The sequence below is a fragment of the Pirellulales bacterium genome, assembly GCA_019694435.1.
Lineage (GTDB): Bacteria > Planctomycetota > Planctomycetia > Pirellulales > JAEUIK01 > JAIBBZ01.
This window is the reverse complement of the sequence record JAIBBZ010000028.1, coordinates 1-57671: the sequence shown is the minus strand read 5'-3', so window position 1 is coordinate 57671 and position 57671 is coordinate 1. Positions and strand designations below refer to the sequence as shown.

Genomic DNA, 57671 nt, shown 5'->3' with positions numbered 1-57671 from the left:
CCATCTTTACCCGCACCGAGGTGCCGGTCGCATTCGGGGTGATGCTCGCGCTGGCCGCGCTGAACCTCGTGCGGAACAATCGCTGGGGGCTGATCGGCGCCTATGCGATGATGTCGGCAGGCACGCTGCTGCTGGGGGTCAGCACGCTGCTCTTGGATGCCGGTTATTTGCGCGGCGACGTCTGGATGGTGCTCGCCGGCCTCGGCTCGTATTTCGCCTATGTGCCCGTCGGCTCGATGCTGTTCGATCGCGTATTGGCGTCGACGCGCGTCGTGGGCACGGCAGTGTTTGCCATCTACCTGGCCGACGCGATCGGCTACAGCGGCTCGGTGGGCGTACTGCTCTACAAGAACTTCGGCAGCGCGCAGCTTTCGCACCTGGACCTGTTCCGCAATCTGAGCTACGTGATGGCGACGCTCGGCACCGTGGGGCTGTTGGCCAGTTGTCTGTACTTCATTCGTCGCAAGCAGCCGGGGGCCGACGCGACGCTCGCCCCGGCGCGCGCGGGCGCTTAGCGACCCGCGCAGCGCGATCGCGTCAGCAGCCTTCGATGTCGTAGTACGTCTCGTACACGGCTTGCGCGGCGCTTTGCGCGGTGTCCCAGTCCCAGGGGCGATCGAGAAACCGGTCAGGGCTCAAGCTGCGGACATACTCCGAGGGCTCGGTTGCCAGGAGCGACTCGACGAGCAGTCGCCCGATGCCGCCCGATCCGGAAATGCCGTGCGCGTTGCAGCCGCCGGCCATCACAAAGCCCGGGACGTGCCGTGTGGGCCCGATCAGGAACGCCCCGTCGGGCGTAAAGGTCGGCCACCCGCGGCCGATTCTCTGCCGCGCAAGGCCGGTTGCCGCGGGGTAGAGCGGCGCCAGGCGCCGGGCAAAATCGTCCAGCAAGGGTTCGTCCGGCACCACCTCGGGCGGCGCGCCGGCCAGCGCATATTGCCGCGGATCGTGCGCCAGGCTCGCGCGTTCCCAACCTCCGAGCAACAGCGCGTCGCCCGCCGCACGGCCATAGAGCGCGGTCTCCGGGATGCGGAAACACGGCAGTCCGGCGTGCATGCCTTGCGCCGTGAGCGAGACAAAATATTCGTGCCGCACCGGGACAATGGGCAGTTCGAGCCCAACCAGCCGGGCCACGTGGTAAGCATTCGCGCCGGCCGCATTGATGCACAGCCCGCATTCGATGCGTCCAGCGTTGGTCTCGACCGCGGCCACACGGCCGCCGACGAGCGTGATGCCGGTGACCGACGTGCCCACGACAAACCGCACGCCGTGCTGTTGGGCCTGGTGGGCGTAGGCCGCGGCCACGCACTGCGGCGTCATGTAACCGTCGCTGGGGCACCACAGAATGCTCGTGGCCGACGAAAAATCGAACACGGGACAAATCCGCTGCGCGGCCGCCGGATCGATCAATTCCGCCTCGACGCCCGCCTGGTCGGCAATCTGTTTGAGGCGGGCGAAGTGCCGGGCCGCGAGCGACGACAGCCCGATCCGCAGACTACCCACGGGGTGCCAGTCGGGCCGTACGGGGCTTTCGGCCTGCAGCCGGCGAAACACTGCGGCCGAGTGCATCGCCAGTTGCGTGCGCTCGACGCTCGCGCGAATCTGGCCGCAGAGCCCCGCGCCCTGCGAGGTCGTGGCCTGGGCCAGGCCGGCGGCGCGCTCGATTACGACCACGTCGGTCTGGCCGGCATTCGCGAGCGCGTAGGCCGCGCCGCAGCCCACGGCTCCGCCACCGACGATCACGATCTCGGCCCGCGCCGGTATGCTCATACGTGCCTCGCTGCCACGGATCAGGGGGCTTGAATCAATTGCTGGAGATACCAGCGCAGCCACGCCTCGACGTTGTACTCCTTGTACGTCGACAGCGGGCCGGGCGAGTATCCGCTCGACTGCACGCCGCGCTGTTGCAGGCGACAGATGCTCCAGTCTTCTTCCGAAGTGTTCTGCCAGAACGGCAGCAGCCGGGCGAGTTCGTAGTCGCGTCCTTCTTCGGCCGCCGCGTCGACCAGCCAGGTGACCTGTGCCCGGGTGCGCTGTCGCCCGGCGGGCAACAGGCGCGTGCTCACTGCATGATCACAACTGGCGTGCATCCAGAAGTTGGGCAACGTGCGTATCCGCAGCGTGCCGACTTCGAAATCGCGGTAATCGCCCATCAGCGGCGCTACAGGGCGGCCGTCGCCGGTCTCGGAAAGATAGCCTTCGACCAGCGGCGTGCGGTTGGCCGAGAACCAGGTCTTGCCTTCCGGATCTGGGAAATTGGTCATGCCCGACGCTTTGTGCGTCACGGCCAGCCCGTCGGCGGCCCAGCGCGCCTCGCTGCGGGCCACGGCCGCTTCGATCCGCGCGCGGATGCGCGGCGTCGTGTCGTCGGCGTTGTAATGATCGAAGTTGGCGCGGATGTACGTCGGATGATTCGCGTTGCAGTGGTAACACTCGCGATTGTTTTCCCAGACGAGCTTCCAGTTGGCGTCGATCTCGTACTCAACCTGGTGGGCGATCTTGGCGCGGTCCAGACCCTGTGGGACGGCAAGCGTGTTCAGGCACTGGCGGGCCGGGGCAAAATCGGGCGGCGTGTCGGCCAGCGAAACAAAGACCAGTCCTGCGACTTCAGCCAGATGGACGGTACGCAAGCCGTACTCGGCCCGATCGATCTCGTGCATGCCGCGGCAACTGAGCAGCTCGCCCTGGCGGCCGTAGGTCCACTGGTGATAAGGGCAGACCAGGCGTCCGACGTGTCCGTGCTCTTCGACGCAGACCAGCGAGCCGCGATGACGACAGACGTTGTAAAACGCTCGCAGCTGGCCGTCGTCGCCACGGATGATCACGATCGGGTCGTCCGCGACGGCCACGCTCAGATAGTCGCCCGGCGCAGGCAATTGCCCCGTGTAGCCGACGAAGAGCCAGCCGCGCCGCCAGATGGCTGCCAGTTCGACGGCATACACCTCATCGTCCAGGTAGAACGCCTGCGGCAGGCTGAAGCCCAGGCGGCGCGCAGCCACGAGTTCGGCGAGTCGCGGCGAAAGCGGCATGATCCCTGGCCTTCGAAGGTGCGAACTTCACGGAATCGTTTCGGCACAGTATGACGCCGTGGGCCAGGCTGTCGAGTTCCGTCGAACCCGCGTTCCATTCGGTGGCACACATTGGACGCCGGCACCGCGGGTTGTGACAATACTGCCGCTCTGGCACGAGCGTCTTGAAAACCCCGTGAACCGGCGAGGTCGAAATGCTGCGCGGCATCTTCACGAGCACGTGGATCGTCTTGACGCTGGTGACTGCGGCCGTTGCGGCTCCTGCGCCGAATGTTGTGTTCATCTACTGCGATGACCTCGGCTACGGCGATCTGGGCGTGTACGGCGCGACGGGCTACCAGACGCCCCATCTCGACCGCCTGGCCGCCGAGGGGATTCGCTTTACGCGGTTCTACACCGCGCAGCCGGTTTGTTCCGCGTCGCGCGTGGCGCTGTTGACCGGATGCTATCCGAGCCGCGTCGGCATTCACGGTGCCTTGGGTCCCCAGGCGGCGATCGGCATCCACGAACGCGAAACGACCTTGGGCGAGCTGTGCCACGCGCGCGGCTACGCCACGGGCGTGTTCGGCAAATGGCATCTGGGCCACCACCGCCCGTTCCTGCCGTTGCAGAACGGCTTCGACGAGTATTTCGGCCTGCCCTACTCGAACGACATGTGGCCGTATCATCCCGAGTTTCGCGGCCGGCGCGGCGGCTTCCCGGACCTGCCGCTGCTGGAGGGCAACGAGGCCCAGATTGCCGCGGTGACGTCCGAGGACCAGCGGCACCTGACGACCTGGTACACCGAGCACGCGGTCGACTTTATCGAGCGCCACCGCGAACAGCCGTTCTTCGTGTACCTGGCCCATTCGATGCCGCATGTGCCGCTGCACGTCAGCGACAAGTTCGCCGGCCACACCGAGCGCGGACTTTACGGCGACGTGATCGAAGAGATCGACTGGTCGGTCGGCCAGATCATGTCGACGCTCGCCCGACTCGGTCTCGACGAACGCACGCTCGTCATGTTTTCATCTGACAATGGTCCCTGGCTCAGCTACGGCGAGCACGCCGGGTCGGCCGGACCCTTGCGCGAGGGCAAAGGCACCTGCTGGGAAGGCGGCGTGCGCGAACCGTTCGTCGCGCGTTGGCCAGGCCGCATTCCGCGCGGAGCGGTCTGCGACGAGCCCGCGATGACCCTCGACATTCTGCCCACGGTCGCCGGGCTGATCGGCGCCGCGCTGCCCGAGCAACCGATCGACGGATTGGATATCTGGCCATTGATCTCCGGCCAGGCCGGGGCGCGCTCGCCCCACGAAGCGTTCTACTTCTATTTCAAGCAAAACGAGCTGCACGCGGTGCTCAGCGGCAACTGGAAGCTGTACCTGCCACACGAATACCGCTCGCTGCCGGCCGGACCCAAGGCCACCGGCGGCGTGCCGGTCCGTTATGAAAGCCGCACGCTCGAATTGCCCGAGCTGTACGACGTGGTCGCCGACATCGGCGAAACGCGCAACGTCGCCGCCGAGCAGCAGCAGGTCGTCGAGCGGCTGCTGACCTACGCCGAACGGGCCCGCGCCGAGTTGGGCGACACCTTGACCAAGCGCACCGGCAGCGGATTTCGCCCGCCAGGCCGGGTCGAGAAATCAACCGAGCGCTGATCGCGCCGGCACGCATCGCCGCAGGTTGGCGCAGCAGCGCGGCATCACTCGTTGCTTGCGCGCTGAGCGTGTTGGGCCTGCCAGCGATAAACGTGACGTGAGAGCCCCGAGAGAAATCGCTGTGGTGCCAACCGTTTGAGATACCAGCGAAAGCGACCGCTCCAAGGTGCGACGACATACAGCCGCTTGGCGCGCATCGCACGCAGGGCCTGGTCGGCCACGCCCTCGGCCGTCAGTCCGGTCTGGCCTTCGAGTTGCACCAAGAGATCGCGCCAGTGCCGTCCCGTCACGCGCAACGTATGGCTGATATTGGTGGGAAACGACGACGGACACACCACCGTCACGCCCACGCCGTGCGGGAGCAGTTGCGCGTAGAGCGTTTCCGACAACGACATCACCCCTCCCTTGGTCACATTGTAGGCCGCCGTGGGCGGCGCCGATTCGAAGGCGGCGAGCGACGCAACATTGATGATGTGGGCCCCGTGGGGATTCTGCTTGAGCCAGTCGACCAGAGTGTGGCAGCCGTAAATCGCGCTCCACAGGTTGACCTCGACGATCCAATGCCAGTCGTCCAAGGGAAATTCGCCAACTTCACCCGCAGCGCCCACGCCCGCGTTGTTGACCAGCAGATCCAACCGGGGCCACGTGGCCTCGAGCCGTGCGCGGAGCGCTGTCCATTGCCCGACCTGGGTCACGTCGAGCCGTTCGACTTGCCCCGTGCCGCCGTGCGACTCGATCAGCCGCAAGGTTTCCTCGGCCTGGGGCACGTTGATGTCGCCAATCGCGACGTGCCAGCCCGAGCGGGCCAAGCGCAGGGCAAACGCGCGACCGAGTCCGCTGGCGGCGCCGGTCACGATCGCATACTGCCTGCGCTCAGTCACGACGCGCTCTCCCCGGGGTGAGCCTTACGAGGGCCGTGGGTCGCCGAGCCAATCGACCAGCTCGTGCAAAAATTGCGTGTAGATGTCGTAGTCGACGTGGTAGTCGTCGGCCAAGCGGAACAGCTTGCCCTTGAGCGGCGGATTCGGACGCAGACGCAGCGCATTGAAGTCGGCCGCACGGCGCGGATCGCGCTGCTCGGCCAGATAGTAGGCGGCCAGCGCCTGGGCCTGTTCGACGAAGATCGGCCAGCAACAGCGCAGCCCGATCATTTCGGTCATGCACGCCAGCCCGGGTTCGATTCGGTGAAACAGGTGAAACAGCAGGTCGTCGTCGGTCGCGGCGGGCGCCGGTAAGAGGGGATAGTGCCGTGAGAACCCGGTGGCGAAGATCACCACATCGAACGGTTCGGGCGCCTGTCCCGGCGCGATAAAATGGGCCTGCCCCTCGGCAAACTCGCGGACGTTCGAGCGGACAATCACTCGGCCCTCGCGGATGGCAGCCACGATGCCGCGGTCGCTGATGGGCAGGCGATCGTTCAACCCGTAGTCGGGCCGCGCGAGCCCCAGGCGGCGAAAGCTGCCAATGGCGCGCCTCCGGGCCAACTCGAACAGACCCATCGCCAACCAGTCAGGTAACGACGTACCGTCGGCCGCCAGCTTGTCGCACGGTACGCCCCCCACAGTCGCCGGATTGATCCAGGGACTGGTGCGCACGGCCAAGACCGTGCGCTGAGCCGACCCCGAGATCTTTTCGGCGATATCCGACCCGGAGTTCCCGATACCGACGACCAGCACGCGCTGCCCGGCGAATTCCGCTGCCGTGCGATATTCGGCCGAGTGGATCACGCGCAGCCCCGCCGCGAGGGCCTGGCGGTGCAGGTCCTCGGGAATCGCGGAGCACCGCCGGTTGTGCGCACCGGTTGCCACGACGATGGCGCGAACTTCGATTTCTTCGGCCGTCTCGCGCTGCTCAGAGTGAAGACGGGCCAGCCAGGTGCCGCGAGCCGTCTTCGTGACGGCCTCGCATCGCGTGCCAAATTGGATCTCGGGCAGCAAGCCGTGGCGCTCGCCAACCGCCTGAAGATACTCGGCCACCTGCTGATGGCTTGGATAGTTCGGCCAATCCTCGGGCACGGGGTCGCCCAGATAGCTCGTATACCGGGAGGTGACCGTGTGCAGGCCTTCGTAGACCGAGCTCACAGGGTTGCGGTCGTCCCAGATACCCCCGACGTGGGTGTGGCCTTCGACGGCTCGCCAGCGGAGCCCCGCGGACTTGAGGGCCAGCATGGCCGCCAACCCCGCCGGCCCGGCGCCGACGACGAGAATGGGTAGCTGGGCGTTGGTCAGCGCTGCCGGTCGCGCGTCTGGCCCGGCTTGCGCCAGCCAGCTAGGGAACAAACCACCACGCTGGCGCGACCGCCGCAACATGATCATCGCTACCGGGACTGTACGGGCCGCGTCCCTGGCGTAGTGCTATCCGCTGTCGGCAAGAGAACATGGCTCGTTGCCGTTCCTTGAAGATTCCATGGAAGTCCGCCTCGGCGGTGAAATCAAGTCCTCAAGGTGACGCACCCACGGAAACTTTCAGGCCGCTTCGACCTCGGCCTCTTCATCGCGGCTCGACTGTTCCATCCACAGCCGCAGCCGGGCGACGTCGTTCGTAACGGTGCGCGCACCGGCGAACAGCACGAACGCCAACACCAGGCACAGCACCGGGATGATGTACATCGCCTGGTGCAGTCCTTGGCCTTTAAACGGCGCAAGGGCCGCCTCGAGCGCCGGCCCCTTAAGTCCTTCGAGCGACACGCCCTTAGCCGCGGCCGCCGCGCGGGCAAAATAGTCGCTCGCCATGCCCGTGGCCAAGGGTCCCAACGAGGCGCCCAGCACGTACATTGCGCAGAAGTAGAGCGCCATGGCCGTACCGCGCAAGGCCGGCTCGATCACATCCTGAATCGTGGAATAGACAGTCGCGTAGTAGACATACATCAGCCCACAGCCGGCGCCCATCAAGGTGACAAACGCCGCCACGCCGCCGGCGGGAACCTCGAGCGCCAAGAACACCAAAGGTGTCGCCGCGCCCAAGGCCAAGGCCGCCACGAACAGCCGGCCGCTCACGCGCCGGCGTACGATGTGATCGCCCAGCCAGCCGCCGATCAGCAAGCCCGGGATTCCGGCCAGTCCATAGACGGCCGCCATCACATAGCCAGCGTGTTCCAGGTTCAAACCGTGCACGCGCACCAAGAAGGCGTGCATGAACGCGCCCAAGGCATACATGTTGAAGTTGTGCAAGGCGCCCGAGGCGATGATCCACCACATCGTGGGAATCGACAGCACCAGCAGAAAGGGCGAGCCCGGGCGGCGGCGCAACCCGACCGCGTGGGATTCGCTCGCGCCGCGCTGCGGTTCGACGATCCACGTCGCGGCCAGCGCGCACAGCACGCCGGGAATAAACGCCACGTAGAGCGCCGCGCGCCAGTCGATGCGCTCGGCGATGATGCCGCCGACCACCACGGCCAAGGCGTTGCCCAGCGGCAGGCCCATCATGAACACCGACATGGCCCGCGCGCGAGCGGCAGCCGAGAAGTAATCGCCGATCAGCGAGCTGGCCGCCGGGGCGCAAGTCGCTTCTCCCACGCCGACCCCGAGCCGGGCCAGGAACAATTGCCAGTATTGAACGCAGATCCCTGAAATGCCCGTCAGCAGGCTCCACAAGAACACGCCGACCACAAGGATGCGTTTGCGATTGGTCAGGTCGGCCAGGCGTCCCAGGGGCAAGCCGACCACGGCGTAGATCAACGTAAATGCCGTCCCGAGCCAGCCGAGCGCCGTGTCGCTCAATTCCCAATGCTTGCGAATCGGCTCGGACAGCGGCGTCAACACGAGCCGATCGTAGAAGTTCATCGTGTTGATCGCCAACAACACCAACAGTGCATAGACGGTCCCGGTGCGCGGATTCACGGGCGCCTCCTGGCGAATGTGCGTGTGTGCGGGCGGACGGCTGGGCAGCGATTCTAGGTGCCGCGCCGGCCGGTCACAAACTTTTACCGCGGAGTTTTCCCGCCACCGCTGCTGCTTGGGAGTTCCGCGCAACAGCGGTACGATTTCATGCCGGCGGCCGATCACCGCTTCTCTCTCATGGCTTTCCGCGGGCGACGAACGCATGCAGGACTTCGAAAAGCTGGGCGTGTTCTACCTGGGACGCCGCTTCGATGCCGACACCGGGAAAGCCGGCGCAGAGTTGGTCCTGTACGACTCGAAGGACCTGGTGACCCATGCCGTCTGCGTCGGCATGACCGGCAGCGGCAAGACAGGCCTGTGTCTGACGCTGATCGAGGAAGCGGCCATCGACGGCATTCCGGCCCTGGTGATCGATCCGAAGGGCGATCTGCCCAACCTGCTGCTGACGTTTCCCGAGCTGCGCGCCGAGGATTTCCGCCCCTGGGTCAACGAAAGAGATGCCACCCAGCGCGGGCTGTCGGCCGACGAATTCGCCGCGCAGCAGGCCGAGCAGTGGAAGCAGGGACTGGCCGACTGGGGCCAGGACGGCGAGCGGATTCGCCGTCTGCGCGAGGCGGCCAATTTCTCGGTGTTTACCCCGGGCAGCAGCGCGGGAAGGCCCCTGTCGATGCTGAAGCGGTTCGCCGCACCGCCGCCCGAGCAGCGTGAAGACGCGGAACTGCTCGCCGAGCAGATTGCCACGGCCGCCAGCGGTCTGCTGGCTTTGGCCGGGATCGACGCCGACCCGATCCAAAGTCGCGAGCACATCCTGTTGTGCACGCTGTTGCGCGAATCGTGGCTAGCGGGGCGCGATCTCGATCTGGCCACGATCATCGCCCAAATCCAGGCCCCGCCGGTCAAGCAGGTGGGCGTACTCGAACTCGAATCGTTCTACCCGGCCAAGGAACGCTTCGGCCTGGCGATGCGGCTGAACAACCTTTTGGCCGCGCCGGGCTTCAGCGCCTGGCTCGAAGGCGAGCCGCTCGACGTCGAACGCCTGCTCCACACGCCCGACGGCAAACCACGCATCTCGATCTTCTCGATTGCCCACCTCGACGATGCCCAGCGGATGTTTTTCGTCACGACGCTGCTCAATCAGGTCGTCGGCTGGATGCGCAGCCAACCGGGGACGACCAGTTTGCGGGCACTGGTCTACATGGACGAAATCTTCGGCTATTTCCCGCCGGTGGCCAATCCGCCGTCGAAGCTGCCGTTGTTGACGCTGCTCAAACAGGCACGGGCCTTCGGCGTGGGCGTGGTGTTGGCGACGCAGAACCCGGTCGATCTCGACTACAAGGGCCTGTCGAACGCGGGGACCTGGTTCGTGGGCCGGCTGCAAACCGAGCGCGACCAGCTGCGCGTGCTCGACGGGCTCGAAGGCGTGGCGGCGTCGAGCGGCGCGGCATTCGATCGTGCGAGGCTGCAAAAACTGCTGGCCGGGCTGCAAAGCCGGGTGTTTCTGCTCAACAACGTCCATGAAGACGCCCCGGTGCTGTTCCAGGTACGGTGGGCGCTGTCGTACCTGCGCGGACCGGTCACGCGCGAGCAGATCCGCCGGCTGATGGACAATCGCCGCGGACCAGCACACGGGGCGGACGACGACGACGCTCTATCCGATACGCCCGGCACACCGCCTGCAGCGACTCAGACGCCCGGCGCGCCAGCCGCACCGGCACCCTCAGGCCAGGCGACGCCAGTGCGTCCAGGGCTCGATCCCGAGATCGCGCAATACTTCCTCCCGCCCTCGGGCGAGCAAGCAGCAGGCACGGTGGTCTATCGCCCCCTGCTCGTCGGCGTTGTGAACGTCCACTATGCCCAGGCCAAGGCCAACGTCGAATACAGCGAGCAGGTCGCGTATGCCGTCGCCGTGCAGCCCAGCGGCGTGGCCATCGATTGGCAGCAGTCGGGCGATTACGCCTGGGAGCCCGACCGCCTGCTACGCGACCCTGCCGCGGGCGCGACCTTTGCCCCGCTGGCGACGACCGCGGCGCAGGCCAAGAGTTACAAGGGGTGGCAAAAGTCGCTCGTCGATTACGTCTATCGCACCCGCCGCCTGACGCTGTGGCAGCAGCCCACGCTCAAGCTGATCTCGCGGCCGGACGAGACGGAGGGCGCCTTTAGGATTCGGCTTCAGCAAGCGATCCGCGAACAACGCGACCAGCGCGTCGAGCAACTGCGCGCCGAGTATGGCCCTCGGGTCCTGGCGCTCGAGGAAAAAGCCAAGCAGGCCGAAACCGCGCTGGAGCGCGAGCGCTCGGAAGCCAACCAGAAACGCGTCGAGTCGGTGTTCAGTGCCGGTGCGGCGATTCTGGGCATGATCCTGGGCCGCAAACGGCTCAGCGCCTCGAACGTGCAGCGTGCAGGCACGGCGAGCCGCTCGGCCGGCAAGGTGTTCGGTACCTCGCGCGACGTGGAGAAGGCCGAGCTGAACGTCGATCAGATTCGCGAGCGCCGAACAAAGCTCGAAGCAGAGTTCCGCGCGGAGACCGAGGCGCTGCTGGCCGAAATGAACACGCTGGAGCAGACCGTGGAGACCGTGGCCATCAAGCCAAAGAAGGTCGATATTACGATCAGCCAGTTGGCGCTCGTCTGGAAACCGGACCCGCCGTCGGAAATTACGTCCGCAACGGTTGCACCGGAAAATCCGGCGACGACCGATCCCGCCACCGCAGGGCTACCCCAGCCATGAGCCATCGCGGTCAGCACGGGGCACGCCGCCCGGCCGGCAAGTTTGGCCACCTGCAGAAGAAGCAAGCGCAGGCCCGGCCGCCGCAGCGTCCGCAGAAGCCGCCGGGCAAGAAAAAACTGCCCTGACCCCTCGCTCGATCTGCCCGATTTGGCGTCGATTCGCTGGTTACCCACGGCGGCGCGGGGCGAACTATAGTGGAACTGAGCCCTGTTTCACGGTTTCCCTTGCCTGGGGAGAGCCTATGTCTCGCTGGTTCCCGATGCCTCGAACCTTGACCCTGGGTGCGGCCGCACTGCTCAGCTTCCAGCTCGCCGCGGTCGCTCCCGCACAGCAGGTCGACGAAGCGGTGCAGCCGGGCGAGACCGACGCACGGCTGGGTGAAGACCTCCCTGCCCCGGAGTCGCGGCCGCGGGGTTCGATCACCAATCTGACCGAGGAGCCGATTGCTTTTCGCATTCGCCGGGCGCGCGGCGCGACCTGGACCGACGAAATCGTCGTCGGGCCGGGCGAACAGCGCGTCATGCTCGAGGGCTTCAACCGCGAAGAGATCCTGGGTACCGGACGCGGCGTGCCGGTGGCCTACATCGTCGTGCAGTATCGTCAGGATCCCGGCTATATCCGCGTGAAGCTCACCGGGAGGACCGGCGCCGAGCGCGAAATCTTCATGCCGTTCTACTTCTTCGTTCGCGACAGCAACGGCTTCGGCCGCTTGATCCAGGCCGCCGACGAGGAGACAGCCAAGCGCCAGCAGGCCGAATTGCTCGCGCGGCCACGATTGACCCCGGAAGAGGTCGAACAATTGCGCGTCCAGGCGATCGCGTCGGGCCGGCTGTATCTGCCCCAATCGGACCCGCCGGCCTGGGAGTGGCCGCCGATCGGTACCGGGGCCCTGCGCGCCGGCGCTCTGATCGACGGGCCGGTCTATTTTGGCGGCCTGCCGTGGACGCCGCCCCTGTTCGGACCTGCCGTCTACGGCCTGGCCGTTCAAGCGTGTTGCTGCCCGTAGCGCGGCCGCAGCTTGATCGGTCCGGGCAACTGTGGTTTCATGCTGGCAGTCACGTTTTCGTGCGGCGGGGGCTCGTCTGATCGCTCCGCCCGCGCGCAACCACGGTGGCGCGCATGACCTCGCCTGAACCGTCTTTCTCAGCTACGTCGCAGTCGTCGTCCGCGCGCGGTCGCGCGAGGGCCGGCGAATGGTTGCTATTGGGCCTGGCGCTGGCCGCTTCGGCCGGCTGTGGCTGGCTGCTCTGGCAGGCCTTTGGCCGCACGGCCGCACCGCGTCCCCAACATGTGCTGCTAATCAGCCTCGACACGCTGCGGCCCGACCATCTGTCGTGCTACGGGTACACTCGCCCGACTTCGCCGCGACTCGACGCGCTGGCGGCCGAAAGCTGGCGATTTGCCCACTGCGCGGGCGTTTCCAACTGGACTCTGCCGACGCATGCCTCGCTGTTCACGGGACTCTATCCCGACGTTCACGGAGCGAAATTCCTGACGCCTGACGAAGTGGAAGGCGTGACCACGCTGAACTCGACCGGGGTGCTGCTCGACGAATGCGTGACGCTCGCCGAGCGGCTGCTGGCGGCCGGTTTTCAGACCGCCGCCGTGGTGGCGAACTGGGGATACCTGGGCCGCATCTACCAGGTTGACCAGGGATTCGAAACGTACGACGTCCGCGCGGCCGACGCTTCGTATCAGGCCTACCGCACGGCCGAGACGATCACCGACGCGGCGATCCGGTTTCTCGACACGCGCGACGAGCGGCCGTTTTGCCTGTTTCTCAACTACATGGACACCCATCACCCGTACAATCCACCGAGCGACTACCTCGATCGCTTCGAGACCGACCCGCAGGTCGAGCGGACGCCGAAGCCCACCGAGTTTTACGCGGAGTTGATGACCGACATCGCTTTCGAGCGTCGCGAGGCCAACCCCGAGACGTTTCGCTGGATCACGAACCGCTACGACGCCTCGATCGCGTATCTCGACCATCACCTGGGCCGGCTGTTCGACGAATTACGCCGCCGCGGGTTATATGAGGATACGCTGGTGATCGTGACTTCGGATCATGGCGAGGGATTGGGCGAACACCAGGTGTTCGGGCATTGCTTCCGGATGTACGAAAACGAGCTGGCCGTGCCGTTGATCGTCAAGCTGCCGGGTCACAACGACCCGCAGATTGTCGGCGAGCGCGTATCGCAAATCGACGTCTTGCCGACCGTGATCGACGTCCTCGAACTGCCGGCCCGCGACGAGGCCCTCGATGGCCAGTCGCTGCTCGATCCGCGGCCGCGCGACTTGCTGGCCAAGAAAGACACCGACCTGCGACTCGTCGAAGCGCCGCGCCCGTTGAACCAGACGCAATGGGCCGTGTATCGCGGGCCGCTGAAGCTGATCGAGTACGCCGCAGGACCGGTCGAACTCTACGACTTGGCAACCGATCCTGCCGAAGCAACCAACCTGGCCGACCAGCGCCCGGACGAGGTCCGTGATTTGCGCGCCGCGATCGCCGGCTTTCGCCAGCGACTCGCTCCAATTGCGCCGTTGACCAGCGCCATTCAGGCGCGCGATCCCGAGGCCATGCGCGCCTTGCGCGAACTGGGGTATGCCCAATGAGCGCGGCGCTCGTGGCCTATATCGATCCCGGTACGGCCCAAAACGTGTTCACTGGGCTGGCGCCCTACCTCGCGGCGCTCGGCACGCTGCTGGTGGCCCTGCTCTGGCCGTTCCGCTACGTTTGGAGCCTGGCCCGCGCGGCATATGCACGTAGCTCGGTTGTCGGCCGGGCAGCCACGTGGTTGTTGATCGCGGCGCTGGCGGGTAGCGTGCTTGCCGGCGGTTATCTGCTCCTCGCCCGGGGTCCGCGGTCCGCGACCGCTTCGACGCGCAACGCGCCCGGTGCCGCCGCGACGTCGCTGGCGCCGCGCGTCACGAGTACCGGGCCCAAGAATGCCATGTATCAACGCGTGATTGTGCTGGGGATGGACGGGCTGGACGCCGGCCTGACCGAAGAGCTGATGGCCGCCGGCCAGCTGCCCAATTTTGCGCGGCTGCGCGAGGCCGGCGGCTATGCACGCCTGGCCACGAGCAACCCGGCCGAAAGCCCCGTGGCCTGGTCGTCGATCGCCACCGGCACTGATCCCGCGCAGCACGGCATTTTCGACTTTCTCTACCGGTCGACGCAGTCGTACCTGCCCGCGCTCTCGCTGCGCAAGTCGACTGGCGGCTGGCTGGGCACAAAGTACACGCGTGCCCGACAGCGCGATGGTTTTTGGGTGCACACTTCGGCGGCGGGCGTGCCAACGACGGTCGTGCGCTGGCCCGTGGCGTTTCCCGCGGAGAAGGTGACCGGCCGGTTCCTCGCCGGCTTTGGAGTACCGGACCTGACCGGCGGAGAAGGCCGCTACACCTACTTCACCTCGGCCCCGATTGCCGACGACGATCCGAGCAAGGCCAACGTGGCCCCGTGCACCTGGGACGGCCAGCACACGGCGCTCGAACTGCACGGACCGCTCGCCGGACGTAACAAGGAAACCCTGGTCGCCCTCGACGTCAGCAAGACGGGAGACGATCGCCTGCAGATTCGCTTGCCGTCGGGCACGGCCGTCGAGGTAGCACTGGGCCAATGGTCCGGGTGGCTGCCGGTCGAGTTCAGCGTCGGCCTGGGCAGCAAAGTGCGCGGGCAGGTGAAGTTCTTCCTCACGGAATTGTCGCCGGCCCTGCGGCTGGTCACCTCGCCAATTCACATGGACCCGGTGCAGCAGGCGTTTCCGTTGACGCAGCCGCCCGAGTACGGCCGCGAGCTGCGCGAGCAATTGGGCCCCTTCCACACGCTGGGCATGCCCGAGCAGGTGCATCCCCTGAGCCATGGGCGCTACGACTATGCTGCGTTTCTGGCCGAGTGCCAGGCGGTGACCCGGGAGCGGCGCGCGATGCTCTCGCTCGAGCTCGAACGGTTCGACCGCGGCGTATTGGCCTTCGTCTTTGACACGACCGATCGCTTGCAGCACGCCTTTTGGGCCACGCGCGACGCGCAACACCCTGCCTACCGCGCGGCCGACGCCGAGAAGTTCGGCGACGTGATTCCCGCCGCTTATCGAGAAATGGACGAAGTGCTCGGTCAGGTGTTGGCGCGGTGCGATGAGCGGACCTTGCTGCTGGTCCTGTCCGATCACGGATTTAACGCCTTTCGCCGGGCCGTGCACGTCAATCGCTGGCTGGTCGACCAAGGGCTGATGAAGCTCAAGGTGCCCGACGGCAAGCCGGGTGAGACGTTGTTCAAGGATGTCGACTGGAGCCGCACGACGGCCTACGCCTGTGGCTTCTGCAGCCTGTACTTGAACGTCTTCGGACGCGAAGAACAGGGCATCGTCGACTCGGTCGCCGGCTATCCCCAGGGGTGCGACGAGATCGCCGCGCGGCTCAAGCGCTGGATCGATCCGGAGAGCGGACAACCGGTGTTCAAGAACGTCTACCGGGCCGATGCGCTGTATCCGATGGGAGACAACAACGTACCGACGCGCCCGGATCTGATTCTCGGGTTCAACTCGGGCTATCGAGCCAGTTGGCAGACGGCGCTCGGCGGCGCCCCGCTGGGTACGATCGAAGACAACACCAGCCGCTGGTCAGGCGATCACCTGATCGATCCCGAGTTGGTGCCTGGCGTGCTGTTCAGCAACCGGCGGCTCGGCAAGCAGCAGCCACAGTTGATCGACATCTGCCCCAGCGTGCTCGAAGCCCTGGCGGTGCCGGTGCCGGCCTATGTGCAAGGCACGTCGGTGTTCGGCAACGACTGAGCAGCGATCGCTCGCACGCCCCGCAGGCCGCGATTTTTCGCCGGCTTGCGGGGCGCTCGGTGCTCACCAACCGGCATGTCCGCGTAAGGAAACCAGATGAACATCGTCCGATTCGCGTTGGTCCGGCCGGCCATGACCGTCCGCTGGTTGGGCCTTGCCGTACTCTGGGGCATGCTGGTCGTGCAGAGCGAAGTCCGGCCTGCTTGCGCCCAGAACTGGCCCCAATTCCGCGGCCCGGGCGGAAACGGCGTGGCCGATGGCGCCACGTTTCCCACGCAATGGGCCCCAGGGCACAACGTGGCTTGGTCGGCGCCGGTCCCGGGAATCGGCCGCTCGTCGCCGACCGTCTGGGGCGATCGCGTGTTCGTGAAGACGGCGATTCCCGATAACGAAACCGACGAGCCACCCAAAGGCATGCGCCCCGAGAGCAAGGTCTTTGCGCCGCCCGACAGCAACTACGACTGGCGGGTGCTGTGTTTTGGGCTGGCCGATGGAAAACTGCTTTGGCAAACATCGGTCAAGACCGGCCGCCCGGAGCGCGGCAAGCACATCAAGAGCAGCTACGCGTCGGAAACACCCGCCACCGACGGCCAGCACGTCTATGCCTATTTCTGGCAAGCGGGGCTCTACGCGCTCGACTTCACCGGACAAATTGTCTGGCAACAGCAACCGCCCACCGAAGGAACCTACGGCGAATACGGCACCGCCAGCTCGCCGATCACCGACGGCCAGCGCGTCTATCTGCAGTGCGACTACCTGCGCAACTCGTTCCTCGCCGCTTACGACTGCCGTGACGGCAACCTGCTGTGGCGCGCCCAGCGCGAGCCGAAGAACAGTTGGAGCACGCCCTGCCTGTGGAAGAACCGCGTGCGCACCGAGCTGGTCGCCGTGGGACCCGAACGGGCCGTGGCGTACGACCCCAGCGACGGTCGAACGCTTTGGGAATTAGGCAAGCTATCCGGGCTGACCGGGACGACGGCCGTGACCGACGACGAATTGTGCTACATCACCTCGGGCTGGATTCCGAGCAAGAATCGACCGGTGATCGCCGTCCGGGCCGGGGCCACCGGCGACGTTACCCCTGCCGACGACCAATCGCCGGGACCGCACGTCGCGTGGCGCGTCGGACCGACGGCGCCGTATGTGCCCAGCCCAGTGGCGTACCGGGGCCGGCTCTACCTTTTGGGTGATGGAGCGATCTGGAACTGCCTCGATCTGCGTACGGGCGAATCGGTCTATGGCCGCAAACGGCTCCCCCAAGGTGGCCCCTTCACGGCATCGCCTTGGGCGTGCGCTGGCAAGCTGTTTTGCCTGACCGAGGGCGGGCTCTGCTACGTGCTGGCCGCCGGCGATGAATTCCAGGTGCTGTCGACCAATCCGCCGCTCGACGAGGACGGATTGTTCCTGGCCACACCCGCGGTCGCCGGCGACGCGCTGCTGATCCGCGGTGCCCAGCAATTGCACTGCATTCGCGCCGATTAGCCGGCGGCCCGCCGCGTCCGATGCGCAGGAATCTGGATTGCCAGGCCGAGCGGCTACCGAGCGGCTCTTTCCGCCTCGTCGACCAGTCGCTCGACCGCGCGATCGAGCTGGTACGTGTCGGGACCCACGATGATCTGTCGCACGACGTGGTGATGGTCGAGGACGTACATCGTCGGCCAGCCCTCGACCTTCCAGGCCGCGGCGATGGACCCGCCGCTGCCGTCCCACCAGGAGCGCCACGTCATCTGCTCGCGTTCGATGGTGGCGCGCAGTTTCGACTTCGAGTCGCTATTGACCCCCAGCAGGACGAAGGGCCTGCCTTGCATGCGCCTCACGAGCGACCGCTCGTGGTCGTACATCGACCTGCAAGGCGGTCACCAATCGCCCCAGAAATCGACGACGACAACCTGGCCTTGGTAGTCGCTCAGGGCAAAGGACACGCCGTCGGCATCCTCGCCCGTGATCTCCGGTGCGGGCTGATCAATCTCCGGCACTCCGCTGATAGCGCCGCCGGGGCCTTTGGTCTCGGCCGAGCAACCGGCCAACAACGCTACGCAGATCAACGCTTGAGCCAGGTGCCGCGTCCGAGCCGGCAAACTTGGGGGCATGCGCATCGAACGGACTCCTCTGTACTGAGCCGTGAGCCAGCAAGAGCCTGGCCTCTCGCGAACCTGGCGGCCTGGTTGGCGCTTAGCGCCGCGGACTGAAGATCCGCAACAGCTTCTGCACCGGGTCGTAGTACTCGTCGACGACCCGTTCCTTGAGCGGAATGATCGCGTTGTCGGTGATATGAATGTGCTCGGGGCAGACCTCGGTGCAGCATTTCGTGATGTTGCAGTAACCCAGCCCCAGCTCGTTCTTGAGCAGCGGCAACCGGTTCGCCTCGTCCAGCGGGTGCATTTCGAGCCCCGCGACACGGACGAAGAACCGCGGGCCGCCGAACTGCTGCTTCAGATCGTGTTCGCGCAAGACATGGCAGACGTTCTGGCAACAGAAGCACTCGATACACTTGCGAAATTCCTGGACGCGGTCGGCCTCCTCCTGCGAAAAGCGGCGCTCGCCGGCCTTCGGCTTGAAGGCCGGGATCTTCTTATTGACCTCGTAGTTCCAGGAAACGTCGCAGGCCAAGTCCTTGATCACAGGGAACGACTTCATCGGCCGCACAACGATCGGCTGATCGGCCGGGTAGCGGTCGATCCGGTCCATGCACATCAGCCGCGGCCGACCGTTCACCTCGGCGCTGCACGAGCCGCACTTACCGGCTTTGCAGTTCCAGCGGCAGGCCAGGTCGGGCGCGGCCGTCGCCTGCACGCGGTGCACGGCGTCGAGCACGACCATGCCGCTGGCCCGTTCGACTTCGTATTCGACCATTTGTCCGGACGCGTTGTCGCCGCGGTAAACCTGCAGCTTGACGGTGCCGGTCGCAGGGGGCGGGCCCGAGGCGCCGCCCGCCGCCGCACCTGGGGTCGTACTCGTGCTAGACATGCTTGCCTTCCTTCACCTCGCCGATCAGTTCCCGCAATTCGTCGGGCATCTGCGGCAGCGGCTCGCGGTGCAACTCGACCGCGCCGGAGCGCTGGCGAATCACGTTGTTGAACTTGCCCCAAGTCGCGTCGCTGTCGGGATAGTCGTCGCGCGTGTGGCCGCCCCGGCTCTCGGTGCGCTCGAGCGCCGCTCGAGCCACGGCCTCGCTGATATCGAGCATGTTGTCCAGGTCCAGCGCCAGATGCCAGCCGGGGTTGTACTGGACATTGCCGGTGATCTTGGCGGTGGCAGCCCGGGCGCGCAGCTTCTGAATCTCGTCGAGTGCGTACTGCAAATCGTCGGCCGTGCGGACGATGCCCACGTAGGTCTGCATCAGGGCTCGCAGCTCTTCGTGCAGCACGTAAGGGTTCTCGCCGCTGGTGCGGTTGAACGGCTCGAGCTGCTTACGGGCCACTTGCTCGATTTCGCCCTGGTCGATCGCCGGCAAGCTGGGGGTCTTCTTGGCCAGCTCGGCCGCATATTCGCCGGCCCGTTTGCCGAATACCAGCAAGTCCGAGAGCGAATTCCCGCCCAGGCGGTTGGCGCCGTGCATGCCTCCGGCCGATTCGCCCGCGGCGAACAGGCCCGGCAACGTCGACTCCTGCGTCTCGGGGTGAACGCGGATGCCGCCCATCGCGTAGTGGCACGTCGGCCCGACTTCCATCGGGTCGGTCGTGATGTCAACGTCGGCCAGTTCCTTGAACTGGTGATACATGCTCGGGAGCTTCTTCTTGATCTGGTCGGCCGTGCGGCGCGAGGCGATGTCGAGGAACACACCGCCGTGCGGCGAGCCGCGGCCGGCGCGGACCTCGCGGCGGATGGCCCGGGCTACGACGTCGCGGGTCAGCAGCTCGGGCGGGCGCCGGGCGTCGGGGCGCTGTCCGGCGACGACCGACTGCACCCAGCGGTTGGCCTCTTCTTCACTTTCGGCAAATTCGCCTTTGAACATTTCGGGAACGCTGTCGAACATGAAGCGCCGGCGTTCGCTGTTGAGCAGCACGCCCCCTTCCCCGCGCACGCCTTCGGTAATCAGCGTGCCCTTGACGCTCGGCGGCCAGACCATGCCCGTCGGATGAAATTGGACGAATTCCATGTCGATCAGGTCGGCGCCGGCCCAGAGGGCCATGGCATGGCCGTCGCCGGTGTATTCCCAGGAGTTGGAGGTCACCTCCCAGCAGCGGCCGATGCCGCCGGTGGCCAGCACGACGGCCTTGGCGCGAAACACGACGAACCGGCCGCTCTCGCGATAGTAGCCCATACAGCCGGCCACTCGCCCGCCGTCGCGCAGAATCCAGCGGATCGTCGTCTCCATGAAGACGTCGATCCCCTGGTGCACGCCGCGGTCTTGCAGCGTGCGGATGATCTCCAGGCCCGTCCGGTCGCCGACGTGGGCCAGGCGCGGATAGGTATGGCCGCCGAAATTGCGCTGCAAGATGCGGCCGTCCTTGGTGCGGTCGAAGACGGCGCCCCATTCTTCCAGTTCGTTGACGCGGTCGGGGGCCTCTTGGGCATGGAGCTGTGCCATGCGCCAGTGGTTGAGAAACTTGCCCCCCTTCATCGTGTCCTTGAAATGCACCTTCCAATTGTCGCGGGCATCGGTGTTCGAGAGCGACGCGGCCACGCCCCCTTCGGCCATCACCGTGTGGGCCTTGCCCAGGAGCGATTTGCAGATCAGCGCGGTGCGCACACCGCGGGCCGAGGCCTCGATCGCTGCGCGCAGTCCCGCGCCCCCGGCACCCACGACGACGACGTCGTATTCGTGCGTTTCGTATTTGTTCGTCATCGAAGTCGATTCGTTCGGCAAGGACCGCCGCGGCTGATGCGCCGCGACACATTCAGATCAAGCGCCCATCAGATCAAGCGGATGTCGCGGATCACATCGGACGCGCAGAGGAACACGTACACGTCGGTCAGGCTCACCACGTACAAGCTGACCCAGGCCCAGAGCATGTGATGCTCGTTGAGTTTCGAGAGCCCTTTCCAGGCATTGTAGCGCGCCTGGCCCATCGTCACGCACGACCAGCAGTCGATCTTGCCGCCGACCAGGTGCCGCAGCGAGTGACAGGAGAACGTGTACAGCGACAGACAGGTCACGTTGAGCAGCAGCACCAAGGTGCCGACGCTGACGCCAAACGTGTGGCTGCCCGTCGGCTTGCCGTCGGCGCCCAGGACTGGCCAGATCAGGCCGTACACGAAGTCGGCCGTCAGGATGACCAGGAACGCCAGCGCCGCGTAGAGGAAAAAGCGGTGCAGATTCTGAAACAGTAGCACGAACGTCTCGCCGCGATAGCGCTTGCCAGGCTTTTCCGCCACGCCGCAGGCCACCGGATCGAGGAAAAAGGCTCGATAGTACGCCTTGCGGTAGTAGTAGCAGGTCAGGCGGAACCCGCCCGGAAAGGGCAAGATCAGCAGGGCCGGCGAAAACCAGGCCGGCACCCACGCGGGCAGCGCCAACAGCGGCGAGTAGAGCGGCGACAGGATGTGGGCGCTCTCCGGGTGCGAGCCCGGCACTCCCAACTGGTAGTACCCATTCATGAAAGCCCGGATGGTGCCGTAGACGATGAAGGCCCCCAAACTGAGGCCAGTGACCAGGGGGCCCGTCCACCAGGCGTCGCGTCGTTGAGTGCACCCGAATTCGACGCAGTCCCCGGCCCGCGCAACTGCCGTAGCCATAACACCCTTTCGCGGTATTTGGAATGCGGCACTATAGCCCTGCCGGTCGCGCGGGTCAACGCGGCGAAAGTGACGCAATGCGGGCAATTCGCCAGGCATTCTTGGCGCCGGACATTCGCCGTCGAGCTGCGCCGCGGAGGCAGCGCTAGTGCCCTGCCCATTTCTCCAGCGCCGGGTCGGGCTGCCAGAGATACAAGAACGTCGGCAGCCGGCTGCGGTCGAGGCCCGGCACGCTCAGTGGCAGGAAGGCCGTCTGCAGCGGCACGTTCGGCGTGATCGCATGGACACTGCGGGCCCGATCGTTGCACCGATGGAAGAAGACGACCTGCGGCGTGCAGAGTTGTCCGGCCAGTTGCCCGGCCAGGCTCACGGCGTCGTCGACATAGCCGATCGAGTCGACCAGCCGGCGTTCGAGCGCCTGCTGCGCGGTGAACACGCGACCGTCGAATAGTTCGCCGTCTTTGAGGTTGATCGTCGGCCGCGCGCCGGCCACGGATTGCTTGAAGCGGTCGTGAAACTCGTTGGCCATCTGCTGCAAGATCGCGCGGCCCTCTTCGGGGATTTCGCGGATCGGTGAACCCAGGTCGATGTTTTCGCCGGCGCGGATCGGTACGCCCAACACGTTGAACTGGTTCATCGTGTCTTGCAGGTTGTAGAGATTCAGGATCACGCCGATGCCGCCGGTGACCGTCGTGGGGTGCGCGACGATCGTGTCGGCCGCCGTGGCGAGGTAATAGGCGCCGCCGGCGCCGAGGTCCATCAGGCACGCCACGACCGGGCGGCCCGTGCGCTGGCGAAACGTCTGCAGGTCGCGGCGCATCACGTCGCAGGCGGTCACGCCGCCGCCGGGCGAATTGATCCGCACCACGATCGCGCACACCAGCGGATCGTCGGCCGCCGCGTCGAGCCGCTCGCGGAACAACGCCACGGGGTTCTCACCCAGAGAAGAGAGACCCGTCATGTCGGTGTTCAACAGCAGGCCGTCGACGTCGATGATCGCGACCCGGGGCGCCTCGAGGTCGGGCTCGCGGGGCAGCGTCATCCGCATCACCGGGCCGAAGGCCTGCACCGGCGGAATTTCGGCGGTCACCCGACCGCTGGTGTGCACCGACAACGGCGGCACCTTGCAGCCGGCCAACAGGCACAGCGCCAGGGGAACCAGCCAACCGCCGATGACAAAGCGCCGCAGCATGGCAGACATCCATCCGTGTCGAGCGCCGCTGCCCTGGACGTCCTGCCCGGGGTTCGACTGGCCATTCGCTCGCGCTCGTGACAGGGCACTGCTGATATCGGTTCGGCGCGAGCACCGAGGCCAGTGTCAGCTACTGAATTCGCCGCCGGCGCTGAGTGCTGGCGCCAGCAGTGCTGTCGTATCACGGCCAGCGGCGCGCCGGTCACTTGCTGGCCGCGTCGAGATCGCGGCGAAAACGCCGCACGCGGTCTTGCGCCACCAGCGGCAGCTTCGACCGCAGCAGGTTCGCGCCTTTGAACCAGCCTTGCGGTTCGACGAAGGCATGATGGTACTCGACAAAGATCGCGCCGGCCGGCTCGCGCAGCCGGGTCAACTTCACGTAGAAGCCCCCGCCGGCGTACGGCACAGCCGGCCCCAACTCGATCTTGCCGGCCTCGGTGCGGCCGATCGACTGCCACTGCACGGGAAACTCGGCATCGCCGCGAAAACGCTCGTCGAGCCGCGACGCCAGCACGATCGATTCGTCGGTCCGGTGGCTCATCGCGTGGCGCGTGGCAAAGATGTACACGCGATCCAGCATTGGGAACCGCGCGTGCAGCCACTGCTCGCCCTCGGCCTTGCCCTCGGGCCCCAGCAGCGAGCGCGCGTTCAAGGCCTGGAGATCGAGCAGCTTCGACGTGGTCGGAATCGCCGCGTCGTCCGATTCGCCCAACCGCGCCAGTTGCTCGCGAAAACTCTCGGAGTAGATCACCTCGAGCTTGCCGTAGGCGACGAAGTAGAGGTCGATGATCCGCGAGGTCGTGTCGGGGGCCGCGGCCGAGTGCTTCTCGATCTGGAGCACGAACGGGCTCACGACTGCGTCGCGCAGCAGCCGCTCGACGGTGTGATTCGCGTCGGAGATCGACTCGAGTGCGGCGCGCTGAGCAGCGGCGTCGAGCCCGTCGGGCACGACCGGCGCATGCAGGGGAATCCGCACTTCGGGCGACACGATCACGCCGTCGGTCAGCAACGCGTCGAGCACCTTGTTCGCCGGCGGATCGGCCGCGGCCACCGGCGGCGCCGCAACCAGCGCGACCCAGGCACACCACCCGAGCGCAATCGGTGCCGCACGTTTCATGGCATCGCCTGCTTTCCAGGAACATCGAACAACGCGAACAACTCGCGTTCGTACAAGGCCAGCGTGGTGGTCGAAAATCGGGCCAGGGCCGCCTGTGCTTCAAGCGCCGGCGGCCAGGGGAGCTCGGCGCCCTCGGGCAGGGTGCCCATGGCAAAGGCCTGCGAGTTGGGCACGCCGACCGTCACTTCTTCTTCGTCGACGACCAGCGGATAACGGTGGACCAGGTTGTTCGGCAGCCGCTTGAACGCCGCGGCCACGCGGTGCAAGACGCCGGCCTCGTCGCGCCGCAGCAGCCAGAGAAACGTCACTAGGCGCCCCGAGCGCGGATCGACCAACAGGCAATAGCGAAACAGAACCTGCTCGTGCTTGCCCGCCAGTTGCACGCGCGTCAGCGCGTCAAGCACGGCAATGTTCGGCCCGCGGGCCACTTGAGTCCACGCCTTGATCTCGTCCTCGCTGCGCGACAGGACCATGCGCGCGACGATGTTCAGATCGGCGCCGAGATCTTCTTGCGTGTCGGCCGTCACGATCGTGTCTCGGGCAGCGATCCGGGTGCCGACGCCCGCGGCAACGGCCTCGAGCCGAAACGGCATACCGGCCGCTTGCCGATCACGGTGCACGTTGGCCACGATCACGCCGAACAGCGACCTGGCCAGATCGGCGGCCACGGGCAGCACCTTGTCGGCTTGCTGCTCGTCGAGCCGCGGCTGATTCTTGACGACCAGGTGCGACCAGCCGATGGGCGGCTTTTCTTCGATCACGGTGCCCGGCCGGATGGTCGTCATCGGCCGCGGTTCAAGATCGAGCGTATCGGCTGCGCACAACGGCCACGCCGCAACGACCCAGGGCAGCACGCTCAACAGCGTCGCGGCTAGCATTCGGTCGCGGGCGCAACGATACATCGTGCTGCAGTTCCACGGACACGGACGGGGTCGCGCAAGTCTAGCGCCACGCCAAGCCACGGGTCAAGCAAAGCCGCTGGTCGTCTACACCAGCGCGACCGTATCGTCGGTCGAAGCGTAATGCGGACCACAGGCCGGCACGCGATCGGCCAACAAACTGGCGACGAATTGCCCGATCTGCCGGGCGCAAGGATCGCGGAACATCTGCAAATGCTCGCAGTCCACGTCGTACAGCCGCAGCGCGCCGCGCACCCAGTGCGACCAGCCTAGCGAGGGACTGTTGAACGCCGGCGAAATCTTTTGCGTGGCCCGGACCACGGTCACGGCGCCGTCGTAGGGCCTGGGCCGATAGCGGAACAGCGCCTGCAAGTTGGCCTGGAACACCTGGAACGCCAGACTAAAGCGCTGCTCGTTCCAATCCGACGTCACCAGCCGGGCACGTTCGGCGCGGCTGCGGAAGTAGTCCAATTGCTCGTCGTGGCTCAAGGCGCGGAGCTGCTCGACGGTCAATTGTTCTTCACCGTGCAACATCTCGACTAGCGTTTGCAAGATGTCGTTCTCGGTCGTCGGGTGCTCCGGCGGCATCATCACCGTGTCGAACACGACGAGCATCTCGACGTTTTCGCCCAGGGCGCGAAGCTGTTGGGCCATTTCGACCGCGACGACGCCGCCGAACGACCACCCGGCCAGTCGATAGGGGCCCTGCGGCTGTTGCCGGCGAACCAATTGCAGGTATGCGGCGGCCATCTCTTCGACCGTGCCGTGCGGTTCGGCCTCGCCATCGAGGCCGCGTGCTTGCAGGCCATAGATCGGCTGGTCGGCACCCAAGTGCGGCGCCAGGGTCAAATAGCAGAACACCGTGCCGCCGGCCGGATGTACGCAAAACAGCGGTCGCTGGGCGCCGCGGCGTTGGATGGGGACGAGCGGCGAGACGGCATCGGCCGTGGCCGGCCGGCGAAGCAATTCGGCCAGCTCGGCAATGGTCGGTCGCGAAAACAGCGTCGCCACCGGCAGCCAACGGCCGAACTCCCGCTCGATCTGCGCCACCATCTGCACGGCCAACAACGAGTGGCCGCCGATCTCGAAAAAGCTGTCCTCGACACCGAAATTGCCGTAGCCCAGCAACCGCGCCCAAATGTCGCGCAGCCGGCGCTCGGTTTCGTTGCGCGGCGCGACGACGGCGCGGTCGGCCGGCATTTCCAATTCCGCGGGATCGGGCAGCGCGGCCCGGTCCAGCTTGCCGTTGGGCGTGCGCGGCAACTGCGGCAGCTCGACGAAGGCGCCGGGCACCATATAGGCCGGGAGCCGCCGCTCGAGCAGGCCGCGAAGTTCGCCGACCGGTGCCGCACGGCGCTGAGCGGCCGCGTAATAGGCTACGAGCCGCTTGTCGCCAGTGCCGATCTCGCGCGCGACGACGACCACGTCGCGAATCTCGGGGTGTTCGCGCAGCACGGCCTCGATCTCCCCCAGCTCGATGCGGAAGCCGCGGAGCTTCACCTGGTGATCGACGCGGCCCAGGCACTCGAGCGCACCGTTGTTGCGCCACCGCACCAGGTCGCCCGTGCGATACATCCTCGCCGGGCGGTCGTCCCGCGCAGGCTGGAACGGATCGGCCAGGAACCGCTCGGCGTTCAGCTCCGGGCGCCCGCGATACCCGCGCGCCACGCCGACGCCGCCGATGTAGAGTTCGCCGACGACGCCCGGCGGAACCAACTGTCGCGCGGCATCGAGCACGTACAGCCGGGTGTTATCCAGGGGGTGCCCGACGCAAATCACTTCGGTCTCGGGCGTGATCCGTTCGGAAGTCGACCAGACGCTCGTTTCGGTGGGGCCGTAGAGATTCCACAGCTCGACGCCGAGGTCGAGCAGCTTGGCGGCCAGGTTCGGGTCGAGCGCTTCGCCGCCGCAATAGGCACGAAAGCCCGGCCGCGGCTGCCAACCGTGATCGACCAGCATGCGCCAGGTCACCGGCGTGCACTGCAACAGCGTCACGTCGTTGTCCTCGAGCGTGGCGATCAGCCGCTGCGGATCGAGCGCCACTTCGGAGTCGGCAATCACCACGCGCGAACCGACCACCAGCGGCAGGAACAACTCGACGACGGCGATGTCGAATGACAGCGTCGTCACCGCGAGCAACACGTCGTCAGCCTCGAAGCCGGGATAGTGGGCGCTCGAACACAGCATGTTGATCACGCCCCGCTGCGTCACCTCGACTCCCTTGGGGCGGCCGGTCGAGCCGGAGGTGTAGATCACGTACGCCAGATCGTCGGGCGCGGCCTGGGTCGCCGGCTCGGTCGTCGCCAGCGCGATCTGCGACCAGTCGCGATCGACACAGACGGTCTCGTAATCGCCCGCCGGCAGTGTGCCAAGCAGCCGTTCGTGCGTGAGCACCAGCGCCACTTCGGCGTCGGACAGCATCGACTCCAGCCGCTCGCGCGGGTACATCGGATCGAGCGGCACGTACGCCGCACCCGACTTGAGCACGCCCAACAGCGCCACAATCATGTCAAGCGAACGCTGGCAATACAGCCCCACCAGGTCGCCGCGACCGACGCCGCGCGAGGCCAGGTAGCGGGCCACGGCCGCGCTCCGCTGATCGAGCTCCGTATAGCTCAGCTTGCTGCCCCGGTGAACGGCCGCCACGGCCCGCGGCGTCCGGGTCACCTGGGCTTGGATCAGGTCGATCAGGTTGCCCTCGGGCAGCGTCGTAGCGGCACCGTTCCACTCGTCCAACAGCTTGGCTCGCGTGGCGGTATCGACCATCGGCAAGGCGTCGATCGAGCATGTCGGATTGGCCACAATCGAATGGAGCAATTCGTGCCAGGCCGATTGCAGGTCGCAGATCGTGCGCTCGTCGAAACGGCCACGGTCGAACAAGATCAGGCTCTGAATTCGTCTGCCGCGGCGCTCGATCACCAGGCTCAGCGGCAACGGCAACATCCAGCGGTAATCGACTTCGACGCGGGCGCGAATCGCGTCGCCCGCGGCCAGTGTCTCGTCGGGCAATTCCTCGAACGCGAACAGCGATTGGAACAGCGGCTGACCGTGGCCGGCGCGGTGCGGGTGCAGCGCCTCGACCACGCGTTCCAACGGCAAATCGCCGTCGGCCAAGGCGGCAACCACTGTCGCCCGCACCCGGCCGAGAAACTCGGCAAAGCCTGGACTGCCGGCCAGGTCGCCGCGCAGCACCACGGTGTTGGCGAAAAAGCCGATCAGGTTCTCAAACTCTCGCCGCGCGCGGCCAGCCACGGGAGCGCCGACGGAAATATCGCTTTGGGCCGTGGTGCGATAGAGCAGCACCTGCCAGGCGGCCAGCAACGTCATGAACAACGTCGCATCGTGCCTGCGGCCGAGATTCGACAGGGCCGCGCTCAGTTCGGACGGCAACTCGGCTCCCAGACAGCCCGACGAACTCGACGCTGCGGCGCGCGGGTGATCGAACGGCAAGGCCAACTCGCTGGCGCCGGCCAGCCGCTCGCGCCAAGCCGCGAGCCGGGCCTCGTACTCCGGGCCACCCAGCGCGCGGCGCTGTGTCGCCACGAAGTCACGATAACGGGCCGCGAGCCGCGGCAACCGTGCAGGCCGATTCTCCAAGCGCGCCAAGTACAGCTCGTTCCACTCGCCGCGCAAGACCTCCATCGAGCAGCCGTCGGTGATCGCGTGATGAAACACGGCCAGGAGCACGTGGCGCTGGGGCGAGAGCGTCACCAGCCGCACGCGCCACAGCGGCGCGACATTCAGGGCAAAGGGCCGCGCCGCGTCGCTATCGGCCAAGCGCGCCACTTCGCCGTCTTGCCGCTGTTCGCCGTAATGCGTCAGGTCGGTTTCGTGCCAGGGCAATTCGATCTCGTTGGCGATCACCTGGAAAGGCACGCCATCGACGTTGTCGAACGCCGTCCGCAAAGGTTCATGCCGCGCGACGATCTCCGCGAGCGCCCCGCGCAGCGCGGCGCGGTCGAGCGGGCCGTCGAGCGTGACCCGTGCGGCGATCTGGTAGCCGGACCGTCCGGCGTGCAGCCGGTCGAGAAACCACAAGCCTGCCTGTCCGCACGAGGCGGCTTGGCGCGGATGGTCGTTTGCCACGACAAGCGGCTCGCGCTCGGCGGGCGACTGTTCGCGCAACCGATCCATCGCGGCGGCCAGGTCGGCCAGCACCGGCGCGGTAAACAAAGTCGCCGGCGGAAGCTCCAGCCCGCAGACCTGGTTGATCCGTGAAATCAATTGCATGGCCAACAACGAGTGTCCGCCGTGATCGAAGAAGTTGTCGCGGCGGCTCGGCGTCGACACGCCGAGCACTTCGCTCCACAGCTTGGCCAGTTGCGTCTCAGTGTCGCCCAGCGGCGGCTCGTGCGCTGTTGAATCCGCGCAAACGGCATCCGCCCCTGCGGCATGCCAGGCGGCGAGAACCGGCAGTTCGCCGGCCAGGTACTGCCGCTTGCACTCGCGGCGCTGCACTTTACCGCTGGTGGTCTTGGGCAGGCGTTGGGCCTGGATCAACACGATCGCCGCCGGCTGTAGATCGTGGGCGGCAAGCACCGCGCTCCGCGCGGCGGCCAACACTTCGTCGAGATCGATCTTTTTCGGCCGTGCGACTTCCTGGACGACGACGAGCCGCTCCGCACCGTCCTGTTCGACCGAGAAGGCAGCGCCGGCGTCGGGCTTGAGCGCGTCGTGGGCGCGCTGCACGGTATGTTCGATGTCCTGGGGATAGTGATTGCGCCCGGCAATGATGATCAGGTCCTTGAGCCGGCCCGTGATGAACAGCTCCCCGTCGCTCAAGAAGCCCAGGTCGCCGGTGCGCAGGAACGGGCCAACGTTCGTGGCCGCGCCGTGCGCGTCGTGCAAGCAGGCGCGAAACGTTGCGTGCGTTTCTTCCGGCCGGTTCCAGTAGCCCTGCGCGATGCTGGGGCCTTGGACCCAGATCTCGCCGATCTGCCCGTCGGGCAGCACCTGCTGCGAAGCCGGATCGACGATCCGCAGCGTGTGATCGGGAATCACGCAGCCATTGCCTACCAGCATCCGCACCGGCTCGTCGCCGGCGGTGGGCGGACAGGCTACGCGGCGTTCGAGACCCGCGGCGCTGAACGGCCTGACGACCGGGGCCCCATCGCGCCGGCCGCCGGAAATCACCAACGTGGCCTCGGCCATGCCGTAGCACGGGTAACTCGTCTCGCGGCGCAGCCCATAGGGCGCGAACTTCTGATAGAAACGATCCAGCGTTTCGGCACGCACTGGCTCGGCGCCGTTGCAGGCCAGCGACCAACAACTCAAATCGAGGTCCGCGCAGTCTTCCTCCGACACGCGCCGGGTACACAGCTCGTAACCGAAGTTCGGGCTGGCCGACGAAGTGCCGCGATAGCGCGAGATGGCTTGCAGCCAGCGCGCCGGCCGCTGCACGAACGACAGCGGCGACATCAAGACCATCGACCGCCCGCGATAGGCAGGCATCAAGATGCCGCCGATCAGCCCCATGTCGTGATACGGCGGCAACCAGCAGACGCCGCGCGCGCCTGGGCCGTCGAGCTGATCAAGCGCCGCGAGGTTCTGCATGAGATTGCCGTGGCCGAGCATCACCCCCCGCGGCGTACCGGTCGAGCCCGAGGTGTATTGCAATATGGCCAGCGTGTCGGCCGTCAGGTGCGGCATGCGCCAGTCGTCGGCCGTGGCCAGGTCGAGCCCTTCGGTGGCCAGCACGGCATCAAAGTGTCCGGTTTGGCGCAAGAGCTGTTCGGCCCAGCCCAGGATCTCGGTGCTAGTCAGCACGTACCGGGCCATGGCGTCGCACACGATCGCTTCGAGCCGCGGTAGCTCGCGATTGATCCGTAGCGGCTCGAGCGGATAGGCGGGCACCGCGACGGCCCCGGCATACAGGCAGCCGTAGAGCGCAGAAATATATTCCAGGCCCGGCTCGTAGATCAGCAGGACGCGTTCGCCCTGAGCGCCGCAATTGCGCAACAGTGTCGCGATTGCGCGAGCGCGGCGATCGAGTTCGGCAAAGCTCAGGCGGCGCTCGTCGGTTTCGCCGTCGGCGAGAAATAGGTAGGCCAGGTCGTCACCGCGTTCACCGGCATAGCCGCGAAGCACGTCGACCAGGTGGGATCGTTGACAGTGCGTGTCCATGGTGTCTCGGGCCCGACGGATGGCAGGGGAAGCAGCGTTGCATTTAGTCCACAAATATAGGTCGCGCGATCGCTGGAACTCCCTTATCCGCAACGTGTTTGCACTCGCCCCCCAACGCGATCCGCAGGCTGCGAAAAATCCCCACACCTGGTCGGCATGCGGGATCGATCGATTGCATGGGTTTCTCGCTGGTGGGGTGGCGATTACACGCCGCGTGCGGGTCGTGCCGCCTGCATGGCGTCATCGCTGACGCTGTCCCTGCGTGCCTGACGGGCCGTCTCGGCTCGATTTCTCGGGCCGGGTCGGAAACCTTTTTCATTACCGTCAAGCGTGGAAACCCTTCCATTGTTACGCCTGGGCATCGCTGCGCCAGTCGCTTGACGAGAACTATTCGCAAAACCGATGCCAAACTATTGAACGCGGTCCGTGGGGGGTTGGCAAAAACAGGAGTTGAGCGCAGCCGCCATCATCCGCGGCACGCAGCGCGATCAACGTCGCATTCGTCAGGTACGCAGTGCTGCCGCAGGGAGCATGCGCATGCCCAGCCGCGCCGGATACAGGCCGCCCAACAGCGCGAACGCCGCGGCGACGACGAATCCGTGCCCGATGGTCTCCGGCCCGATCTGCCCGTCGATATAGCCGTTGACCTGGGGGAGCTGGCAGAGCAGGCGTACGAGCAACACCGCGCCCGCGGCCCCCAGTCCGGCGCCGATCAGCCCCAGCGCAAGCGATTCGCCCAGGATCATCGCGGCGATGCGCCGCCGGGGCCAACCCAACGAGCGCAGGATGCCCAGTTCGCGCGTCCGCTCGAGCACCGAGGTGAGCATCGTGTTCAAGGTCCCCGCCGCGCCGATCACCAGCGCGATCAGCGAAGTCACCCACGCCATGCCGGCTGCCACCCGGATTTGCGAATTGGTCTGTGCAAACTGCCGGGTCGTCATCGCGCTCAAACCGGGGGCCAAGTCCTCGATCTCGCGCCGCAGGCGCTCGACTGCGGCCGGCGTGCGCGGCTCGGCCAGCGTGACGGTGAACCCGGTCACCTTGCCTGGCAGGTCCATGATCCGCTGCAGTTGATCCAACGGGATCACCATGCCTCCGTTCTCGAAGACGCTGAAACTCTCGAAAACGCCGACCACCTCGAACGGTTCGTCAGGCACGATCTCGAGCGTCTGGCCGGCGTGGAGCCCCAGGTTGGCCGCCAGCACCTTACCTAGCATGACGTGCCGCGCGTCGCCCGCGGCCAGCCGCCGACCGCCGGGTAGCACCCGCAATTCGCGTAGCGGCTGCGAGTCGACCCGCCAGCCGTGAACCAGCACGCCATAGAGCTGCTGGTCTTCGTACGAGACCACCTCGATCAGGCCGCCGGTCACCTCGGCCACGCCCGGCAACCGCGCGATCTGGTCGGTCAGCGACTCGTCGATCGCGCTGTTGAGACCCTGCGAGGCCCCCGCGCGGGTCACCACCAGGTCGACCCCGCGTTCGTCGTAGACGTTGCGCAGCGCCTGCTGGAAATTGCGAGCGATACCCACCAGCGCGACGAGCGTGCCGATGGCCACCGCGGCGCCGCAAACCGTCAACAGCGATCGCGCCGGCGAGCGCAGCAGATTCTTGAGAATCACCGTGGAGAATCGCATGGCCCTTAGCCTAGCTTTGTGGTGCTCGCGCGGACAAGCGCTCGGGAAGATACCGGCGCTCCAAGGCGGCGGGTTTTCGTCGCGGTGGCCGGGCGCGTAAGATGCTGTGCCGCGGCGTGCGACGAACGGTGAGGGAACGGACTGGCGATGACCTTTGTCGACCTGGTTTTCAAGAACGTCTGGCGCCGCCCGCTGCGCGCGGCACTGACCTTGGCGGGCGTGGCGCTGGCGATTGGCACCGTGATCGCCTTACTCGGCCTGGCCCAGCAATTCCACAGCGCCTTCGTCGAACAGTTTGCCCGGCGCGGGATCGACCTGGTCGTCGTTCGCGCCGGGATCGCTGAGAATGTCACCAGCTCGCTGAGCGAGACGCTGGCACCCCGCTTGGCGGCTGTGCCCGGTGTGGCGGGCGTCAATCCCGTGCTGATGGACATCGTGGCCTTCGAAGACCTGGACCTGTTCGGCGTCGTGGTCCAGGGCTGGGCGGCTGACAGCACGCTCTTCGACGGGCTGCGCTTCACGTCCGGCGCCCGGCTGGCCGCGGGCGATACGAAGAAAGTCGTGCTGGGCGCGGTCCTGGCACGCAACCTGGGAAAACAGGTCGGCGACCGCGTCGAAATCGTCGAGGACGAGCCGTTCGAAGTCGCGGGAATCTACGAAAGCTTCAGCGTCTTCGAAAACGGCGCGATGATCGTGTTGCTGCCCGAGCTGCAACGGTTGATGGACCGTGCCGGCCAGGTGACGAGCTTCGACTTGCAGGTGGCGGGCACTCCCGACGCCGCGGCCTTGGCCCGATTGGCGGCCGACGTCGAGCGTGTCGCCCCACAGCTCTCGGCGATGCCGACCGAGGAATTCGCTAATGCCAGCTCGCAAATCCGCCTGGCCGGAGGCATGTCGAAGCTCACTTCGATGATCGCCCTGATCGTGGGCACGATCGGCATGCTCAACACGATGGTGATGTCGGTCTTCGAGCGCACGCGCGAGATCGGCGCGCTACGGGCCATCGGCTGGCGCAAGCGACGCGTACTCGGCATGATCCTGGCCGAAAGCGTGCTCTTAGCCTTGGCGGGCGCTGCGGTAGGTGCGCTCGTCGCGCTGGCCGGCACGAGGTTGCTGCGGCTGCTGCCCGCGGCCAGCATGCTGACCGACGGCCGGCTGCCGCTGGAGGTCGTCGCTCAGGGCTTCGCCATCGCCGTCGTGGTGGGTCTGGTGGGGGGGCTGTTCCCGGCCTGGCGCGGCGCGCGCATCTTGCCAACCGAGGCCTTGCGCCATGAATGACCCCGCTCCGACGGTCGCTGCGACGATCAACGGCGCGTTGCTTGCGGCCCAGGCGCTGAGCAAGCGCTATCCGGACGGTGCCGTGCAGGCACTGATCGACGTCGACCTGGCCGTGGCGCCGGGCGAGTATGTGGCCATCATGGGTCCCAGCGGCAGCGGCAAGTCGACCCTGCTCAATATCCTCGGCGCGCTCGATCGGCCCGACGCCGGCGAGGTCTATTTTGAAGGCCAGCCGCTCTCGCAGTGCGAAAATCTCGATCGCTTTCGCGCGCAAAAGCTCGGCTTCGTGTTCCAATCGTTCCACCTGTTGCCAAACCTCACCGCGGCCGAAAACGTGCAGATCCCCATGTTCGAAGGCGGACTTCGCCGCCGCGAGCGCCAGACGCGGGCCGGCGAACTGCTCGGCGCGGTCGGCCTGTCGCATCGCGCCAAGCACCTGCCCAAGCACCTGTCGGTCGGCGAACGGCAGCGCGTGGCCATCGCCCGCGCGTTGGCTAATCGGCCGCGGCTGCTGCTGGCCGACGAGCCCACGGGCAATCTCGACTCGAAGAACGCCGCGGCCGTGCTCGATCTGTTGGACGACTTGAATCGGCGCCAAGGACTGACCATCGTGATGGTCACGCACGACGAAACGTTGGCGCAACGCACCAGCCGCGTGGTCCGAATGCGCGACGGCCGGATCGAATCTGCCTGACGCCTTCACGCGCCTGACCCCTGGGAACCACCGAGATGCGGGCCGTTATTCTAGGAATCGTTCTGGGCGCGCTGCCTGCCGTCACGGCGGCCGCCGCCGAGCCGGCCATCGCCGCCGGCAAACTGATCGTCGCCCACCGTGGCGCGAGCGGCTACCTGCCCGAGCATACGCTGCCGGCCTATGCCCTGGCGCATGCTCAGGGGGCCGATTACATCGAGCCCGACGTCGTGCTCAGCAAAGACGGCGTGCTCGTTTGCAACCACGACATCCACGCCGAGCTTACGACCGACGTGGCCGAACGATTCCCCGATCGTCGCCGCGCGGATGGGCACTGGTACTTTCTCGATTTCACCCTGGCCGAATTGAAGACTCTGGCAGTGCGCGGCCGCAAAGACCCGCCTGAGCCCGGCTACTCGATCCCCACGCTCGAAGAGATGCTCCTGTTGGTCCAACGGCTCAACGAACGCACAGGCCGCCGTGCCGGCACGATTCCCGAGCTGAAGTCGCCCGGCTGGCACCGCGCGCAGGGCGCGCCGCTCGAGCCGCCGTTTCTGGAGATGTACGCCCGATTTGGCTGTACGAAGCGGAGCGATAACGTCATCGTCCAGTGCTTCGAGCCCGATTCGCTGCGGCGGATGCGCGCAGAGTTGCACAGCGATCTGACGCAGCTCTTCCTGCTGCCCGGCCCCCTGCCCGAGGCGAAAATGGACGAGGTGGCCGCTTGGGCCGACATGCTGGGTCCCGCGCGGGCGGCGCTGGAGCGCGACGCGGCCAACCAGCTCGTGGCTGCGGCCCATCGCCACGGGCTGAAGGTGATCCCTTATACTTTTCAGCGGGATGCCGACGCCATCCGACGTTTTCTCTACGAGTTGGACGTCGATGGCGTATTCACCGATTTTCCCGACGTCGGAGTGGCCGCCCGCGCCGCCGGCGCCGCGAGCGATTGATCCGGCGGATTCAACCGACATGGCCACAGCGAGCTTGAACATCGGGATCGTGGGCTTGGGCGCCAACACGCGTCTGCGCCATCTGCCGGGCCTGCGGGCCATTCCCGGAGTCGAAATCGCGGCGGTGGTCAATCGCCGTCCCGAGTCGACCCGCGCGGCCGCGGCCGAGTTTTCCATTCCGCGCACGTTCGATCGCTGGGAAGACCTGGTCGCCGATCCGGCGATCGACGCCGTGATGATCGGCACCTGGCCTTATCTCCACTGTCCCGTCACGCTCGCCGCGCTGGCCGCGGGCAAACACGTACTGACCGAGGCACGGATGGCGATGAACGCGGCCGAGGCGCACCAGATGCTCGTGGCGAGCAACAAGCGTCCGGAGCTGACGTGCCAGATCGTGCCCAGCCCGTTCGGCTTGCGCGGCGATCGCCAGGTACGTCAACTGCTGGCCGCAGGCGCGCTGGGCACCCTGCGCGAAGTGGCCGTGCTGGGCGTCGGCGATGCGCTCGCCGACCCGCTGATGCCCTTGCATTGGCGCCAGGTCGGCGCGCTCAGCGGCCTCAACGTGCTCACCCTGGGCATCGTTCACGAAACGCTGTGCCGCTGGCTGCCCGATCCCGTGCGCGTCTTCGCGCAGATGCACGCCTTCATCTCCGAACGGCTCGATCCGGAGACGGGCCTGCGGCGCCGCGTCGGCACGCCCGACAGCGTGCAGGCGCTCGTGGCCTGGGACGATGGCGCGCGGGGCCTCTACCATTTCAGCGGCGTGAGCCATTTCGGCCCCGGCATGCAGATCCATCTCTACGGCAGCGAAGGCACGCTGCGCTATGAGCTGGCCCCGCACGAACGGCTGCTCTGGGGGCGCCGCGGCGACGCCCAACTGACCGAGCTGCCGCTGCCCAGCGAGGCCGAGGCGGGCTGGCGCGTCGAGGCCGATTTCGTCGCCGCGATCCGCGGCGAAAAGCCGGTCGAATACACCGATTTCGTCACCGGCGTGCGCTACATGGAGTTCACCGAGGCCGTGGCCCGCAGCGCAACCTCGGGCCAGGCAGTCGAACTGCCGCTGGGCGAGCCGTAGAGCGTCCTCACGCGTTGCCGCGCGTGGCTCCCTGGCGACGCCGGCGAATCAGCATCGACCCGGCAAACACGATCGCCACCCCGACCAGATGCGTGACGCTCGCCGGCTCCGGCACCGCGACGAGATCGAGTGCGTAGGCGACCTCGGTCACGTTGGGCACGGAGCTCACGGCCCCGGTGCCGTCCATACTGGCGTATTGAATTCCTCCGTGGGATTCGTCCGTCCAGTACACCTGCTGATTCATCAGATCGAGCGCCAGTTGCGCGGGGATCGCGCCAAAGGGCCCCGGGATCGAATACAGCGTCTCGACGCCGCTACCGTCGAGGTTGGCCCGTTGAATCAGCGACATGCTCGGCGCGCGCGAGCCGAAATACATCTTTCCGCCGGCGACATCCAAGGCCAGCCCGGTCACGTCCGACAACGTCAACAGCGTTTCGGGACTCGATCCATCGAGGTTGGAGCGACGAATCTCGCCGGTCGCCGAATTGGTCCAATACATCTGACCGGCGCTCAGATCGAGATCCAGGGCGTAAACGTCGCGTTCGCTGGTGCGCAACGTCTCCTGGTTCGAGCCGTCGAAATTCGACCTGCGAATCGTTTGGCCGATGGCGTCGGTCCAGTAGAGCTTTTCCGCCCCGTTGTCGACGGCGATATCGAAAATCGCCATCCCGCCGTCGTCGACGATGGTCGTAATGCCGGTGCCATCGAGATTCGACCGGTAGATCTTGTTGGGCACCGATTCGCCGATGTAGCCCAGGTCCCAGTCGGAGAAATAAATCTCGTTACGCGGGGCGTTCACTTTCAAGGCCGTGCCGAAAATCCCCTGCGTGACGAGCGTCGTTTGGCCGCTCCCGTCGGGCTGGATTCGTTCAATCGTCGCCGGTTCGTTCGCCGTGTAGTAATAGACGTCCAACGGGCCCGCGACGACGACACCAGGGCTCGACAAGAAATGGGACGTCCCACTCAGCGCCAGGACGAGCACACTGCTCTTCATGGCGAGTTGCAACTGATCACGGCGATTCACGAGCGTTCCCCTTTTTTTTGCGAGTCAAAGGCTGGTGGGTCCCGATTGTATGCCGGCGCCACAGCGACATCTTGCGTCGCCGGCACAGGCCGTCGCGGGGCTATTTTGAGTAAATCAACAAGAACGAGCCCGAGAGGACACCTTTACGCAGGAATCTTTCCGGAAACTCGCGACCGCCTGCGGCAAGATTCGCTTGGCCCCGGCGAATGCTCCCTTGGCGTCATGCAACGCCGTTTCGATGCCTCGGCCTCGTGGATTCTGGGAGAATCGCCATGCACAAGGTGCTCGCGCTGCTAGCGGCTGGAACGACCTGGTGGGCCATCCTGGGCGTGAGCCCTGGGCTGCAGGCAGCGGAGCCGGAAGGGCCGGTCCGCGCGACGATCGACACGGCCACGCTGGGCCGCACGGTGGCCGAATTCCGTTTGCGAGACACGCAGGGCGCCTGGCACGCGCTGGCCGATTACTCCGACGCAAAGCTCGTCGTGTTGGCCTTCATCGGCACCGAATGCCCGCTCGTGCGACTCTATGCGCCGCGGCTGCGCGAACTGGCCGAACAATACGCGTCGCAGGGCGTGCAGTTCTTCGCGGTCAGTTCGAACCGGCAGGATTCGATCACCGAACTGGCGGCCTTTGCCCGCGAATCGGCGTGGCCATTTCCCGTGCTCAAGGACTTGAGCAACGAGTTGGCCGACCGCGTGGGCGCCGTGCGCACGCCGGAGGTGTTCGTGCTCGATGCCTCGCGGGCGATTCGTTATCGGGGCCGGATCGACGACCAGTTCGGCTTCACCGCGCAAGGGGCCAGCTACCATCGCCCCGAGCCGACGGTCCACGAGCTGGCCCTGGCCATCGAGCAAGTACTGGCCGGCGGCGCCGTGGCCACACCGCAAACCGACGCGCCAGGCTGCCGCATCGGGCGCATCGCCGAGCCCCAACCGAACGCAGAAGTGACCTATAGCAACCAGATCGCGCGGCTGTTGAACGAGCGCTGCGTGTCGTGCCATCGACCAGGTCAAATCGCGCCCTTTGCGCTGACCGACTACGAAGAGGTCGCCGGTTGGGCCGAGATGATCGGCGAGGTCGTGTCGAACGGGCGGATGCCCCCCTGGCATGCAGACGAGGGCATCGGCCACTTTGCCAACGCAGCCCGCTTGAGCGCCGCAGAAAACGAACTTGTCGAGCGCTGGGTCGCCGCCGGCGCGCCGGAGGGAGATCGTAGCGATCTGCCTCCGGCGCCGGCGCTCCCCGTCGGCTGGAACATGCCGGAGCCCGACGAGGTGCTGTACATGGACGACCAACCGTTCGAGGTGCCGGCCAACGGCGTGATCGAATACCAGGAGTTCGTCGTCGATCCCGGCTGGAAGGAAGACCGCTGGATCCAGGCCATCGAAGCGCGGCCAGGCAACCCCGCGGTCGTGCATCACATCCTCGTCTTCGTCCTGCCGCCGCAAAAGTTCGTCCGCGAATTCCCCGGCCGCCCGAAGAGCGATTGGCTGACCGGCTATGCCCCCGGGCTGCGCCAAGAGACCTTGCCCGAGGGTTGGGCGCGCTTGGTCCCCGCCGGCGCGAAATTGGCGTTTCAAATGCACTACACACCCAACGGTGCGGCACAAACCGACCGCAGCTACCTGGGCGTGAAGTTCGCCGATCCGCAAAAGGTGAAGCAGGAGTTGATCGTGGCCAGCGCGGCCAACTACGAATTCGCCATCCCGCCGGGCGAGGCCGCACACCGCGTCGAGGCGAGCTACACCTTCGGCCGCGACGCGCTGCTGGTCTCGCTGATTCCGCACATGCACCTGCGCGGCAAGGATTTCCTCTACGACGCCGTGTATCCCGACGGTCGGCGCGAGCGGCTGTTGTCGGTCTCGCACTACGACTTCGGCTGGCAGACGATCTACCAGCTCGACGAGCCGCGGCGGATGCCGGCCGGGACGAAGCTGGAATGCGTGGCGCACTTCGACAACTCGCCGGAGAATCTGAACAATCCCGATCCGCAGGCGACCGTCACTTTCGGCGAGCAGACGTTCGACGAAATGATGATCGGCTTTTTCGAGATGGCGCCGCTCGACGCCGTGGTCGACGGTCGCCCGGCCCGGCTGTCGCGCGTCGACGAGTTTCGCCAATTGATCGCCGCGGGGGCAGTCCAGCTCAGCGACCGGCAGCGTGCGTCGTTCGGCAAAGCGCTCACCTCGGAAGGGGCGTTCGTCCAATCGGTGATGTCGATCGCCGGCTTGCTGCCTCAGGTCGATCGGGTGTGCGTCACGATCGTCGAACCGCCCAAGCTGCGGCTGGCGGCCGTCATCGAGCGCCCCCCGTTCGATAGCGACTGGGACTGGAACAGCGTCACCGCGCCCGCTGCCAACGAGCGGCTCGTCGAAATTGCCGCCGGTGAGACGTCCGTCGTGCTGGACAACCTGATCGAGCAGCCGCGGGGGATCGCCCGACACATGGGCAAGCACGGGCTGCAATCGAGCCTGCACGTGCCCATTCGCCTTGGCGACAAGCAGGGAACGCTCAACCTATGGAGTCTCGAACGTCAGGCGTTTCCGCCGGAGGCCGTGAAACTGGCCGAAGTGATGGCCCGGCTGATGTGCGAACCGAACGGCAAATGAGCGCAGGACTCAGACCGCGGGCGCCGGCGCCAACGGGATCCGTTGCCAGATCCGCGCCAGGAGCGTGCCAGTGAACATGCAGCCGAACGCGTACAGCGCGCAGCCGACGGCGGCCGTCTCGCTGTGCAGCACGGTCATGGCGAGCATTGTGCCCAGGCCCGCGTTCTGCATGCCGATCTCGAGCGTCAACGCGCGACAGGTGGCGGTCGTCATGCCTACGGCGCGGCCGGCGTACCAGCCGGCCAGATAGCCGAGCAGGTTGGTGCCTAACAGGGCCGTCCAGAGCCGCGGTTCGAAGTGGTGCAAGCGATCGCGATTGGCCCCCACGACGATGGCGATCACCCAGAGAATCGTCACGCTGGCGCCGATCTCGGCCGCGCGGCCCGAGGCCTGCTGCCAGGCGGGGCGGAGCCGGGCCAACTGGTGCCCCACGAGCACAGGCCCCACGACGGTCCAGCTCAGCTTGATAAACGTGGCCCAGGCGTCGATCGCCACCGACTCGCCAAGACACAACGCCAACAGCGCCGGCACGGTCAGCGGCGAGACCAACGTCGATGCCGTGGTCAAACTGATCGAGTAGCTCACATTGCCGCGGGCCAGCAGCGTCAGCACGTTCGACGCCATCGCCCCCGGCACGCAACCGGCCAGAATGACGCCCGCGCGCAGCTCACCCTCGAGTCCGCACAGCGCAGCCATCAGCACCGCACCCAGCGGCATGGCGCCGTATTGCACGAGGGCACCGAACACCACCAGCGGCCAGCGCGCGATGACCTGCGTGAATTCGTCGCGCGGCAGCAGCCAGCCGATCAAGAACATCGTCACGGCCAACAGCACGTCGAGGCCTTGCTTGCCGGCCAGGAACGGATCGGGCAGCGCTGAGAACCAACTCGGCCAGACATAGGCCAGCGCGGACAGCGCCACCAGCCAAACGAGGAGCAATTTTTGAAACATCCTGCGCCGCGTCCGCCTGCTGTAGAGCCCCTGTTTCCGGCGTGACCTATGGTAGGATATGCCGCCGCTGGAGGGCATGCCTCCGGTGGCGCTGGCGGGACCTTGTTGCGGTTTGGAACCCATGAAGATCGTCCTGTTCGAAGACGACCACGTGCGGCAGCTCTACCCGGTGACGTTGAGCCGGCCGGCGTTCGGGATTTCCGTGGGCGGCGTGCGATTAATCGACCTGGCCCTCGCGCTTTCGGACAACGTGACCTGCGTGGTCCGCCCGCATTTGCGCGACATGTACGAGGCCGACTATCCGCACCATGCGCCGGCGCCGGTCCAGGGTCAGCAGCGGCTGCTGATCAACGCGCGGCTGGTGCCCTCGCTCGAGGCGCAGCGCGTGCTGCAAGCGCTGATCCGCGCCGGTCGCCCGGCGTTGCTCACCTCGGGCGGGCTGATCGCCGCGGCATTGCTGGACGCGGACCAACCGCTGCCGATGATCGATCCGACGCAAGAAGCCGTTACCCAGTTGCTTGAACATCTGCAATTGCCGGTGCAGGCAGGCGAACTTCCCTTGCTCGCCTATCCTCACGAGATCGTCAAGCACAACATGGCCCTGATCGGCCCCAACACCGAGGCCCGGCTGGCCGCGGGCGGTTTCGAACAACGGGGCGACGGATTCTTTGTGGCCCCCGGCGCCGAGATCGGTGCCTATGTGACCACCGACACGACCAAAGGCCCGATCGTCGTCGAGGCCGGCGCGCAGATCGGGCCCTACTGCTTCCTCCGTGGCCCCGTGCACATCGGGCCTCGGGCTCGCGTCATCGAGCACGCGGCGATCAAGGACGGCGTCTACCTGGGCCACACCACGAAGATCGGCGGCGAGATCGAGGCCTCGGTCGTCGAGCCGTATACGAACAAGCAGCACCACGGCTTCCTGGGCCACAGCTACCTGGGCAGTTGGATCAATCTCGGCGCCGGCACGGCCAACAGCGACCTGAAGAACACCTACGGCCAGGTGAACATGGAGTATCAAGGCCGCAAGGTGTCGACGCGGATGCAGTTCATCGGCTGCATTGTCGGCGATTACGCCAAGACGGCGATCAACACGGCCATCTTCACCGGCAAGACGATCGGCGTCTGCAGCATGGTCTACGGTTTCGTCACGACCAACGTGCCGAGCTTCGTCAACTACGCGCGCTCGTTCGGCCAGGTGAGCGAAACGCCGGTCGACGTGATGGTCGCTACGCAGGCCCGGATGTTCGAGCGCCGCAGCGTGGCCCAGCGCGAGTGTGACAAGCAGTTGCTGTACGCGATGTACGAACTGACGCGCAACGAGCGTCAATTGAGCGGCGACCCGCTGCAGTTCTGAGCGGCTCGGCCCGCCGCGAGTTCGCCGTGCTGGCGGCCGAACGCGAACGAAAACCGCCTCGCGAGCCATGCCGCGTTTGTCGTTCGTCTGCTAAACTGGCCGCTCGTTTCAGGGGGCCGGGGTCTGGCCGCCGCACCTGGTGGCCACAGGGAAATGATCGCGATGCGCGTCGGCGACGCTTTTGGTGCCGGCAAATTCGGCTTGTCATACGAGCTGTTTCCGCCGAAATCGCCCGCGGGCGAGACGGAGCTGTTCGGCCACTTGCGCGAGTTGATGGCCTACCGGCCCGACTTCGTCACTTGTACCTACGGCGCCGGCGGCTCGACCCGCGACAAGACCCTGGAGATCATCACCCGGGTGCGCGACGAACACCGCCTGAGCGTGGCCTCGCACCTGACCTGCGTGGGCTCGACCGTCGAGCAGTTGCGCGAGTATCTGGCCGAGGCGCGGCGCCGCGGCGTGGAAAACATCGTCGCACTACGGGGCGACCCGCCGCGCGGCGAAACCTCGTTCCGCCCGATCGCCGGTGGGTTTGCCTATGCCAACGAGCTGGTGGCGCTGATTCGCCGCGAGTTTCCCGAGTTCGGCATCGCCGTGGCCGGCTACCCGGAAACGCACGTCGAAGCCCCCAGCTCGGAAATCGACCTGCAAAACCTGGCCCGGAAAGTGGCCGCCGGCGGCGACGTCGTCATCACGCAGCTGTTTTATCGCAACGACGACTTCCTACGATTTCGCGATCGTTGCACGGCGGTCGGCATTCGCGTGCCGATCGTGCCGGGGCTGCTGCCGGTGACGAACCTGAATCAGATTCGCCGGATCACCTCCTTGTGCGGGGCGAAGCTGCCGGCCGAGTTTCTCGCGGCGCTGGAGCGCTGCGGCGACGATGAAACGGCACAGATCGACGCCGGCATCGACTTTGCCGCGCAGCAACTTTCCGAGTTGATCGCCGCGGGCATTCCCGGCGTGCACTTCTACGTGCTCAACAAATCGCAGGCCATGCGGCGAATCCTCGCCGCCGTGCCTCTGCCGCGTTAAACGCCGCGCGAGCGGCGCCACGCACGGGCGCCGCTCGCGCAACAAGCTTACGCGAACTCCGCTCCCTCGGCCTCGGAATGCTCGCTCGGATCGTAGCCGTCGACAAAGCCCGAAAGAATTCGGGCCCGGACCGGGTGCTGCAGCTTGCGGACGGCCTTGGCCTCGATCTGGCGGACGCGTTCGCGGGTCACCGAAAAGATCTTGCCAACCTCTTCGAGCGTGTAAGCGTAGCCATCGGCCAGACCGTAGCGCAGGCGGATGATCTCGCGTTCGCGATAGTTGAGCCCCTCGAGGATATCGGCGATGCGGTCCTTGAGGCTCTGCTGGTTGAGGTCGTGCAGCGGATCGACATCGCTTTCGTCCTCGACGAATTCGCCGAAGAAGCTGTCGTCGTGTTCGCCAATCGGCTGATCGAGCGAGAGCGGCTGCCGGGTCATCTTCAGCACGCACCGGGCTTCCTCGATCGACAGGCCCGCCGCGGTGGCGGTCTCTTCCACGCTCGGCTCACGGCCGTAGAGCTGGTACAGCTCGCGGGTCACGTTGCGCACGCGGCTCATCGTCTCGATCATGTGTACCGGCACGCGGATCGTCCGGCTTTGATCGGCGATCGCCCGGGTGATCGCCTGGCGAATCCACCACGTGGCATAGGTCGAGAATTTGAACCCCCGGGCGTGTTCGAACTTGTCAACCGCCCGCATCAGGCCGGTGTTGCCCTCCTGGATCAGGTCCAGGAAGCTCATCCCGCGATTGCGATAGCGTTTGGCGATCGACACGACCAACCGCAGGTTGGCGGCCGAGAGCACCCGCTTGGCGGCGTCGTAGCGGCGCTGATGCCCGATCGTCCGGTCGATGCGCTTCTTCAGCGTCGTGGGGCTTTCCAGCGTGGTCTTCATCAGGTACCGCAGCTCGCGGCGCAGATCTGCAAGCTGCGACGGCGAGCCGTGGATGGCCGCGAGTTCCTGGATCTGGCCGAGCAGGTTGCTCATCCGCGCCGAGATCTGCTGCAGGCGTTCGAAGATCGGCTGCAGGCGCTCGGTGCGGAGGCCCAGCTCCTCGATCAGCCGCACGGCCTTGTGGCGCCGCAACACGAGCCGGCGCCAAGCGTCGCGGCGCTCGCGGTGCTTGTGCGACCGCGACACCGCCACGCGAAAATCGCGCACGTTCTGTGCCAGCAGATGATCGATCGTCCGCAGATTCGGGCCTAGCAGGCCCATCACCTGTTTCTTTTCCGCGGCGTCGGTCACCGAAACGTCGACCGTCCGATCGAGCCGCAGCTCGCCGCGCTGCATTTTCTTGAGCAGCGTCACGGCGCCTTGCAGCAGGTAGTCGCTGGCCAGCATGCCGTTGCGGAACAACCGCCGGGCCTTTTCGATCTCCTTGGCCGCCGAGATCTCTTCGTGGCGGTTCAGCAGCGAGATCTCGCCCATTTGCATCAGGTAGATGCGCACGGGGTCGTCGATGCGGTCGTCGTTGCCCGTGTCGTCCGCTTCGAGCGACTCTTCGACTTCTTCTTCGTCTTCATCGGCCGCGTCGCGTGCGCGTCCGTTGACGACCGGCACGACTTCTTCGTCGACCGGTAGCCCTTCGACCGCGGCAAAGTCTTCCAGGCTCACTTCGTCGTCGATCACAAAGGGGTCGTCGGCCGTGGCGCGGGACTTGGGCTTCCGGCCCGTCGGCGCGGCAGGCTTCGTGGCTGCCGCCGGATTGCTCTTCGGTAGGGTCTTGGGCTTGGGCTGCACTTTGCGTGAAACCGGGGTACCGTTCTTGCGCGTCGCCTTGGACAAGTGCCGCTCCTTTTCGCGTCGTAAAGCTCTTCGTGCGAAACCACGGAGACGCTTCCCTGGGGAAGCACACCCAATGCCGGCTGTCGCCGCCCCCGCGGGCACGCCGCCGACCACACACCGTAAACGTCTTGCACAAAAAGACTTACGACACACCCCACAGAACAGGGTTCGGGCACCGCTCGCCGCGGGGTGTTGCTCGGGGGCAACGGCGCGCTGCGCCGGCGTTGCCTTTCGGCGACGCCGTCGCCTCCGGGCCACCGCTCCCATACCGCCTGCGCGCAAACTCAATAAGATGGCTGGTTCGGTCGTTGCCCCGGGCACCCGGCCGGTCGATACGCCGCGCACCCCCACTCCCCTACCCCCCCTTTACGCATGGCCACCACTGCCTCGACGCCGTCCGAAACGATGTATGCCCTCGTCCAGCGCTTTGCCCAAGACGAGGCGCGATTGCGGCTGGGCGGGGGGCCCAAGGCCATCGAACGGCAGCACGAAAAGAAACGCCTGACCGCCCGCGAAAGGATTGACCGGCTGATCGATCCCGGCACGGGCTTTCACGAAATCGGGCTATGGGCCGCCTTCGAGATGTACGACGAGCACGGCGGCTGCCCGTGCGGTGGCGTGGTTTGCGGCGTGGGCACCGTCTGCGGGCGGCGCTACATGATCATCGCCAACGACGCCACGGTGAAAGCCGGTGCGTTTTTTCCCACCACGACCAAGAAAGTGCTGCGGTCCCAAAAAATCGCAATGCAGAATCGCTTGCCGCTCATCTACCTGGTCGATTCGGCGGGGGCCTTCCTGCCGTTGCAGGAAGAAGTGTTTCCCGACGAGGACGACTTCGGGCGGATTTTTCGCAACAACGCCGTGATCTCGGCCAGCGGTCTCGGCCAGATCTCGGCCATCATGGGCAACTGCGTCGCTGGCGGCGGCTATTTGCCGGTGCTCTGCGACAAGCTGCTGATGACCGAGGGCTCGGGCCTGTACCTCGCCGGGCCAGCGCTGGTGCGCAGCGCCATCGGTCAAAAGGCCTCGCACGAGGAGCTGGGCGGCGCGGAAATGCATGCCCAGATCAGCGGCACGATCGACTATCGCGACCCGACCGACGAGGCCTGCCTCGAGCGGCTGCGACGGATCGTGGCGTTACAGGCGCCCGATCCCGAGACGCCTCCGGCACCGTACCGGCGCGCCGCCAGCACGCCGCCCGGGCGCCCCGACACGGACCTGTACGACCTCGTTCAGCCCGACGCCCGCAAAGAGTACGACGTTCGCGACGTGATCGACTGCATCGCCGATCGCGACAGTTTCGAGGAGTTCAAGCCGGAGTATGGCCAGTCGATGGTCTGCGGTACGGCCCGGATCGGTGGATTTTCCGTGGGGATCGTGGCCAACCAGCATCGCACGGTCAAACCGGCCGATGGCCCGATCCAATTTGGCGGCGTGATCTACGTCGATAGCGCCGAGAAGTCGGCGCGGTTCATCATGAACTGCAACCAGGACTGGCTGCCGATCATCTTTCTGCAAGACGTCAACGGTTTCATGGTCGGCCGCGACAGCGAACGCGCCGGCATCATCAAGGCCGGTGCCAAGCTGGTCAACGCGATCAGCAACAGCCGCGTGCCGAAGCTGACCGTGATCCTCGGCGGCTCGTTCGGCGCGGGCAACTATGCTCTCTGCGGCAAAGGCTTCGATCCGCGGCTGCTGTTCGCCTGGCCCAATTCGCGCACGGCCGTGATGGGCGGCGACCAGGCGACGGGCACCCTGCTCGAAGTGGCCATCAAGAGCCTCGAACGCCAGGGCCATAAGGCCGATGCCGCAGAGCTCGAAGCGATGCGGTCGAAGATCAAGGCCGAGTACGATCGGCACATGGACGTGCGCTACGGCGCCGCCCGGCTGTGGGTCGACAAGATCATCGACCCGGCCCGCACGCGCGACGAGCTGGTCTGGGCCCTGGAAACCTGCACCCGGCACGTCCCTGACGAACCGTTCAAGCTCGGCGTGTTCCAGGTCTAGCGGCGCAGCGATGGCATACGACAGCGATGCCGCGTCCCGTAACGGAACGGCCCACGGCAACGGAGTGAGACCGATGAGCGAGCCCTTGGTGCGGTTGCACATCCAGGTACCGGTGGCCACCATCACCCTCAACCGTCCCGCGCAGCGCAACGCGCTCAATGCGGCGCTGGTGAGCGAGCTGTCGCAGGCGCTTGGCGACTTGCATCAGGAGCGTCGCGTCAAGGCGGTCGTGCTGGCCGGGGCAGGCCAGGCGTTTTCGTCGGGCACCGATCTGCGCGAGATCGCCGCCGACCAGGGCGCGGAACACCCGCCCGGCCACTGGGGCGACGAAGCGGCAACGCTCGTCGAGTTGCTCGAAGACCTGTTGCGGTTTCCCAAGCCGCTGGTGGCCGCCGTGGGCGGGCCGGCCCTGGGTACAGGGCTGGCGCTGGTGCTCGCGTGCGATCTGGTCATCGCCGCGCCGGGCGCGCAATTCGGTGCGCCCGAGGTTCACCGCGGCCTGGTGGCGGGCGTCGTGGCACCTTTGCTCGCCTTTCGCTGCGGCGCGGCGGTCGCCGCGCGGCTGCTAATCACCGGCGAGCCGCTCTCGGCCGACGAGGCGCGCACGCTGGGCCTGGTGAGCCGCATCGTCGAAGCCGGCGATCTGCTGCCGCAGGCCGGCGAAATGGCCCAGCGATGCGTGCAGGGCCCGCGCGAAGGCCTGCAGATGGCCAAGCGGCTGTTGAACGAGACGATCGGCGAACAACTGCCGGCGCTCTTGGCGTCGGGCGCCGCGGCCAGCGCCACGGCCCGTACGACCGAAGCCGCCGCCGAAGGCGTAAAGGCATTCCTCGAAAAGCGCCCGCCGGTCTGGCCCGCGGGCTGAGATGGCGACGCCCTGTCGTGCAATTTCATCGCCGGTGCGCGAGTGCTTTTTCCGGTCGAGCCGGCACGCGACGCTCTACCACATCCGCGCGGTCTGGAGATCGGCGGCCGTCAGGCGGCCGTCGTGCAGCGCCGATGCCACGAGCGCGCAATCGCAGCCCGTCGCGGCCAGCAGGCGCAAATCGTCCAGACTGCGCACGCCGCCGCCGGAGGTCAGCTCGAGCTGCGGGTACTGGGCGTCGATCCAGGTGCATAACCCGTCGGTGCCGGTGCCCTGGTTCATGCCGACCTGCGCCAGATCGAGCACGATCAGCCGCATCACGCCCAGCGTGACGGCGGCCTCGACGATCTGCTGAGGCGACAGACCGTACCAGCCCGTCGCGCCGGCAGGCACGAGCGGCTGGCCGCCTTTCAAGTCGAGGCTAAGCACCAGCCGGCGCGACTCGACACAGTCGAGCAACTCGGCCAGTTGGGGCGGGCCGCTCAACGATTCGAGGCCCGCGATGATGCCCGTCAGCGGCGCCCCTGCATCGGCCAAATCGACCAGCCGCCGCGCGCGCTCGACGCCGGCCAAACCGCAGTCGAGCCACAGGTCGAGCCCGGCGCCGGCGATCTGGCCAAAGCACTCCCACGCGGGCTCGGCGCCGGCGATCGCGTCGAGATCGGCCACGTAGACGGTGTCGACATCCAATTGCTCGACCAGCGCCGCGGCCATATCGGCTGGCGCAGCGGTCGGGCAGAGCACGCTCTCCACGGGACGGTACGTATCGCGATAGCCCGCGATGGCATGCACCACCTGGCCCGACTTGAGATCGATGACGGGAAGGACGCGCATGGCGAGCGGCTCGTGACGCGCAGGCTACCGGCCGAGAACGCTCTCGGTGCGGTACAGCGGTAGATAACGGTAATACACTTCGAGCGTCATCACGGCCAGTGCCGTGCTGAACAACCGGCCGCCTTTCTCGCACTTGCCGCCGCTGAAATACCAGCTTCCCGATTCGTGCCCCTCGGTGGCCTGCGTCTGCAGCAACAGCGGCTTCATGGCGGCGTTCCAGGCCTGCCAGCGCGGGCCGCCATGATGAAACAGGACCTGCGTGGCGTAGTAGTTGAAGTACATGTTGTCGCTGGCCGGACCGAGGCCCGAGAGATATTCGCAGCCGGCCACGAGGCCTGGATCGTCGCGGCGGCAGCCGGCGAACATGCGGCACAGCAGCCCCACGGCGGTCATGGTCTCGGTGCCGCTGCCGTCCTGATAGCCGTAGCGCGCGCCGCGCTCGCCCTGCACCGAATCGAGAAAGCGCGTGGCACGTTCGAGCGTCTGCGGCGGGATCTGCCGGTAGCCCAGCTGCGCCGCCTTGAGCGCCATGAAGTGCCAGCCGGTCACGCTGAGATCGCCCGGCTGGCCGGGCGTATAGCGCCAGCCGCCGCCACCTGCGTCCTGGGCATAGACCATGAAGTCGACCGCTTGCTGCGCGAGCTGGCCCAGCGCTGGATCGTCGGACAAGGCAAACGCCTCGCACAAGGCCCAGGCCGCCAACGCGTGGCCATACATCGAACCTTCGCGAAGATCGCCGCCTTGCGGCGTGACCAGCGTGTGATTGCCGAGATAGTAAAGGCCCTGGCGAACGACGTCTTGATACTCGCCTGCCAGGTGGGTCTGTCCTGCGCCGAGAAACGCCAGCAACGCCACGCCCGTCGCGCCGGTCGTCGACGGCGACTGGCCCGGATTGCGGCACATGCCCCGACAGGGACCTTTCGTATGGTCGAAGTCCCAACCGCCGTCGGGCTGCTGATGTGCGGCCAGCCAGCGCAGCCCGCGCGCGACGGCCTGCTCGCTGGCGCCATCGCCTCCGCCGGCCGCCACGAGTCCGCCGCGGGCATCGGCCCCACGCCCTTCGAGACCGCCGCCGCGCCGACTCACCAATTGCCCGCGGCCCGCCGGCGCGCCGGCCGTCAGATCGAGCTCGCCGCTGTTCGGCGTTTCGGCCTCGGCGGCATCGTCCGCGTCAGGGCCCGGCACGCTTAGCAGCGTATCGGGCGCTGCCTGGAGCGCGTCGCCGGTCAAATTCTCGACGTCGATGTCGAGCAACGGCCCGTCCCCCTGCGGACCTTCGAGTTCGGCGGATTCCGGCGTCAGGTGCACGGTCAGGGATTTGTTCGCCACGGGCGCGCGCACAGCCAGAGTGATCAGCGCCGCAACCAGCAGTGCCAGCGTGTGAAACAAGCAACTCGTGGCAAAGCTCGTAAAGCGATGGCTGAACAGCCCACCCAGCAACGCCTGGAGCGCGCGCCCGGCGGCACCGCGCCAACGTCGCCCTGCGCGCGCGGACGGCACCCCGATCGATGGCGGCACAGTAGTGGCTGGCGATTTCGGCATGGCGGGTCGCGCGCAACACAACGTTCCTGGGGCGGCGCAAGCGCGCAGCGCTCCAGCATGCGGAAATATAGGTCGCCCAGCGGCTTGTGCCGGATCGACCGGCTATGACGGCCGCCGTTACGATCGGCACGGCATGACCAGCCGCGCCCCAATCGAACCCCTGGGCAGATCGAGGCCCGCGCCTATTCGCCGCCGGCGGCGGCCGCGGGTTTGGGCGATTCTTCAGCCGCTTCGACTTCGCTCGCTTCCTCGCGATACAGCGGCAAGTACCGGTAATAAACCTCGAGCGTCATGATGCACATCGCCGTGACGTAGAGCCGTCCGCCGGCGTCGTTGTGCGGGCCGTCTTTGAAATACCAACTGCCGTCCTCGTGGCCTTCTCGCGATTGCGTATTGACCAGGTGATCGCGCATCACCGTGTTCCACTTGGTCCATTTCTCGCCACCCATATGGTGCATGACCTGCGTGGCGTAGTAGTTGTAGTAAACGTCGTCCTTCGCGGGACCCATCTGGCTGAGCCGCTCGACACCGCGAACCAGGGCCGGCTCATCTTTCTTCCAGCCCATGTACATCCGGCACAACAGGCCGATCGCCGTGGTCGAGGGGCGATTCTCCGGGCCCGTATAGCCGTACGCCGCGCCGCCGTCGGTCTGCGTCGTATTCAGAAAATTGGCGGCTCCGGCGATCACCGATTGCGGCACTTCCAGGTAGCCCATGTGTGCGCTGCGCAGCGCCATCAACTGCCAGCCGACGACCGAAGTGTCGCCCGGCTGCCGGGGACCATATCGCCAGCCGCCGCCGACCGGGTCCTGGGCATAGACGATGAAGTTCACCGCCTGCTGCGCGGCGTTGAACAGGTTGCGGTCTTCGGTCATCGCATACGCTTCACAAATGCAGATCGAACCGAGCCCATGCGAGTACATGCTGCCGCCGTCGATCAGCGAACCGCCGTTGGCGTCGACCTTCATGTTGTTGATCAGGTAGGCGAGCCCCGTCTGCACGACCTTCTTATACCGGCCTTCGCGATGCGTCGCGCCGGCGCCGAGGAAGGGCAACAAGGCGATGGCCGTCGCGCCGTTCTGCCCGTTGGCGATCTTGCCGTTCGACTTGCAGCGCCCTTGGCAGCGGCCTTTGTTGTGCTCGAAGCTCCAACTGCCGTCGGGATTCTGGTGTTCGGCCAACCACTTCAGCCCGCGCGCCACGGCATCTTCGCTTTGTTGATTGCCACCGCCTTGGGCCACCAGCGCCATCTTCGCCGCGCCGGCGCGGCCGCCCAGACTGTTCTTGTTCGTCGTGCCGACGGCCGACGACACCAGGTCGCTCGTCGCGACTTCGATCGGCCCGATGTCGGCCGTGGCTTCGATATTCGGCGCCGCGGCGCCCTCGTCGAGCATCTCCGTCACGTCGACCGATTCGGTGCCGACGACGTCCGAGCTCGCATCCACCGACTCGACCTGCTGTTCGACGTTCACATCGACCGGGGCCAACTCCTCCTCGGGCGCCAGCTCCTCGACTTCGGCCAACGACTCGGTGCGCAACGCCGTCAGGTCGGGCGCCAGTTCTTTGACCTGCTCCTGGATCGTCAGCAGACCGAGCATCAGCAGGATCGAGGCGTGCACGACCATGCTGGTGACCCAACCCGGTGTGGTCCGCAACCAGCCGCTTGCGTCGGACGATGCCGCGGCGACGTCGTCGGGCGTCAGCCCTGCGAAAACGCCGTGCACTGCCGGCCGCATCAGGTAGACGAACTGCAGCAGCGCATATCCCACCGAAAAAATGAGCGAGACGACAGTCGCCCCGACAAGCACGATCGAGGTCGCCGCAGCCCCGCCCGCGGCCGCGGGCGGCGCCAGGAACACCGCAACGAGCGTCAAGCCGTTCCAGGCGAGCCCCATGCCGATCTGATACAAGCAGTAGCCCAAGGCCAGCTTGCGGGCCCACGGGCGTAAGGCAAACATGCCGATGCCCGCGACGAGCAGCACGGCACCGCCGACGAAGCCCAGCGCATTGGCCGCGGTTTCAATGAATCCCAACACGCCGCCAGGATTGAATCGAGGCTTCACGGCACCAATCAAACCCAAGGCCGCTGCACACGTGCCGAACAATCCGCCCAGAATGTCGAACGCCGAAAACAGGGTCAGCCCTAACGGGCGGCGCGGCAATTCCAACGCCTCGACCTCTTCCACGACGAGTTCGGCCGCGCGCCCTGCCTGTGGTGCCACAGTCGTCTTGAGAGGCCGCTGCCCCGTCAGCGTCGAATCAGAAGATTGGACGATCGTGTCGTCTTTGGTTTGCGCAGGCGCGGCGCTGACGGCACGCGCCGCAGGATTGGAGACAACGGCAGCCGTCGGTGGTTTGGGCGGCGCGGGTCTTGCCGCGGGAGCGCCCGCGCTTGCAGGCGGCGGATTCTGCGGCAACTGCTTCGTAGCAACAGGTCGCGCTGGTGCCGTTTGCGCCGGCAAAGGTCTTGCCACGATGGGCTTCGCGGCGACAGCCTTGGCTGGTGCGTTGCTTACGGGTGCGGAACCTGCGGGTGCAGAGCCCGCTGCTACCGGTGCCACGGGGGGAGCGCCCCCGGGAACACCGCTCGCTGGCGGCTGGCCCGGCACGCGTTTGGCTGACTCGTCGGCCATGTCGATTGGCAGTTGCTACCGACTTCGATTTGCTCAGTAGCGCGCGAAAGACAGCTTGGCTTCGTGCTTGCGCGGGCCACCCGATGAAGTGCGCCCAGATTCGACGCAAACGACGCAACCTATTTAGCCTAACCGATTAGGCGTTCGCTACCAAACTCTCAAGTGCGATGTCCCTGCGCCGAACCGGTTTGCTCGAGAAGGTGCGGCGCGAACGTAACGAACGTGAGGATTCGCCGCCGGCCGAAGACTCAAGCCTCTCTTCAACTGAAGATGCCAATTCGACTTACGTGACGTACTTTCCTGGTTGCCAAACCATGGTGCAGTTGCCGAGTTTCACGCAAACCGTCTAGGCAGAGGCGAGTCTCCAGGCCGGCGACCGACCCGCGGGGGGACCTTGGCGAAAAGGTCCATCTTCAACTTCGCCGGCTGGGGCTGCCCTTATTCCCGGTTGCGACTGAAAAAAACCGGGCACCCCAGGGTGCTGGACCGACTCCTGCGCTGCTCGGCACGGACTCAGCTCAAGACCCCGTCGAGCACCGTGCCGTGGACGTCGGTAAGGCGGCGATCCAGGCCATTGTGGCGAAACGTCAGCCGGGTATGGTCGAGGCCCAACAGGTGCAAGATCGTGGCATGCAGGTCATAGACCGTGGCCACGTTTTCCACGGCGCGGTAGCCGAAATCGTCGGTCGCCCCATAGCTGAAAGGCGCTTTGACCCCGGCGCCTGCCATCCAAACCGTAAAGCCGCTGGGGTTGTGGTCGCGTCCTTGCACTCCCTTTTGAAACGTAGGCATCCGGCCAAACTCGGTTGTCCAGACGACGAGCGTCTCGTCGAGCAGCCCGCGCTGCTTGAGGTCGCGGAGCAATCCCGCGGCGGGCCGGTCGAGGATCGGTCCGTGCCGGTCGTAGTCGATCTTGAGCTGTTTGTGACCGTCCCAGTTGCCGACGCCTTCGCCCATCGCGTACGCGCCGTTGAACAATTGCACAAACCGCACCCCCTGCTCCAGCAGCCGCCGGGCCAGGAGACAATTGCGACCGAACCCCGCGGTCAGCGGGTTCGCGTCGTCGGTGGCATACAGGCGATGCGTCGCGGCGCTCTCTTCGGCAAGATTGCCGACGCGCGGCGCGCTCAATTGCATTCGGGCGGCGAGCTCGTAGCTCGCGATCCGAGCCGCCAATTGCGTGTCGCCGGGAAATTGCTCCAGGTGACGCTCGTTGAGCCGGGCCAGGAACTCGCGGGCAGCGCTATCGGCCTCGGGCGTGAATGCTTCGGGCCGGGCCAGGTTGGCGATCGGCTGCTCGGCGTTGAAGCTCGTCCCCTGAAACACGGCCGGCAGGAAACCGCTGGCCCAATTGCTCGGCCCGACCTGCGGGGCGCCGCGTGGGTCGGGAATCGCCACGAATGCTGGCAGATCCTCGGCCTCGGTCCCCAGGGCGTACGACACCCACGCGCCCATGCTCGGAAAACCTTCGAGCGTGAAGCCTGTGCTCATCTGCATCTCGCCCGGCCCGTGCGAGCTGGCCTTCGACGTGAGCGAATGGATGAAGCACATCTCGTCGACCAGCTCGCCCAAGTGGGGCAACAGATCCGAAATGTATTTGCCGCAGGCGCCGCGCGGGCGAAACGCATAGGGGCTACGAGCCAGGTTGCCGTTTTCGCCCTGAAAGGTGACCAGTTTCGCCTCGCCCGGCAGCGGCTGGCCGTCGCGCGCGAGCAACTCGGGCTTGTAGTCCCACGTGTCGAGATGGCTGCAGGCGCCTGAGCAGAAGATCAATAGCACCTGCTTGGCCCGGGGGGCGAAGTGCGGCACGCGCGCGGCGAGTGGCCGCGCCGGATCGATCGCCGGTCCTGCCGCCGCCGCGATCTCGGCGGCGAGCAACCGCTCGCGATGCAGCAGCGACGCCAGCGCAATGCCGGCCAACCCTTCGCTGCCGCCGGCCAGAAAGGCCCGGCGGTCCAGCAATCTCTGGCGCGTCGTCGCTCGCGGCGTTCCGTTCCTCGCAGGCTCGTTGCCGTGCATGGCGCTCACCGGACGTGCAAAAACTCGTTGGCGTTGAACAGTACGCGACACAACTGCACGAGCCCGTGCTGCTCGACAAGCTCGACCGATTCGGCGCGTTCTGCGCCCACCGGCGCCCGATTCAGCGCCAGCAGAAAGGCCGTGTCGACCTGTTGCTCGGTGGCATGGCCCGCGAGACCGGCCGCGCGCTCGGCGAAGAACTCGGCCTGCTGCACGATCAGCGGCCCGTTCAGCAGATTGAGCGCCTGCAGCGCTGTAGTCGATTGCAGCCGCCGGCCGATGCTCTGGCTCGCATCGGGGCAATCCAGCTCGCCGAACGTCGCGTCCTGCTGCATCCGCGGCTTGAACTGGTAGACCATGCGCCGCCAGGCGTCGGGCCCGAATTGCTTCCGCGGGATGTACACGTGAACGTACTTGTCGTTGGGCTCGAACACTTCGTAGCCGGGCCCGCCCATGCGCGTGTCGAGCTTGCCGCTGACGGCGAGAATCGCGTCGCGGATCGCCTCGGCTTCGAGCCGTCGCGGTGCATAGCGCCACAGCCAGCGATTGTCGGCGTCGATCGTCAGGGCCCGGGCATCAGGCTGGCTCGCCTGGCGATAGGCACTCGACAAGACCATCATGCGGTGCAGACGCTTGAGCCGCCAACCGCCGTCGACCAGCTCGGTGGCGAGCCAGTCGAGCAGCTCGGGATGCGTGGGGCGCCCGCCGTTGAAGCCGAAGTCGTTGGGCGTATCGACCAGCCCTCGACCGAAATGATGCATCCACAAACGATTGACCGCGACCCGCGCGGTCAGCGGGTTCGCCGGATCGCACAGCCAGCGGGCCAAGGCGACACGACGCTGAGCCTCGGTCAGGTCGGCCGGCAGCGACAGGGCCGGCGACACGGATTCGATGGCGCCCGGCGGCACTTCGGCTTGCGGCTCGAGCGGATTGCCGCGCCGCAGCCACCGCGTCGGCTCGGGCTGTGAAAACGTTCCGGCATAGACGGGCGTCCCGCCGGCAGTGGGCAACCCCGCGACGAGTTCGCCGCGTCGCTGCCGCAGCTCTGTGAGCCGCGCGAGCTGCTCGGGCGCGAGATCGTTTCGTGGCGGCTGCTCCGAGGTGGCCGCGGCACCGGCCAACGCGAGGCTCGACCGATCGTTCGACGCGGCCACGAGCGTCCACGTCTGGCCATCGTCGCTGGCTTCGATCCGGTAATCGACCGGCAGGCGGTCGGCAAAGCGACCCTCGCGATCGCGCGCCCATTCGACGCGCTCGATGGGCACCGGCTCCGACCATTCGATCTCGATGTATCCGCTGGGACCGCCGCAGATCCAGCTATGGTCGTTACCGTATTGCCCGTCGTTGACGTGCGCGAGGCGATGAATGGCCACGCCTTGAAAATCGCTCGAGGACGTCGCCTTGGCGCCTGCGCTGGCGAGCGCCACGTTGCGCGGCTGCGCCTCGGCGGTGAACACTTCGAGCTCGTCGAGGCACGGTTCGGACTGGTTCGCGGCGACGATGGTGAACCGCAGCCGCCGCGCCACGATCGGCGCGAATCGCTCGACGTTGTGTCGCGCATCGACCGCCGCGCGCCGGGGTGGACGGTCCGCGGGTGCTTGCGGGTCGGCCAGCGGCTCGAATTCGGCCAACTGGCGATCGATCGTGGCGATTTGCGCCCGGAGTTGCGGCTCCTCGCGCTCGCGGCGGCGGTAGTCTTCATCGCGCAAGGCGCGCTCGCCGTGATTCACGCCGGCAAACACCGCTTGCAGACGGTAGTAATCGAGCTGGGTCACCGCGTCGAACTTGTGATCGTGACAGCGCCCGCAGCCGACCGTGAGTCCGAGGAATGCCAGCCCGGTGGTCGACACCATGTCGTTCAGATCGTTCTGCCGCTGCTGCAACTGACCGTCGGGCGTCAGGTTGCCCACGGTGTCGTGCGTCCCCCCGACGAGAAACCCGGTCGCGGCGTCTTGCCCCGTCTGGTCGCCGGCGAGTTGCGCCAGGACGAACTCGTTAAACGGCAGATCGTCGTTACAGGCCGCGATGACCCAGTCGCGGTAGGGCCAGGCATTCGGTCGCGGTGTGTTGGTTTCGTAGCCGTTGGTTTCGCCAAAACGCACCACGTCGAGCCAATGCCGGCCCCAGCGCTCGCCGAAATGGGGCGAGGCCAGTAGCCGGTCGACCACGCGCTCGTAGGCGTCGATGCGCGGGTCGGCGACGAAGTCGGCGACCTCGGCGGGCGTGGGCGGCAATCCGATCAGATCGAAAGTGACGCGGCGGATCAGCGCAACGCGATCGGTCTCGGCTCTCGGGCGCAAATCGTGCTCACCCAAGCGGGCCAGCACGAAGCGGTCGATCGCGC

The 57671-nt window shown here is 66.5% G+C and carries 39 protein-coding genes (1 of these 39 running past the window's edge); 16 read left to right on the top strand and 23 right to left on the bottom strand.

The features are described from left to right. A protein-coding gene (locus K1X74_17915; protein ID MBX7168218.1) for a hypothetical protein crosses the window boundary here: on the top strand, nt 1–515 show its final stretch. It extends 802 nt beyond the left edge of the window; only the last 515 of its 1317 coding nucleotides appear in the window; its start codon lies beyond the left edge, outside the window; the stop codon is at nt 513–515. A 22-nt stretch (nt 516–537) separates the two neighbouring features. Here the strand turns inward: K1X74_17915 and K1X74_17910 are convergent, their stop codons facing one another. Together K1X74_17910 and K1X74_17905 are read right to left on the bottom strand one after the other, a co-directional pair. Beyond that, a complete protein-coding gene (locus tag K1X74_17910) occupies nt 538–1770 on the bottom strand; it encodes an FAD-binding oxidoreductase (GenBank protein ID MBX7168217.1) in 1233 nt (410 codons plus the stop codon). A gap of 20 nt (nt 1771–1790) precedes the next feature. Continuing rightward, on the bottom strand, nt 1791–3029 hold the full coding sequence (locus K1X74_17905) for an aromatic ring-hydroxylating dioxygenase subunit alpha (protein ID MBX7168216.1): 1239 nt from the start codon (nt 3027–3029) through the stop codon (nt 1791–1793). 194 nt (nt 3030–3223) lie between these two features. On the opposite strand from K1X74_17905, the gene K1X74_17900 reads away from it, so the two are divergent. Next, nucleotides 3224–4666, top strand: coding sequence for a sulfatase (locus K1X74_17900; GenBank protein MBX7168215.1), 1443 nt, complete (start codon nt 3224–3226; stop codon nt 4664–4666). A gap of 44 nt (nt 4667–4710) precedes the next feature. Here K1X74_17900 and K1X74_17895 read toward each other — a convergent pair whose 3' ends face one another. From K1X74_17895 to K1X74_17885, 3 genes are all read right to left on the bottom strand, one after another. Continuing rightward, nucleotides 4711–5547, bottom strand: coding sequence for an SDR family NAD(P)-dependent oxidoreductase (locus K1X74_17895; protein ID MBX7168214.1), 837 nt, complete (start codon nt 5545–5547; stop codon nt 4711–4713). A 24-nt stretch (nt 5548–5571) separates the two neighbouring features. Then, nucleotides 5572–6975 (bottom strand): FAD-dependent oxidoreductase, encoded by a 1404-nt coding sequence (locus tag K1X74_17890; protein ID MBX7168213.1) that lies wholly within the window; start codon nt 6973–6975, stop codon nt 5572–5574. A gap of 156 nt (nt 6976–7131) precedes the next feature. Further along, nucleotides 7132–8505: an MFS transporter gene (locus K1X74_17885; protein MBX7168212.1), complete on the bottom strand. Its 1374-nt coding sequence runs from the start codon at nt 8503–8505 to the stop codon at nt 7132–7134. Between the two features lie 202 nt (nt 8506–8707). Here K1X74_17885 and K1X74_17880 point away from each other — a divergent pair, with 202 nt between their 5' ends. From K1X74_17880 to K1X74_17860, 5 genes are all read left to right on the top strand, one after another. Then, entirely contained in the window at nt 8708–11233 is a 2526-nt protein-coding gene (locus tag K1X74_17880) for an ATP-binding protein (protein MBX7168211.1), read from the top strand. Between the two features lie 241 nt (nt 11234–11474). Further along, nucleotides 11475–12239, top strand: coding sequence for a hypothetical protein (locus tag K1X74_17875; protein MBX7168210.1), 765 nt, complete (start codon nt 11475–11477; stop codon nt 12237–12239). A gap of 113 nt (nt 12240–12352) precedes the next feature. After that, entirely contained in the window at nt 12353–13849 is a 1497-nt protein-coding gene (locus K1X74_17870; GenBank protein MBX7168209.1) for a sulfatase-like hydrolase/transferase, read from the top strand. Continuing rightward, nucleotides 13846–16029 carry an alkaline phosphatase family protein gene (locus K1X74_17865; GenBank protein ID MBX7168208.1) on the top strand — a complete coding sequence of 728 codons (2184 nt, stop codon included), beginning with the start codon at nt 13846–13848 and terminating at the stop codon, nt 16027–16029. The genes K1X74_17870 and K1X74_17865 overlap by 4 nt, the downstream gene beginning before the upstream one ends. A 96-nt stretch (nt 16030–16125) precedes the next feature. After that, complete coding sequence (locus tag K1X74_17860; protein ID MBX7168207.1) at nt 16126–17511, top strand: PQQ-like beta-propeller repeat protein; 1386 nt, start codon at nt 16126–16128, stop codon at nt 17509–17511. Between the two features lie 53 nt (nt 17512–17564). On the opposite strand, the gene K1X74_17855 is transcribed toward K1X74_17860, so the two are convergent. From K1X74_17855 to K1X74_17810, 10 genes are all read right to left on the bottom strand, one after another. Further along, the gene (locus K1X74_17855) at nt 17565–17846 is read right to left on the bottom strand and encodes a redoxin domain-containing protein (GenBank protein ID MBX7168206.1); all 282 of its coding nucleotides are present in this window, start codon (nt 17844–17846) and stop codon (nt 17565–17567) included. Nucleotides 17847–17885: 39 nt separating this feature from the next. Next, entirely contained in the window at nt 17886–18125 is a 240-nt protein-coding gene (locus K1X74_17850) for a peroxiredoxin family protein (GenBank protein ID MBX7168205.1), read from the bottom strand. A 76-nt stretch (nt 18126–18201) separates the two neighbouring features. After that, nucleotides 18202–18996, bottom strand: a complete 795-nt coding sequence (locus K1X74_17845; GenBank protein MBX7168204.1) for a succinate dehydrogenase/fumarate reductase iron-sulfur subunit — start codon at nt 18994–18996, stop codon at nt 18202–18204. After that, nucleotides 18989–20818 carry a fumarate reductase/succinate dehydrogenase flavoprotein subunit gene (locus tag K1X74_17840; GenBank protein MBX7168203.1) on the bottom strand — a complete coding sequence of 610 codons (1830 nt, stop codon included), beginning with the start codon at nt 20816–20818 and terminating at the stop codon, nt 18989–18991. The genes K1X74_17845 and K1X74_17840 overlap by 8 nt, the downstream gene beginning before the upstream one ends. Before the next feature lie 68 nt (nt 20819–20886). After that, the gene (locus tag K1X74_17835; GenBank protein ID MBX7168202.1) at nt 20887–21708 is read right to left on the bottom strand and encodes a hypothetical protein; all 822 of its coding nucleotides are present in this window, start codon (nt 21706–21708) and stop codon (nt 20887–20889) included. 145 nt (nt 21709–21853) lie between these two features. After that, the gene (locus K1X74_17830) at nt 21854–22909 is read right to left on the bottom strand and encodes a S49 family peptidase (protein ID MBX7168201.1); all 1056 of its coding nucleotides are present in this window, start codon (nt 22907–22909) and stop codon (nt 21854–21856) included. A gap of 193 nt (nt 22910–23102) precedes the next feature. Continuing rightward, nucleotides 23103–24017: a hypothetical protein gene (locus K1X74_17825; protein ID MBX7168200.1), complete on the bottom strand. Its 915-nt coding sequence runs from the start codon at nt 24015–24017 to the stop codon at nt 23103–23105. Beyond that, on the bottom strand, nt 24014–24919 hold the full coding sequence (locus K1X74_17820; protein MBX7168199.1) for a hypothetical protein: 906 nt from the start codon (nt 24917–24919) through the stop codon (nt 24014–24016). The genes K1X74_17825 and K1X74_17820 overlap by 4 nt, the downstream gene beginning before the upstream one ends. A gap of 84 nt (nt 24920–25003) precedes the next feature. Then, on the bottom strand, nt 25004–31039 hold the full coding sequence (locus tag K1X74_17815; protein ID MBX7168198.1) for an amino acid adenylation domain-containing protein: 6036 nt from the start codon (nt 31037–31039) through the stop codon (nt 25004–25006). Between the two features lie 503 nt (nt 31040–31542). Next, nucleotides 31543–32673 (bottom strand): ABC transporter permease, encoded by a 1131-nt coding sequence (locus tag K1X74_17810; GenBank protein ID MBX7168197.1) that lies wholly within the window; start codon nt 32671–32673, stop codon nt 31543–31545. Between the two features lie 147 nt (nt 32674–32820). Here K1X74_17810 and K1X74_17805 point away from each other — a divergent pair, with 147 nt between their 5' ends. Genes K1X74_17805 through K1X74_17790 form a run of 4 tightly spaced genes read left to right on the top strand, consistent with a single transcriptional unit; the run spans nt 32821 to nt 36667 of the window. After that, on the top strand, nt 32821–33951 hold the full coding sequence (locus K1X74_17805) for an ABC transporter permease (GenBank protein MBX7168196.1): 1131 nt from the start codon (nt 32821–32823) through the stop codon (nt 33949–33951). Beyond that, complete coding sequence (locus K1X74_17800; GenBank protein MBX7168195.1) at nt 33944–34645, top strand: ABC transporter ATP-binding protein; 702 nt, start codon at nt 33944–33946, stop codon at nt 34643–34645. Before K1X74_17805 ends, K1X74_17800 begins: the two co-directional genes overlap by 8 nt. A 35-nt stretch (nt 34646–34680) precedes the next feature. After that, nucleotides 34681–35592 (top strand): hypothetical protein, encoded by a 912-nt coding sequence (locus K1X74_17795; protein MBX7168194.1) that lies wholly within the window; start codon nt 34681–34683, stop codon nt 35590–35592. A 19-nt stretch (nt 35593–35611) separates the two neighbouring features. Beyond that, nucleotides 35612–36667: a Gfo/Idh/MocA family oxidoreductase gene (locus K1X74_17790; GenBank protein MBX7168193.1), complete on the top strand. Its 1056-nt coding sequence runs from the start codon at nt 35612–35614 to the stop codon at nt 36665–36667. Nucleotides 36668–36674: 7 nt separating this feature from the next. On the opposite strand, the gene K1X74_17785 is transcribed toward K1X74_17790, so the two are convergent. Continuing rightward, nucleotides 36675–37691 (bottom strand): DUF5050 domain-containing protein, encoded by a 1017-nt coding sequence (locus K1X74_17785; GenBank protein MBX7168192.1) that lies wholly within the window; start codon nt 37689–37691, stop codon nt 36675–36677. 272 nt (nt 37692–37963) lie between these two features. On the opposite strand from K1X74_17785, the gene K1X74_17780 reads away from it, so the two are divergent. Then, nucleotides 37964–40300 (top strand): redoxin domain-containing protein, encoded by a 2337-nt coding sequence (locus tag K1X74_17780; protein ID MBX7168191.1) that lies wholly within the window; start codon nt 37964–37966, stop codon nt 40298–40300. Between the two features lie 9 nt (nt 40301–40309). On the opposite strand, the gene K1X74_17775 is transcribed toward K1X74_17780, so the two are convergent. After that, complete coding sequence (locus tag K1X74_17775; GenBank protein ID MBX7168190.1) at nt 40310–41251, bottom strand: bile acid:sodium symporter family protein; 942 nt, start codon at nt 41249–41251, stop codon at nt 40310–40312. A 121-nt stretch (nt 41252–41372) separates the two neighbouring features. Here K1X74_17775 and K1X74_17770 point away from each other — a divergent pair, with 121 nt between their 5' ends. Both K1X74_17770 and metF read left to right on the top strand, forming a co-directional pair. After that, nucleotides 41373–42608, top strand: a complete 1236-nt coding sequence (locus K1X74_17770) for a glucose-1-phosphate thymidylyltransferase (GenBank protein MBX7168189.1) — start codon at nt 41373–41375, stop codon at nt 42606–42608. Nucleotides 42609–42770: 162 nt separating this feature from the next. Then, nucleotides 42771–43643 (top strand): methylenetetrahydrofolate reductase [NAD(P)H], encoded by an 873-nt coding sequence (metF, locus tag K1X74_17765; GenBank protein MBX7168188.1) that lies wholly within the window; start codon nt 42771–42773, stop codon nt 43641–43643. A 47-nt stretch (nt 43644–43690) separates the two neighbouring features. On the opposite strand, the gene K1X74_17760 is transcribed toward metF, so the two are convergent. Next, a complete protein-coding gene (locus tag K1X74_17760; protein ID MBX7168187.1) occupies nt 43691–45694 on the bottom strand; it encodes a sigma-70 family RNA polymerase sigma factor in 2004 nt (667 codons plus the stop codon). 138 nt (nt 45695–45832) lie between these two features. Here K1X74_17760 and K1X74_17755 point away from each other — a divergent pair, with 138 nt between their 5' ends. Beyond that, nucleotides 45833–47434: an acyl-CoA carboxylase subunit beta gene (locus K1X74_17755; GenBank protein ID MBX7168186.1), complete on the top strand. Its 1602-nt coding sequence runs from the start codon at nt 45833–45835 to the stop codon at nt 47432–47434. 73 nt (nt 47435–47507) lie between these two features. Then, a complete protein-coding gene (locus tag K1X74_17750; protein ID MBX7168185.1) occupies nt 47508–48299 on the top strand; it encodes an enoyl-CoA hydratase/isomerase family protein in 792 nt (263 codons plus the stop codon). 75 nt (nt 48300–48374) lie between these two features. Here the strand turns inward: K1X74_17750 and K1X74_17745 are convergent, their stop codons facing one another. The 5 genes from K1X74_17745 to K1X74_17725 form a co-directional block, all read right to left on the bottom strand. Next, complete coding sequence (locus tag K1X74_17745) at nt 48375–49133, bottom strand: hypothetical protein (GenBank protein MBX7168184.1); 759 nt, start codon at nt 49131–49133, stop codon at nt 48375–48377. A gap of 24 nt (nt 49134–49157) precedes the next feature. After that, complete coding sequence (locus tag K1X74_17740; GenBank protein MBX7168183.1) at nt 49158–50651, bottom strand: terpene cyclase/mutase family protein; 1494 nt, start codon at nt 50649–50651, stop codon at nt 49158–49160. 206 nt (nt 50652–50857) lie between these two features. After that, on the bottom strand, nt 50858–52897 hold the full coding sequence (locus tag K1X74_17735; GenBank protein ID MBX7168182.1) for a terpene cyclase/mutase family protein: 2040 nt from the start codon (nt 52895–52897) through the stop codon (nt 50858–50860). A gap of 924 nt (nt 52898–53821) precedes the next feature. Beyond that, nucleotides 53822–55327 (bottom strand): DUF1501 domain-containing protein, encoded by a 1506-nt coding sequence (locus K1X74_17730; GenBank protein MBX7168181.1) that lies wholly within the window; start codon nt 55325–55327, stop codon nt 53822–53824. Between the two features lie 5 nt (nt 55328–55332). Continuing rightward, nucleotides 55333–57671: DUF1553 domain-containing protein (locus tag K1X74_17725; protein ID MBX7168180.1), on the bottom strand; the 2339-nt coding region annotated here is incomplete at its 5' end.

What these genes read in the sequence shown, in the direction of transcription:
- K1X74_17780 (MBX7168191.1), top strand. Translation starts at nt 37,964, where the DNA reads ATGCACAAGGTGCTCGCGCTGCTAGCGGCTGGAACGACCTGGTGGGCC.
- K1X74_17815 (MBX7168198.1), bottom strand. Translation starts at nt 31,039, where the DNA reads ATGGACACGCACTGTCAACGATCCCACCTGGTCGACGTGCTTCGCGGC.
- K1X74_17805 (MBX7168196.1), top strand. Translation starts at nt 32,821, where the DNA reads ATGACCTTTGTCGACCTGGTTTTCAAGAACGTCTGGCGCCGCCCGCTG.
- K1X74_17905 (MBX7168216.1), bottom strand. Translation starts at nt 3,029, where the DNA reads ATGCCGCTTTCGCCGCGACTCGCCGAACTCGTGGCTGCGCGCCGCCTG.
- K1X74_17760 (MBX7168187.1), bottom strand. Translation starts at nt 45,694, where the DNA reads ATGGGAGCGGTGGCCCGGAGGCGACGGCGTCGCCGAAAGGCAACGCCG.
- K1X74_17860 (MBX7168207.1), top strand. Translation starts at nt 16,126, where the DNA reads ATGAACATCGTCCGATTCGCGTTGGTCCGGCCGGCCATGACCGTCCGC.
- K1X74_17875 (MBX7168210.1), top strand. Translation starts at nt 11,475, where the DNA reads ATGTCTCGCTGGTTCCCGATGCCTCGAACCTTGACCCTGGGTGCGGCC.
- K1X74_17750 (MBX7168185.1), top strand. Translation starts at nt 47,508, where the DNA reads ATGAGCGAGCCCTTGGTGCGGTTGCACATCCAGGTACCGGTGGCCACC.
- K1X74_17775 (MBX7168190.1), bottom strand. Translation starts at nt 41,251, where the DNA reads ATGTTTCAAAAATTGCTCCTCGTTTGGCTGGTGGCGCTGTCCGCGCTG.
- K1X74_17845 (MBX7168204.1), bottom strand. Translation starts at nt 18,996, where the DNA reads ATGTCTAGCACGAGTACGACCCCAGGTGCGGCGGCGGGCGGCGCCTCG.
- K1X74_17835 (MBX7168202.1), bottom strand. Translation starts at nt 21,708, where the DNA reads ATGGCTACGGCAGTTGCGCGGGCCGGGGACTGCGTCGAATTCGGGTGC.
- K1X74_17825 (MBX7168200.1), bottom strand. Translation starts at nt 24,017, where the DNA reads ATGAAACGTGCGGCACCGATTGCGCTCGGGTGGTGTGCCTGGGTCGCG.
- K1X74_17870 (MBX7168209.1), top strand. Translation starts at nt 12,353, where the DNA reads ATGACCTCGCCTGAACCGTCTTTCTCAGCTACGTCGCAGTCGTCGTCC.
- K1X74_17800 (MBX7168195.1), top strand. Translation starts at nt 33,944, where the DNA reads ATGAATGACCCCGCTCCGACGGTCGCTGCGACGATCAACGGCGCGTTG.
- K1X74_17890 (MBX7168213.1), bottom strand. Translation starts at nt 6,975, where the DNA reads ATGTTGCGGCGGTCGCGCCAGCGTGGTGGTTTGTTCCCTAGCTGGCTG.
- K1X74_17840 (MBX7168203.1), bottom strand. Translation starts at nt 20,818, where the DNA reads ATGACGAACAAATACGAAACGCACGAATACGACGTCGTCGTCGTGGGT.
- K1X74_17830 (MBX7168201.1), bottom strand. Translation starts at nt 22,909, where the DNA reads ATGTCTGCCATGCTGCGGCGCTTTGTCATCGGCGGTTGGCTGGTTCCC.
- K1X74_17865 (MBX7168208.1), top strand. Translation starts at nt 13,846, where the DNA reads ATGAGCGCGGCGCTCGTGGCCTATATCGATCCCGGTACGGCCCAAAAC.
- K1X74_17820 (MBX7168199.1), bottom strand. Translation starts at nt 24,919, where the DNA reads ATGTATCGTTGCGCCCGCGACCGAATGCTAGCCGCGACGCTGTTGAGC.
- K1X74_17795 (MBX7168194.1), top strand. Translation starts at nt 34,681, where the DNA reads ATGCGGGCCGTTATTCTAGGAATCGTTCTGGGCGCGCTGCCTGCCGTC.
- K1X74_17770 (MBX7168189.1), top strand. Translation starts at nt 41,373, where the DNA reads ATGAAGATCGTCCTGTTCGAAGACGACCACGTGCGGCAGCTCTACCCG.
- K1X74_17910 (MBX7168217.1), bottom strand. Translation starts at nt 1,770, where the DNA reads ATGAGCATACCGGCGCGGGCCGAGATCGTGATCGTCGGTGGCGGAGCC.
- metF (MBX7168188.1), top strand. Translation starts at nt 42,771, where the DNA reads ATGCGCGTCGGCGACGCTTTTGGTGCCGGCAAATTCGGCTTGTCATAC.
- K1X74_17900 (MBX7168215.1), top strand. Translation starts at nt 3,224, where the DNA reads ATGCTGCGCGGCATCTTCACGAGCACGTGGATCGTCTTGACGCTGGTG.
- K1X74_17850 (MBX7168205.1), bottom strand. Translation starts at nt 18,125, where the DNA reads ATGCGCATGCCCCCAAGTTTGCCGGCTCGGACGCGGCACCTGGCTCAA.
- K1X74_17880 (MBX7168211.1), top strand. Translation starts at nt 8,708, where the DNA reads ATGCAGGACTTCGAAAAGCTGGGCGTGTTCTACCTGGGACGCCGCTTC.
- K1X74_17790 (MBX7168193.1), top strand. Translation starts at nt 35,612, where the DNA reads ATGGCCACAGCGAGCTTGAACATCGGGATCGTGGGCTTGGGCGCCAAC.
- K1X74_17755 (MBX7168186.1), top strand. Translation starts at nt 45,833, where the DNA reads ATGTATGCCCTCGTCCAGCGCTTTGCCCAAGACGAGGCGCGATTGCGG.
- K1X74_17730 (MBX7168181.1), bottom strand. Translation starts at nt 55,327, where the DNA reads ATGCACGGCAACGAGCCTGCGAGGAACGGAACGCCGCGAGCGACGACG.
- K1X74_17810 (MBX7168197.1), bottom strand. Translation starts at nt 32,673, where the DNA reads ATGCGATTCTCCACGGTGATTCTCAAGAATCTGCTGCGCTCGCCGGCG.
- K1X74_17745 (MBX7168184.1), bottom strand. Translation starts at nt 49,133, where the DNA reads ATGCGCGTCCTTCCCGTCATCGATCTCAAGTCGGGCCAGGTGGTGCAT.